Consider the following 55,885-nt stretch of genomic DNA (forward strand, 5'->3'; position numbering starts at 1 on the left):
CAGGCCGGCACCTACAAGCTGAAGACCGAGATTGCGGCCGACGACGCGGTGGACATGCTGCTCAACCCGGCCAACCAGGTGCACAACCGCGTGACGGTGCCCGAGGCGCTGTGGATGAGCACCCAGTTTGCCGTGCTGAGCAAGAAGACCGGCATCCCGGTGGCGCAGTTCCAGGCGGCCGCCAAGAACCCGCAGGCGCTGGGCCTGCCCAAGTGGGTGGGCAGCAACCCGGAGGGCTTCTTCTTCCCGCAGACCTATGAGATTGGCCAGAAGCCCACGGCCACGTCGATCCTGAAGCTGATGGCCAAGCAGTTCAATGAGGTGGCGGCCCGCAATGAGCTGGTCTCCAAGGCCGAGGGCCTCAAGCGCACCCCGATGGAGATCATCACGGTTGCGTCCATCCTGGAGGCCGAGGCCAAGGAGAAGGACCAGCCGATCGTGGCCGGCATCATCTACAACCGCCTGGAGGACGGGATGCAGCTGCAGCTCGACTCCACCAGCTACTACGCCACCAAGACCCCGCTGGGCAAGCCGCTGCCCAAGGGCTTCCGCGAGCAGGACAGCCCCTACAACACCTACAAGGCTGCCGGCCTGCCCCCGGGCCCGATCGGCGCTCCGGGCGAGAAGGCGATCAAGGCCGCGCTCAACCCCACCAACAGCGAGTACAAGTACTGGCTGACGGTCAACTACAAGACCGGCGAGACCAAGTTCGCCAAGACCTTCGAAGAGCACGAGAAGAACCGGCTGCAGTGGGAGGCCTGGTGCAAGACGGCCAAGGACAAGTCGGGTTGCCCGGCCTGACCGGCCAGCGCTGCGCGGTGATCGGCCATCCGGCCGGTCACTCGCTGTCTCCCGCCCTGCACCTGGCCGCCTACCGCGAGCTGGGGCTGGACTGGGGCTACACCGCCGTCGACCTCGCGCCCGAGCAGCTGGACGGCTTCGTCCGCGGTCTCGACGAGAGCTGGCGCGGGCTGAGCGTCACCATGCCGCACAAGGTGGCGATCCGCCAGTACGGTCAGGGCGACGAGCTGGTGGACCTGGTCGGCGCCGCCAACACCCTGGTGCTGCCGCAGGGCAGGAACCGCACCAGGGCGGCCGAGGGTGTCGAGGCCCCTCGACAAGCTCGGGGAACGAGTGGGGTTCCCTTGGTCCGCAACACCGACGTCGGCGGCTACCAACTGGCCTTCGCCGAGGCGGGCATCGAGTCCGCGGACTCGGCCACCGTCGTCGGCAATGGCGCCACCGCCCGGTCCGCCGTCGTCGCGCTGCGCCAGATGGGTGTCGAACGCGTGTTGGTGCTGGCTCGTCGCCCCGAACGGGCCCGGGAGCTCAAGAGCTTCTGCACCAATGCGCTGGGGATGCTGTGCGCGGTGCGGGAGCTGGCCCCCGGGCAGGTGATCGACTCCGACATCCTGCTGTCCACCGTCCCCGAGGGCGGCGCCGACCACCTGGCCGCCGAGCTGGTGCAGCATGCCGCTGTGGTCTTCGACTCCGTCTACGACCCGTGGCCCTCCGCGCTGGCCGTCGAGGCCGAGCGCGCCGGCAAGCTGGTGCTCAACGGGCTGGACCTGTTGGCCGGCCAGGCCGTCGAACAGGTGCGCCTGATGACCGGGGCAGAGGTCTCGTTTGGCCTGTTGAAGTCCGCCGGACAAGAAGCGCTCAAGGCACGGGCCCAACTCTGAAAGACTGGTGCGCATGTTGCGCTACCTCACCGCCGGTGAATCCCATGGTCAGGCCCTGATCGCCACCATGGAGGGCATCCCCGCCCATGTCCAGGTCTCCTCCGACGACATCCGCCAGGCCCTCGCCCGGCGTCGGCTGGGGGCCGGCCGCGGGGCCCGGATGAAGTTCGAGGCCGACGAGGTGACCCTGCTGGGCGGTTTCCGGCATGGCGAGACGCTGGGCTCCCCGATCGCGATCATGGTGGGCAACACCGAGTGGCCCAAGTGGACCGAGGTGATGAGCCCCGACGCCGTGGACCAGGACGTGCTGGACGCGCAGGCCCGCAATGCCAAGCTGACCCGGCCGCGCCCCGGCCACGCCGACCTGGCCGGGATGCAGAAGTACGACTGGGATGAGGCCCGGCCGCTGCTGGAGCGGGCCAGCGCCCGGGAGACGGCCGCCCGGGTGGCGATCGGCCAGGTGGCCAAGAACTTCCTGCAGCAGGCCTGCGGCATCACCGTGCTCAGCCACGTCGTCGAGCTGGGGCCGGTGAAGGCCGCGCCGACCTTCCCGACGTTGGCGGACCTGGACCGGATCGACGCCGACCCGCTGCGCTGCAACGACCCCCGGGCCAGCCGGGCGATGCAGGACGAGGTGGCCGACTGCCACAAGGCGGGCGACACCCTGGGCGGCGTGGTGGAGGTGCTGGCCTGGGGGCTGCCGCCGGGCCTGGGTTCGCACTCCCAGGGCGACCGCCGGCTGGACGCGAAGCTGGCCGGTGCCCTGATGGGGATCCAGGCGATCAAGGGCGTCGAGCTGGGTGACGGCTTCGAGTTGGCCCGGGTACGCGGCTCCCAGGCGCACGACGAGATCCAGGGCGGCCCCGACGGCATCCGTCGCCTCAGCCAGCACGCGGGTGGCACCGAAGCCGGGATGAGCACCGGCGAGGTGCTGCGGGTCCGGGCGGCGATGAAGCCGATTGCCACCGTGCCAAAGGCGCTGCGCACCATCGACGTCAGCACCGGAGAGGAAGCCCGGGCGCACCACCAGCGTTCCGACGTGTGCGCGGTGCCAGCGGCCGGCGTGGTGGCGGAGGCGATGGTGGCGCTGGTGTTGGCCGAGGTGGTGCTGGAGAAGTTCGGCGGGGACTCCGTCGACGAGACCCGGCGCAACCTGGAGTCCTACCTGGCCCAGGTGGCCGAACGGGGGTTGAGGATCCATGACTGAGCCGTCCGCCGACGGCGCCCTGCCGCGGACCATCGTGCTGGTCGGCGCACCGGGCGCGGGCAAGAGCACCGTCGGCGCCAAGCTGGCCCGCAAGCTGGAGCTGCCGTTCACCGACGTCGACCAGGAGATCGAGGTACGCGCCGGGATGCCGATCGGGGAGATCTTCGTCACCCGCGGTGAACCCGCCTTCCGGGAGCTGGAGCGCGAGGTCACCCTGGAGGTCCTGGCCAGCCCCGGCGTGGTCAGCCTGGGCGGCGGCGCAGTGATGAATGACCAGATCCGCGCCGCCCTGGCCCACCAACACGTGGTCTGGCTGGATGTCAGCGCCCACCACGCCAGCCGTCGGGTGGGGATCTCCGGCGCCGGCCGGCCGCTGTTCGCCAGCAATGTGCACTCCACCATGGTCAAGCTGATGAACCAGCGTCTGCCCCTCTACCGCGAGGTGGCAACCACCCGGATCGACACCAACGGACTCAAGCCCAATGCGGTGGTCCGGCTGGTGTTGGGCGAGTTCGGGATCCGGACGGACGAGGAGAAGGCCGAGCACGACAACCCCGTGCACGACAACCCCGTGCAGGACAACCCCGTTCACGACAACCCCGTTCACGACAACCCCGAGGAGCACTGATGGCCACCCTGCAGGTCAACGCCGAGCAGCCCTACCAGGTGCAGATCGGCAACGGCGTCGTGGAGCGGGTGGGGGAATTGGCCAGCGGTGCCGCCCGGGCCGCGATCATCCACCAACCCGTGCTCAGTGACCAGGCCGAGCGGGTGGCGCTGCTGCTGCGCCAGGCCGGTCTGGAGCCGGTCACCATTGAGGTGCCGGCCGGTGAGCCGGCCAAGACCGGGCAGGTGCTGCAACGTTGCTGGGATGACCTGGCCGCGGCCGGGATGACCCGCTCCGACGTCGTGATCGGGATCGGCGGCGGCGCCGCCACCGACCTGGCCGGCTTCGTGGCCGCCACCTGGCTGCGCGGCGTCGGCTACCTGTCCATCCCCACCACCGTGCTGGCCATGGTGGATGCCGCAGTGGGGGGCAAGACCGGGATCAACATTGCCGCCGGCAAGAACCTGGTGGGCGCCTTCCACGAGCCGCGTGGGGTGCTGTGTGACCTGGACCTGCTGATCGGTCTGCCGACGGCCGAGGTGGTCTCCGGCCTGGCCGAGGTGGTCAAGTGCGGCTTCATCGCGGATCCCCGGATCCTGGAACTGGTGGAGCAGGACCCCACCGAGTCCGTCGACGTCAGCACCGTGCGCTTCGCCGAGCTGGTCCGTCGCGCCGTCTCAGTCAAGGCGGAGGTGGTCTCGGGGGACCTGCGGGAGGCCACCTCCACCGCCGACCGGGTGGGCCGGGAGGCCCTCAACTACGGTCACACCCTGGGGCACGCCATCGAGCAGTTCCAGCACTTCACCTGGCGGCACGGCGAGGCGGTGGCAATCGGCATGGTCTTCGCCGCCGAGGTGGCCGCGCGCACGGTAGGGCTGCCTGCGCAGGTGGTGGCCCGGCACCGCAGTGTGCTGTCCAGCATCGGCCTGCCGACGGTCTACAACGCGGGGGAGTGGAGCACCCTGCGGGCCACCATGAGCCTGGACAAGAAGGCCCGGGGCAACACGCTGCGCCTGGTGGGCCTGCGGCAGGTCGGCGAAGTCACCATCATCGACGGCCCCGACGAGGACCTGCTGCGCGAGGCGTGGACCACGCTGGATCCGCACTAGTCCGGTGTGGGAAGCGTGGCACGCTGGGTGGCGTCACTCCAGGGTCCGCGCCACCGTGTGATCATCGCATCGGGGCGTTGATCACGACGGGCCGTCGGGCGCAGGAGGTGGAGATGACCAGTGCGAGGGCCGTGCACGCGGCGTGGACAGCTGTGCCACTGGTCAAGGCCCCGTGCCACGGGTAGTCGTAGCTCTCGTCGAGCACGGTCAGTCCCAGTCGGTAGGGCCAAGCGGTGGGCAGAGCCCAGGAGAAGTCGGCACCCATCACGACCGCCGTGACCATGCCGAGTGCCACACCGACGATGTTGACCACCACGACATTTCGCGTCAGGACGCACAGGGCCGCGCTCACGGCCACCATGACTGCGAACGTGCCGCACTGGAGCGCGAGATACGCGATCGTCATCCGGAAGATCCCGGCACCAGCACCGCTGCAGACCATCAAGCCTGCCATCAGGGCCGTGGACGCGGCGAGGAACGCGGCGAGGACCGCGGTGATGACGGCGAGCTTGGCCAGGATGAGTCGGGTCGCGCCTTGCGGCAGGGTGAGCCAGTCGAACCACGTGCGATTGGCCAGCTCGACGTGAAAGGCGATGGTGGTGACGAGACAGGCCACCAGGCCGGTGACGAGCATGGACTGGTTGTGCAGGATGAAGTAGCGCGATCGGCCGGCGCTCGTGACCCCCATGAGCGATGCGATGGCCACCATCGCCCAGGGGGAGAGGTGCAGGGCCAATGCGAACCACAGTCCCTTCTCCCTGCGGAGCTTTCGCCATTCATTGCCGATCAGGTGCATCATGCTTGTCCTCCTTGCATGAGACGGAGATAGAGGTCCTCCAGGTCCTGGTGGGATTCCTGGCCGCGGGAAACGGTCTGGACGGTGCGCCCGTCTTGCAGGAAGGTCAGTCGGTCAGCGAGCGCGGCGACTTCGGTCAGGTTGTGGCTGGAGACGACCACCGCCATGCCTCGTTCGTCACGCAGGTGCTTGAGGAGCTCCCGGCAGTCCCGAATGCCCATCGGGTCCAGTCCGTTCGTGGGTTCATCCAACAGCAGCAGGTGTGGATCCCCGATCAGGCTGCGGGCGATTCCCAGGCGCTGTCGCATGCCCAGTGAGGTCTTGCTGCAGAGCAGATCCTTGTGGGGGTCGAGCCCCACCAGTGACAGGAGCTTGGGTAGTTCGTCGTGGGGAACGGCCAGATAGTCGGCATGGAGCTGGAGGTTCTCCAGCAGGGTGAGCCGTGCGTAGAAGGCGGGGTACTCGATGAGGTGCCCGATCCGAAGCCGTGGTGGGTCCATGCGGATGGTGCCTTCATGGTCCACGGTCTTCAGGATGGCCTTGAAGATGGTCGTCTTGCCCGCCCCATTGGGGCCGAGCAGGGCGTGGATGGTTCCACGGTCGAAGGTGATGTCGACGTTGGACAGAGCGCGAGTGCCACCGAACGTGACACTGAGGTCATTGACCTCCACCACGGGGGTCACCACAGGAGCCAGACGGTGTAGGTGACGGCATACAGGATCAGGAACAGTCCTGATGGCATGAACCTCACACCCCTGATTCCGGTCTTCATGACTTGGGCCAGGGCCGTGACCACCGCCAGTGCCAGGCACAGCAGGCTCGTCACGAGCAAGATCTTGGACGCGATGTCCATTCATTCCTCCTCCGTTGACGTCGGGCAATGTCTGCCCTTGTCAACGGTAGGAGAGTGATGTGGTGTGAGCGTCGCGCAAGCGGTCAGGCAATGTCTGCTCCCGGCCAGGAGAAGTGGTCCGCCGTCGTCAGATGTGGCCGAAAGATACCCCGCGCCAAGGACGCGCCCCTTCTACTATCGGCGGGTGAAGAATCATCTGGGCCCAGGGGACACGCTCCTCGCAGCCGTGACCGTGCTGTTCGTGCTCCTGTGCGCCCTCGACAGTGCTGCCGGCAACCAGGTGGAAGTACCTGTGGGGTGGCTGCTGGGCGACGCGGTGCTGGGCATGATCGCGTTCTGGCAAGCCCGACAGGGGCGGGTGGTTGCGGGCCTGGCGTTGTCGGCCGTGTCGACGTCCGCTTGTGGGGCGGCTCTCGTCCACGTCATGGGAACGGCACGCAGGAGCGGGTTGTGGCGCGGTCAGGTTGCCGGGGCGAGCTACCTGGTGCTGGCACTGGTGCGCTGGCGGCTGCCTTGGACCCCGGACGGGGCGTACCAGAACTCGGGGTGGGGGTTCGCCGTCGTGGCGCTGGGGGTCGAATGTCTTGTTGCGTGGGGGAGCTACATCGGTGCGCACCGGGCCCTGGTCCGTTCACTACGGGAGCAGAACGAGGCGCTGGCCCGGGAACAGCAGTGTGCAGTGACCGCCGCCCAGGCCTCTGAACGGCTGGCCATCGCCCGGGAGATGCATGATGTGCTGGCCCATCGTCTGAGCCTGATCAGCATGCACTCGGCCGCCCTCGAACACCGCTGCGTGATGAGTGATGACGAGCGCACCCAGGCAGGCGCATTGATCAGGGCCAATGCCCGCGCCTCGCTCTGCGAACTTCGTGGCATTCTCAGCGACCTGCGCGAGGAACAGCCCGGTGCCCCTCAACCGGACCTCACCGACCTGCCCCGGCTTGCGGTGGAGGCCAGTACCCCCTCGAACCCCGTACAGGTCGAGATGGCCCTGGATTGTGCGGACCTTGCGCCCGGTGTCGGGCGACACGTCTTCCGGATGGCCCAGGAGGCCGTCACCAATGCGCACAAGCACGGCAGCCCCGGCCCCATCCGGGTCACCGTCCGAGAGGAGGCCGATCACTGCCTGCTGGTCGTGACCAATCCCGTCAGTGCTCCCAGCCCCACCCCTGCTGGGTACGGGCTGCGGGGGATCACGGAACGTGTCCAGCTGTGCGGGGGAAGTCTCTCGCATGCCATCCTCGGGGGCACCCATGTTCTCGAGGTCACCGTCCCACTGCGGGAGAACCAATGATCCGACTCGTCGTGGTCGATGACGATGCCTTCGTCCTGGCCGGGATCACGTCCATGCTCGCGGAGCAGGACGACATCGAGATCCTCGGCACCGCCAGTGACGGACAGGCGGCCACCGACCAGGTCCGGCACCTGGACCCGGACGTCGTCCTGATGGACCTGCGCATGCCCGGCATGAATGGGATCGAGGCGACGCGTGCGATCAAGCAGGATCTGCCCTCACCCCGCGTCCTGGTGCTGACCACGTGGGATACCGACGACATGATCAGGGACGCACTGGGTGCGGGGGCCGACGGATTCTTGTTGAAGGACGCGAGCCCCGCAGAACTCGCCTCGGCCATCCGCCGGGTGAGCTCCGGAGAACCCACGATGGCGCCTGCAATCACCCGCCGCCTCGTGTCTGCCTTCACGGCGGACGGGAGGGCCCGGCAGCAGTCCCTCGACGCGCTCGCCCAGCTCAGCGAGCTCGAAGCGGAGGTTGCCCTGGCCATCTCCCGAGGGCTCACGAACGCAGAGATCGCCAATCAGCAGTACATGAGCGTCGGCAACGTCAAGGCGTGCGTCTCACGCATCCTGACGAAACTGGGGCTGTCCAACCGGGTGCAGATCGCCACTCTCATCCAGCCGGCGCAATCCGGGTCCCATGGGGAGGACTGAGGGCCGCCGCTGCCGCACTAGAATTGGTCCATGGCCAAGTCGACTCGTCACCCGTCCAAGCTCTCCATCGTCGGCGCGGGAGCCGTCGGCACCTCGCTGGCCTATGCGGCACTGATCCGCGGCTCGGCCAGCGTGATCAGCCTCTACGACATCGCCTCCAAGAAGGTGCAGGCCGAGGTCAAGGACCTGGCCCATGGCACCCAGTTCACCAATTCCGTGGTGATGGGCGGCGACGACATCTCGGTGGTCAAGGACTCGTCGGTGGTGGTGATCACCGCGGGCGCCAAGCAGAAGCCGGGCCAGACCCGGCTGGATCTGGCGGCCACCAATGCCAAGATCCTGGAGCAGATGATGCCCCAGTTGCTGGAGCAGGCGCCCGAGGCGCTCTACGTGCTGGTCACCAATCCGTGCGACGTGCTGACCGTCGTGGCGCAGAAGATCAGCGGGCTGCCCACGGCGCAGGTCTTCTCCACCGGCACCATGCTGGACACCTCCCGGCTGCGCTACCTGATTGCCCAGAAGACCAAGGTGGCGCAGCGCAATGTGCACGCCACCATCGTCGGCGAGCACGGGGACTCGGAGTTTCCGGTCTGGTCCAGTGCCAACATCAGCTCGGTGCCGATCCGGGAGTGGAGCTTTGCCGGCAAGCGGGTCTTCACCGACGAGGTGCTGGAGGCCCTGGCGCACGAGGCCGCCTTCGCCGCCTATGAGGTGATCGAGGGCAAGGGCGCCACCAACTACGCAATTGGTCTGGCGGGCGCCCGGCTGGTGGAGGCGCTGCTCTCGCCCACCCGCACCGCGCTGCCGCTGTCCAGCGTGCTGCAGGGCTACTACGGAATCCACGACGTGGCCCTCTCCCTGCCCACCCTGGTCAGCTCGGCCGGGATCGAGCGGGTGCTGGAGATCCCGATGGACCCCGCCGAGGTGACCGCGCTGCACCGCTCGGCGGACCAGCTGCGCACCAGCCTGGCCACCCTGGGCTACTGAGCCGCGCCAAGCGCCCGGGCGGCCCCACGGGCCGTCGCGGCTGGGCCTAGGCTGAGGACATGGCCAATTTCAGCTACCACCAGGAACCCGACGGTACCTACACGCTGCGGATCGCCGCCCGCGGCCGGGAGGTGCTGACCAATCCGCTGTGCAATTTCGGCACCGCCTTCACCCGGCAACAGCGGATCGACCTCAACGTGAACGGTTTGCTGCCGCCGAATGTGGTCACCATCGACCAGCAGCTGAAGCGGGTCTATGCGCAGTACCAGAAGGAATCCGACGACCTGGCCAAGTACGTCTTCCTGAACACGATGCAGGACCGCAACGAGACCCTCTTCTACCGCCTGCTCACGGAGCACCTGGAGGAGATGTTGCCGATCGTCTACACCCCCACCATCGGCAAGGCGATCGAGACCTACAGCCACTGGTACCACCGGCCGCGCGGGATCTTCCTGTCCATCGAGGACCCCGACGGGATCGAACCGGCGCTGCGCTCCTATGGCTACCCCAGTGAGGACGTCGACCTGATCGTGGTGACCGACTCGGAGGGGATCCTGGGCATCGGTGATCAGGGCGTGGGCGGCGTGGCCATCGCCGTCGGCAAGCTGGGCGTCTACACCGCCGCGGCCGGGATCCACCCCAGCCGGGCCCTGCCCGTGGTGCTGGACGTCGGCACCGACAACATCGAGCTGCTCAACGACGAGAGCTACCTGGGTTACCGGCACGCCCGGGTGCGCGGGGAGCGCTATGACGCCTTCGTCGACCGGTTCGTGCAGGCGGTGCAGACGATGTACCCACACGCGATGATCCACTGGGAGGACTTCGGGGCGGGCAATGCCCACCGGATCCTGGACAAGTACCGCGACGAGATCTGCACCTTCAATGACGACATCCAGGGCACCGCCGCCGTGGTGGTGGCCGCCATCCTGGCCGCAGTGCGTCGCTCCGGGCAGCGGCTGGTGAACCAACGGATCGTGGTGCACGGCGCCGGCACCGCCGGCATCGGGATCGCGGACCTGTTGGTGCAGCGGATGGTGAAACGCGGCATCCCGCGCGAACAGGCGCTGGGCTGTTTCTGGGGGCTCGGTTCGCGCGGCCTGCTGCGCGAGGGCGTCAAGATGCGCGACTTCCAGGAACCCTATGCCCGCTCCGCCGCCGAACTGGAGGGCTGGCAGTTGGACGATCCCGGCACGGTGGGCCTGGCAGACGTGGTGCGCAATGTGCACCCCACCATCATCATCGGCACCTCGGCCCAGGCCGGTGCCTTCAGCGAACAGATCGTGCGGGACATGGCCGAGCACTGCCAGACCCCGATCATCATGCCGCTGTCCAATCCCACCCGGAAGGCCGAGGCGCTGCCCGCCGACCTGCTGGAATGGACCGACGGCCGGGCGCTGATCGCCACCGGATCCCCCTTCGAACCTGTCGACCACCACGGCACGCTCTTCGAGATCGCCCAGGCCAACAATGCCCTGGTCTTCCCGGGGCTGGGGCTGGGCGTGGCCGCCTCCCGAGCCACCCGGGTCAGCGACGGGATGATCCTGGCCGCCGCGGAGGCAGTGGCCAAGGTGGTCACCTCACGGGAACTGGGTGCCTCCCTGCTGCCCCGGATCGACCGTCTGCGGGCGGTCTCGGCCCGGGTGGCCATTGCGGTGGCCAAGGCCGCCGAGAAGGAGGGGCTGGCCGATCGGGTCTTGGAGAACCCGGTGCAGGAGATCTACGAGCAGATGTGGTCCCCGGACTACCCGACGGTCGAGGTCGTCTGACCTTGGCGGAACAGATCACCGTCCTGGCGCCCCGGCAGTGGCAGGCGCGACGCGATGCCCACCGGGCCCGGGCCGAGGCCTTGCTGGCCGGCGTGGCCCAACGTCGCCGGCATGGGCGCAAGCATCCCGTCGAGGACTTCCTGTTCGACTACTACAACCTGCGGCCGGGAGAGCTGATGGTCTGGCACCCGGGTGCGGGCGTCGCCCTTGGTGATCCCGACGGGGAGTACGCCGGCCGCAAGTTCTACCGGCACGACGACGGGATCAGTCAGCTGGACCAGACGGCCTTCCTGGCCAAGCGGGCCGGCACGGTGGAGTGGACCCGCACCCTGCTGGGGCGCACCGCCACCAATCCGGCGCACTTCGGGTGCTTCGGGATGCACGAATGGGCGATGGTCTACCACCTGACGCCGGACCAGACCCGGCACCACTACCTGCCGCTGCGCTTCGAGCCGGAGCGGATCGCCGAGGTGGTGGAGCAGGTGGGGCTGCGGTGCAGCCACTTTGACGCCTTCCGTTTCTTCACCCCCGACGCGGAGCCGCTGAACGCGCTGCGCCCCACCCGGGAAGAGCAGCCCGAGCTGGACCAGCCGGGCTGTCTGCACGTCGGGATGGACCTGTACAAGTGGGCGGGCAAGTTGCTGCCGGCCTGTGACTCCGAGCTGCTGCTGGACACCTTCGAGCTGGCCCGCGACATCCGGGAGTTGGACATGCGGGCCAGCGCCTATGACCTGTCCGGCTGGGGCTACGCCCCGGTTCCCGTCGAGACCCCGGCGGGCCGGGCCGACTATGTCCGACGGCAGAAGGCCTTCGCCGAGCGGGCGTCGCCGCTACGGGGGCGGCTGCTGCGGTTGCTGGACTGGCTGCCCTGATCCGGACCCACCGGCCGTGGTGCCAGCGTGAACCTGAAGTGTCACTGCTCCGGGTGGTTTCGACGGGCGTGTCCCGAGCGGCGTGGCCTAGCGTTGGGGCCGCGCTCGCGCCACCACCCGTCGGTCCCCTGGAGGAGAACACCGTGACCTGCCACCGCCCTCGTCGTGCCCTGATTGCCCTGGCAAGTGTGGGGCTGGTCACCCTGAGCGCCTGCGGAGCCACGGACCAGCAGGCCCAGCCCGCCCCGGAGCAGAGCGTCGCGGGACAGGCCAGCCCGACGTCGATGGCCAGCTCGGCCGTCCCGGCGGCCACCGCCTCGGCCACGCCCAGCGCCCCGGCCACGCCCAGCGCCCCGGCCACGCCCAGCGCCTCGGCCACCATGCTCGCGGCCGGCGCCACCGGTGACCGGGTGCGGGAGTTGCAGCACCGGCTGCAGCAGCTGGACTGGTTCGAGGGGAAGATCACCGGCAGCTACGGTGAGGACACGGCGGCCGCGGTGCGCGGCTTCCAGGAGAAGCGGGGCCTACCGGTTACGGGCACCGTGGACCAGAAGACCTGGGCCGGCCTGGCCGGGCGCACCAAGCAGCCCACCCATGACCAGCTGTACAACATCCTCAAGCCGGGCCCGGCCCTGTTGAAGCAGGGGGCCACCGGTGCCCAGGTCAAGGACCTGCAGGCTCGGCTCAAGCAGATCGGTTGGTTCTCCGGCAAGGTGACGGATCGCTTCGGGGAGCAGACGACGGCCGCGGTGAAGGCCTTCCAGACCAAGCGCGGCATCCCGGAGACCGGGGAGGTGGACCAGCGCACCCTGGACCGACTCAACGCGATGACCCGGACCCCGACGAAGGAGGAACTGGGGAACAAGCAGCCCAGCGTGAGCGCGCCCCGGCTGGATCCGCGTTGCCTGAGCGGCCGGGTGCTGTGCATCTCCAAGAGCGCAGACAAGCTGAGCTGGGTGGTGGACGGCAAGGTGCAGACCGTGATGAGCGTGCGCTTCGGCTCGGAGCTGACACCCACCCGGGAAGGCACCTTCCAGGTCAATTCCAAGTCCCGGGACCACGTGTCCACGATCTACCACACCAAGATGCCGTTCGCGATGTTCTTCTCGGGCGGGCAGGCAGTGCACTATTCGGCCGACTTCGCCGCCCGGGGATACAACGGTGCGTCACACGGCTGCGTGAATGTGCGCAACTACGACGGGATCGCGGCGCTCTTTGACCAGGTTCGGGTGGGGGACCGGGTGGTGGTGCACCGCTGAGCGGCGCGGCCCCCGACCGCTCAGCCGGCGATCTTCAGGGCGGCCAGCTGTTGCCGTCGGGTGCCAGCCAGGAAGACCGTGGTCTCGCCCTGGGGCTTGGCGAACAGCACCGTGCCGGTCAGGCTCTGGCCCGCGGTGATCGGTTGGCCCTCCAGGTAGTCCTGACCGGACGGTGACGGGTCGTACTGGCTTGCCGATGCGTTGTCCAGCGCGAAGAAGCCCAGCCGCTGCTGGCCCCGGTCCAGCGTCACTCGCAGGGTGAGCAGTAGCCCCTCCGAGGTCCAGCGGTGGCCGACGACCTCAAAGGTGCCGGCGGTGTCCTCGCGCGGGTTCTCGAACGGGACCGACGTCGGGATCCCGGTGCCCGGAGTGCTCCCGACGGTGGGATTGGTGCTGGCTGCCGGGTCCTGGCCTGCCGGGCCCGTGCTCACCGACTCGGTGGGGGCCGCCTGCGGCTCGGCGTCGTCGTCGGAACCGAGCCGGGTGGCGGCCAACACCGCCAGGGCGATCAGGGCGAGCACCGCGAGGGTGATCCACAACGGCCGGCGATTGGGCGGCGGGGTGAACTGCGACGGGCTCACCGGTGCGGGCGCGGGCTGACCGAACGGCTGGTACGGGTCCCGGGACCCGGGCTGATAGGGCTGCGTCATGGTGCGCCCAGCCTACCCGGCGGGGCCCGGGCCGGTTGTCCACAGCCGGGTGATCCAGCACCAGGAATGACCAGTTGTGCATGCCTGCACCGATCGTGCCTCCAATTTCGACAGTGTGTGGCATGAGCACCGAAACTGCGGACCTGACCCGACTCGCCATCCACGACAGTGAGGACTTCCTGTCCCTGATCCCGTACCTGCTGGGCTACCAACCCGAAGAACGCCTGGTCTTCCTGGTGATCGACGGCAGACGGGTGGGCATGACCGGCGCCCTGCCGCTCGCCGCCCTGGAAATCCCCGAGAACGCCCGGCAGAGCCTGCTCAACTGTCTGGAGCACTTCGACCGGCCGCGGGTGGTGCTGGCCTGCTGGTCCGCAAACCCGGACCTGGCCGACGAGGCGCTGGCCATGGCCGAGATCTGGGCCGGACCGGAGCGGATACTGGACTCGGTGAGCGTCGTGGGGGACCACTGGCACTCCCGCTCCGGGGAGGGCGAGGGCAGGCGCGGCCGGGTCGCCGACCTGGCCCATAGCTCCGTCGCGGCGCAGGCGGTGGTGGCCGGTCTGGTGGCGTTGCCCAGCCGGGATGACGCGGTCGCGGTGGTGGCCGGCCCGGGCGAGGACTGCCCCCAGCCGGTGGAGCGTTGGTGCCTGGACGCCGAGGATGAGCTGCGCGGCCGGCCCTGGAGCCACTGGGACGCCACCGCCCGACGGCTGTACCCGGACCTGCTGGCGGCCTGTCGTGAGGGACGTCCGGTGGACCCGATGGACCTGGCCCGGCTGGCGGTGCTCAGCGGCGAGGTGACGGTGCTGGATGACCTGCTGCTGGGCATCGGGCGCCGCACGGCCAAGGACTGTGCCCGGCTGTGGGCAATGGTGGTGGCGCAGACTCCCGACGACTGGGCGCATGGGCCACTGATGCTGCTGGGAATCGCGTCCTGGGTGACGGGGGAGGGCGCGGTGATGGTTGCCTGCATCGAGCGGGCGCGTCGGATCAACCGGTCCACGGTGTGGATCAACACCCTGGACGAGATGAACCACCACGCCGTCAACCCCCAGGTCTGGGAGCAGCTGCGGGCCGAGGGAATCTTCGGGGTCCCGCTTCCCGAGGTCGCCTGATCGGCCGGTAACGTGGGCCCCATGCGGTACGTGCTCTGCCAGGGCCCGGGCTTCGACGCCTGCTCGGGAGAGCTTGCGCGCGCTCTGGCGGAGCAGGGGCAGGATGTCCAGCTCACCAACGGCTTCCGGCCGGTGCTGCAGCCCGATGACTGGCTGCACTGTGCCGGAGCCGCGGCACTGGACGAGGGCTCGGCCCGGGAAGTGCTTGGCCTGATGGCCTGCGCGCCCGCCGCCGTCTCGACACACCTGGTGGTGGATGGCCACCGCTGCGTCGACGCCGACCTGCTGTGGCCGGCCCTGGAGGACCTGCTGTACACCGTGGGAGACATCGGCGGGCTGCTGATGATCCGGGAACAGGACCTGGGCTGGCTCTGCTCGGACCCGGCGGTGGACCCGGCCGAAGCTGCCCACGGCTGGGCCGAGGCATACGGTCTGGCGCTGTGCCTCGTGACCCGGGGCACGAAGGCGATCGCGGTGAAGTCCGACGGCCGATGCACCGAGGCCAGCGGCGCGCGCCCTGTGACCGACTCGTCGGACCTGGCCAGATTCTGCGCGGGCTTCCTGAGGGCCTTCGTGGACGACCCGTCAGACCTGGACCGGGCGCTGCGGATGGGGCTTGGCTGAAGCTTGGCCCCCGGCCAATTTCTCCGGGATAGCTTCTTGTAAACTTCCTGCATGTCCACCAAGGGTCCATCCGGACCATCCATGAACCAGTCCGCGCTCTCGATGTCCACCGCGCGGGCCTCGGTGCTGGAGGCGGTCCGACAGCGGGGCAGGCTGTGCACGGTCCGCGAGATTGCCCGGGACTTCGACCTGCATCCCAACACGGTCCGGGAGCACCTGGACGCCCTGCTGGAGCAGGGGCTGGTGGCCCGCGAGGCCTCGTCGCCCACCGGACGTGGCCGGCCCGCCCTGATGTATCGCCCCACCAGTGCCAGCCAGGACGTGGCCCGGGACTATGAGTTGCTCTCCGATGTGCTGGCCGAACAGCTGGCCGCCATGCCGAATGCCCGGGAGACGGCCCTCGCCGCCGGCCGCTCGTGGGGCAACCGCACCGTGACCGAACGCGACGGCGACGTCCGCATCGAGGAACTGCCCGGGGTGATCGGCCGGCTGGGATTCGAGCCCACGCTGCCGGACGTGGACGGCAACCTGGTGCTGCGCAGTTGCCCGATCCTGGCCGCCGCCCGCAGGCATCCCGAGGTGGTCTGCACCGTGCACCTGGGTTATGTCCAGGCGTTGATCGAGGCCGCGGGCGAGGACCCGACGACCACCCGGTTGGTGCCGATGGGCGATGAGCACGGCTGCCTGCTGCACGTCGAGGCGCTGGCCGCTCGTCGCCCGGACACCGCGGCCTCCTGAGGTCGGCGCCCCGACAGGGCGGCTATCGGTCGGTGGCACGGCTCGGGTAGCATTTAACACGCTATGGACATTGTAAAAGGCGGCGGTGCTGCCCACCCCACTCGTCGTGACTGGCACACCCGGGCCGCCCTCCCGCTGGTGCTGTGGGCACTGGGGGCGGTGGTGCTGGTGGGCGCCCACCGCTTCGTGCCCCGGGCCATCTGGCTGATGGTGCACTTCGTCACCCTGGGCATTGCCAGCAATGCGATCGTGGTGTGGAGCAACCACTTCGCCGACGCTGTGCTGCGCACTGCACCCCGCGGTCACCGGCGCGAGGCCAGCCAGTTGGCGCTGCTGAACGCGGCACTGGTGCTGCTCAGCACCGGCGTGGTGGGGCAGTGGGCCATTCCGGTCTGGCTCGGTGTGGTCCTGCTGCTGGGGATGGCCGGGATCGCCGTCGTCGGGCTGGGGCGGCAGGCGAAGGCCAGCCTTCCGTCGCGCTTCGGGATGACGGTGGCCTGGTACCGCTGGGCCGCGGTGAGCCTGGCTGTCGGGGTGGTGCTGGGTGGGCTGATGGCCGTGCCCTTCGGCCGATGGGCCGACGAGCTGCTGGCCAGCCACCTGGCCTTCAACATCCTGGGCTGGGTGGGGTTGACCGTCTGGGGAACCCTCACCACACTGTGGCCCACCATGCTGCGCACCCGGGCCGGTGAGGGCGTGGAGAGGGCCGTCCGCAGTGCCCTGCCCTTCTTCCTGCTGGGCATCCTGGCCTGTGGACTGGCGCCCTGGCTGGCGGGCTTCTCCCCGGTGTGGTGGCGGCTGGTGGGCGCCCTGGGGACGGTGGTCTACCTCACCGGCGTCGCCACCCAGCTGGTACCTGTGGCGGAACAGTGGCGCAGCAAGCGCACCACCTCCTTCGCGGTGCTCTCGGTGGCCGCTGGCCAGCTCTGGTTCTGCCTGTGGCTCGGGTGGATGCTGTGGCACTGGATGGCCAGCAGCAGCCCGGCCCAGCTGGTAGGGGCCCTGCGCGGGACCGTCCCGGCGCTTTTGGTGGGCTTCCTGCTGCAGGTGGTGATCGGTGCGCTCAGTTACCTGGTGCCGGTGGTGCTGGGCGGCGGCCCGGCGATGGTGCGCGCCACCACCGCCGTCTTCGAGCGGGGTGCGATCGCCCGGCTGGGCATGGTGAACCTGTCGCTGGCCCTGTTCTGCCTGCCGATCGCCTCGGTGTGGAAGGTGACCACCTCCACCCTGGCCTTCGTGGGTCTCACCCTCTTCCTGCCCCTGTTGGTGCGGGCCTGGCGGCTCCGTCGAGCCGGAGCGCCGCCGCAGGTCTCGGAACCCAGGCCGCACCGGATCCGGCGTGGCCTGCTCTGGGCGCTGGTCTGGAGCCTGGTGGCCGCCGGCCTGGCCGCGGCGGTTGACCCGGTCTCCTTCCGGGGGCAGTTCGGGGCCCGTTCCCTGGGTTCCGACGTGGCGGCCACCGGCCAGACCACCGCGGTCACGGTGGTGGCCGAGAACATGCGCTTCACCCCCGACGTGATCCAGGTTCCAAGGGGCAACAGGCTGGAGATCACCGTGGAGAACCGGGATGCCGGGATGATCCATGACCTGGTGCTGGCCAGCGGGGCCACCAGCGGGCGGCTCTCGCCCGGCCAGAGCGCCGTGGTGGATGCCGGGGTGGTGGCCAGTTCGGCCGACGGCTGGTGCTCGGTGGCCGGGCACCGGCAGCTGGGGATGGTGCTGCGGATCGAGGTGGCGGGAGAGTCCGCGGCGCCAGCGGCTGGCGCTGGGCACGCCCACCAGGCCACGAACGCTGCCGAGGCCGACGGCAGGACCCCGTCGCTGGACCTCTCGAAGCAGTATTCCGAGGGTTGGAAGCCGCGCGACGCCACCTTGCCGCCGGCCGCCAAGCAGAAACTGCACCGGGTGACCATGCGGGTCACCAACCAGGAGGTGGAGGTTGCCCCGGGAGTGCGGCAGACCCTGTGGACCTTCAACCAGACGGCCCCCGGCCCGGTGCTGCGCGGGAAACTGGGCGACGTCTTCGAGATCACCCTGGTCAACGACGGGGACATGGGCCACGGGATCGACTTCCATGCCGGGGCGTTGGCGCCGGACCAGCCGATGCGCACCATCGCGCCGGGGGAGAGCCTGGTCTACCGGTTCACCGCCAAGCGGGCCGGCATCTGGATGTACCACTGTTCGACCATGCCGATGACCCAGCACATCGCCAATGGGATGTACGGCGCCGTCGTGATCGACCCGCCGGACCTGCCCCCGGTGGACCGGGAATACCTGCTGGTGCAGGGTGAGCAGTACTACGGCGCCGACGCCGACGGCAGGCCGGGTGTGGCCGACATGTCCAAGATCATGGCGGAGCGGCCCGATGCGGTGGTCTTCAACGGTTACCCCGCGCAGTACGACAAGAGCCCGCTGGCGGCCAGGGTGGGGGAGCGGGTGCGCTTCTGGGTGCTGGACGCCGGGCCGCAACGCGCCTGGGCCTTCCACATCGTCGGGGCGCAGTTCGATTCGGTCTGGTTCGAGGGCTCGTGGCGGCTGAAGCAGGGGGTCACTCCCGGGGTGCCCGGGGCCGTCGACGGTGGTAGCCAGACGCTGGGCATGCTGGCCAGCCAGGGCGGCTTCGTGGAGACCGTCTTCCCCGAGGCCGGGCACTACGCCATGGTCAACCACCAGATGGTCGACGCGGAACGGGGCGCTCACGGCATCGTGCAGGTCCGCTGAGTGAGATCCGGGCCACCATTGTCCACAGCTCACGGCTTTCGAGGAGTTGTCCACAGCCATCCCGGGGCGTGACGCGAAAGAGGGCGGCTTGCACACACTGCTGGCGTGAAGAATCGCGAGATCGACCTCGACGAGTACGCCCGGGCCCGGCTGGCCTATGTGACGGCGGGCCGGCCACCCCTGGTGCGCGGTCCCCGCCGAGCCGACGGCCCGGTCCCGGAGCAGGACCACCTGGACCGGCAGGACCACCTGGACCGGCAGGACCAGCTGGCGGACTTGGACGAGCTGGACGGGCCGGCGGAGCTGGATGAACCTGACGGTGTCGGGGACTGGGCCGGCTGGGCGGATGACGAGCCCACCCACCGGTTGTTCGTGCTGCCTGAGTGGAATCCGGCTCTGGCTGCCACGGACCCGCCGGAGCGGGAGCCCGAGGATCCGCCCCCTTCCGGGGCCCCAGCCTCCAGGGCGGCTCGGGTGCTGGTCTTCGCTCGGGCCCATCTGGTGGCGGTGGCCGTCATCCTGCTGGCCGGACTGGCGTTGACGGCCGCCGTCCTGCTGCGCTCCCGGCCCAGCAGCATCCCGTTGACCACGCTGCCCCCGGCCACCCTCGGCGCCCCGAGCCCCGGGGCGGCCGGCGCCGGGCCTGCCGTGCCGTCGGCAGGCGCGCCCGGCCCAGGTGCCAGCGCGGTGCCCACCCGGCTCCAGGTGCACGTGCTGGGCGGCGTGCGCCGCCCGGGGGTGGTGACCCTGCCCCAGGGGGCCCGGGTCAGCGACGCGGTCCGCCAGGCGGGCGGGCTGGCCTCGGATGCCGCCCCGGGGGAACTGAACCTGGCGGCCCCCGTGCAGGACGGGGACCAGGTGCTGATCGGACGCCGGGGCCGTCCCCGGGGCGAGGTGCGTGGGGCCGGTGCCGGGGCCTCCTCGGATTCCGGCGCCGCATCGGGTGGCACTGGCGCGACGGGTGGATCCGGTGCCGCCGGCTCGTCGACGGCGGCCGCTGGCTCCGGGGGCGCGGTGCTGGACCTGAACAAGGCCACCGCCGAACAGCTGGACACCCTTCCCGGGGTAGGGCCGGTGACGGCGCAGCGGATCCTGGACTGGCGCACCGCCCACGGCCGGTTCAGCCGGGTGGAGGAGCTGCAGGAGGTGGACGGGATTGGGCCCAAGACCTATGCCAACATCGCCAGCCATGTTCGGGTCTGAGGCTGCCCGACCCGGCGGGGAGGAGCCGCTGGACCTGCGTCTGCTGCCGTTGGGCGCGGCCGCGTGGGCGGGTGCCTGGTGGGGCACCGCACCTGGCTTGGCGGCCGGGGTGGCGATCCTGGGCGCGGCCCTGGCCGGTGCGGTGCTGTTGTGGCGGCGCGGGCAGGGGCGACGGGCCATGGCGGCGCTCGCGGTGCTGGTGCTGTGCGGGTCGATGGGGGCGGCGCGCAGCCACCAGCTGGCCACCAGTCATCCCGGCCGGCTGGCGGACGAGCGGGCGATGGCCACCGTCGTGGTGCGCACCACCAGCGACGTGCGGCTGCATCCGCGGCGCGGGGTGCTGCCCGAATCGGCCACCGTCCCCGCCCGGGTGCTGGTGGTGGCCGGACGGGGCCAGGCCAGCCGCCAGTCGGTCGAGGTCACCGTCCGGGCCACCGGTGAGGCCGCCCGGGGGTTGGTGCGGGTCCCGGCCGGCAGCACCATCCGGCTTGACGGCCGGCTGGCTCGCCCCGATCCGGGGCAACGCTGGGCCGCGGTGGTGACCATCCGGTCCCCGCCCGCCGTGCTCGCGCCTCCCGGCCCGTTCGCCGGGGCCGTGAACCGGTTGCGTGACGGGCTGCGTGAATCCATGCGGCACAACCGGCCGCAACAGGCCGGCCTGCTGCCGTCGCTGGTGGTGGGGGACACCTCACGGTTGGACCCGGCCCTGGAGGAGCGCTTCAAGGACACGGCGCTCACCCACTTGACGGCGGTTTCGGGAACCAACATCTCCTTGACCCTGGTCTTCCTGCTGGGCCTGGCCCGGTGGGTGGGGATCCGGGGGTGGTGGGTGCGCATCACCGGGGTGGTGGGGGTGGTCTGCTTCGTGGTGGTCTGCCGGGCCGAACCGAGCGTGCTGCGGGCAGGTGCCATGGGGCTGGTTGCCCTGGCTGGGGTCGGTCTGGCCGGCGGCCGGGGGCGGGGGCTGCGGCATCTGTGCGTGGCGGTGTGGCTGCTGCTGATGGCCGATCCGTGGCTGTCCCGCTCGGTGGGCTTCGCCCTGTCCACGCTGGCCACGGCCGGGATCCTGTGGTGGGGGCGACGGTGGAGCCAGTCGATGGCCTGGGCCCCGGCCTGGCTGGCGGAGTCGGTGGCCATCCCCCTGGCGGCCCAGCTGGCCACCCAACCGGTGGTGACCTCCATCAGCGGCTCCGTCTCGGTGGTGGGGCTGGCCGCCAATGCCCTGGCCGGCCCCTTCGTGGGGCCGGCCACCGTACTCGGGCTGCTGACCGCGCTGGTGGCGCCGGTGTGGGGCGGCCTGGCCAGCTGGATCGGCTGGGCGGCGGGGTGGTGCGTCCAGCCGATCATCTGGGTGGCCACCACCGGTGGTGCCCTGCCCGCCGCCACCTGGCGCTGGCCGGCCCAGCCGGCGCTGCTGGGCCTGTTGACCGGCGCCTGCCTGCTGGTGGCCGTCGTGGTGCCCCGGCTGCTGGCCTCCCGGGTGGCGTGCCTGGTGATGGCCGCGGCCCTGACCCTGGCAAGCGTGCGCTCACCCCAGCCGCTGGGCTGGCCCGGGCAGTGGCAGGCGGCCTTCTGCGACGTCGGGCAGGGGGATGCCACGGTGCTGCGGGCGGGCCCGGGCCAGGCTGTGCTGGTGGACGTGGGGCCCGAGCCCGGGCCCACGCTGGCCTGTCTGCGGGCGCTCGGCGTCCGGGAGATCGCGCTGCTGGTGGTCAGTCACTACCACGACGACCACATCCAGGGCCTCGAGGGTCTGCTGGCCCAGCTTCCGGTGCGTCGGGCCCTGCTCAACCCGGCCCGGGCACCGGCGGCCGGCGCGGACCGGGTCTGGCGGCTGCTGGCCGCCCGGGGCACGGCGATCGACTGGGCCAGCATCGGCCAGGGCTACCGGGTGGGCGACGTGCTCTGGACCACGGTCGGTGTGGGGGCCCAGGCGGTGCTGGCCACCACGGGAGAAGGGGAGAACTCGGCGGAGAATGACAGTTCGATCATCGGTCTGGCCGAGGTGAACCGCTCCCCGGGGCCGGGGCTGCGGTTGGCCCTGGGCGGCGACGTCGAGCCGGCGGGGCAACAGCGGGTGGTGGGCCAGGGCTGGCGGCCCGGCCTGCAGGTGCTCAAGATGCCGCACCACGGCTCCAGCCGCCAGGACGAACGCTTCTGGTGCGGGTCGGGGGCCCGCCTGGCGGTGGCCAGCGCGGGTTTCCGCAATGGCTATGGGCACCCGGCCGGCAAGGCGTTGAAGCTGGCGGACCGGTGCGGGATGCGGGTGGCCCGCACGGACCTGCAGGGCACCGTCACCGTCTGGCACGACGGGCGCTCGCTGCAGGTGCGCGCCCAGCGCGACGGCCCGCCGTGACCGGGGGTGGTCGCGGCGGGCCGTCGGCGGGGGTTGGGCCACTGTCACATGGCGGCCAGGGCCTTGTTCGGCAGACCGTGCGGGTAGTGGGAGCGCATCAGCACCTTGCGTTCCAGCGCCTCGATCACCTTGGGGGTGAAGTCGGTCTTGTAGATGTTCTGTGAGCTGCCCAGCCCGCCGGGGGTGAAGACGTTGACCTCCATCAGCTTGTCGCCGACGATGTCCAGGCCCACCAGAAACATTCCGTCGCTGACCAGCTTGGGCCGGATGGCGTTGACCATCTTCAGCATGTCGTCGGTGATCTCCGCCTCCCGGATCTTGCCGCCGGCGGACACATTGGAGCGCATGTCGTCGGTCTCGTTCACCCGGCGGAAGGCGGCGTACTTGCCATTCACCTTGAGCGGCTTGCCGTCCATCACGAACAGCCGGGTGTCGCCCTCAGCCGCGGCCGGCAGGTATTCCTGGGCCACCACATAGCCGTCGCGGGCAATCGCCTCGATGATCTGGTTCAGGTTGGGCGACTCCTCCTTGGTGACCAAGAAGACCCCGGACCCGCCGGAGCCCTGCAACGGCTTGAGCACCGCCTGCCCGCCCAGATCCTTCACGAAGGTGGCAATCTGCTCCTCGTCGCGGCTGATCAGGGTCTTGGGCCGCACCACCTCCGGGAAGTGCTGGAAGTAGGCCTTGCTCATCGCCGTGGCCAAGGTCTCCGGGTCATTGACCACCAGCACGCCGGTGGAGGCGATCAGCTGACCGAATGCGACCCCGGCGGTGCTGGCCCAGGGGCGCTCGGGGTCGCTGGCCGGGTCCGAGCGCAGCATGATCACGTCAAAGTCCCCCAGCACGGTCTGTTCGCCCTGGTCCGCCTTCACGTCATCCAGGTAGCGCTTGTGGGAACGGTAGTTCTTGGCGGAGCCAGCGTGCACCAGGGCACCCAGCGAGCCGTCGGGCAGGTAGTTGAAATCACCCAGACCGATCATGCCCACCTCGTGCCCCAGCTGACAGGCGGTCAGCGCCAGCCTGGTGGTGGTGTAGCCGGGCTGCTCGGTGGCGACGTCGTTGACCACAAATCCGATCTTCACTTCTTCTCCTCTGTGCTGGTGGCTGCGTGCTGGTTGGGTTCGGCATGGTCGGGGGTGGTGGCTGGCCCGGCGGACGGGGGATTTGCCACCTGACTGGACAGGGGGGAACGGGGGCAGCGTTCCAGCCGGTGGCGCGAGTCCGGCTCGGCCAGGTAGCGCGGCGTGATCCGGGCCGGCGCCAGCAGCCCGGCCGCGGAGAGCTGTTCCATCAGCGGCAGGTCGGTGAGGGCGAACTTGCCCAGGAAGAACAGCTCCAGGCTGCCGCCCTGCTCCAGGTGCACCAACAGGTCCAGCAGGCCGCGCAGGTAGCAGGCATCCTTGGGGAAGCCGCCGGAGCGATAGACCCGCATCACGGTGGTGAAGGCGCTGCCGCGTTTGAAACCGCGGCTGACCAGCTGCTGCCAGGCGTCGCCGAAGCTGGCGCCCCCCAGCATGGCGTCCACGGTCAGCACCCGGCCGGCCAGTTGGCGCAGCCGGGTGCGGGTGAGTTCCCCCACCGCCACCTCAGCCAGCACCGCGAGGCCCTCCTGGGTCTCGTCGTAACCCGCCAGCCCAGCGCCCAGACAGCGCAGCGGCTGGTCGGTGCCATTGACCTGGGTGACCAGATGGGTGCCCACCTCGTGCTGCAACAGGGCATTGGCCCGGCGACGCTGCACCGCCGCCTCGCGCCCGATCAACAGGGCATCGCCGCTGACCAGCACGCCGCTGACGTCGTCGCGCAGCTCGGCATGCATCACGACGTCGGGATCCTGCTCCCGGTACCAGGCGATCTCGGCCAGGGCCAGCCGGTGGAACTCCTGAGCCGCCACCGGGTCGGACGGCTCCGGTTCCGCGCTGACCTCGTCCAGGATCTCCTGTGCGGTCTGGTGCAGCTCCGGGGTGACCGGCCCGAACAGTTCTACGGCCAGCGGCAGGAATTCCGGGGTGTTGCGCGCGCGCAGCAGCTCGGCCTGCAGCCGCAGTTCCCGGTGCTTGTTGGCCAGCAGAGCGGCCACCGTGGGGTGGCTCACCTCATCGGGCCTGATCCGGGCCAGCGTGGCGAGCGCGACATCGGGATCGGTGGACAGTTCCCGGTAGCTGAAGACGGGCTCGGTGGTGTCCCCGGACAGCCATCGACGCCGCCACTGCGTGGCATCCACCGGTGTGAGGTCCAACAGGAAACGGAAGGTCTCGGCCAGCCGGGCCAGCTCCTCGTCCACCCGCCGGTCCGCGGGGGCCAGCGCGCTCTGCTCGGCGATGCTCATCGCGCCCCCGGAGCCGACCCCAGGCCATGGTTGCGGCGTAGCGTCTCGGCAATCGGGTCGAGGGTGCTCTCCAGCGCCCGGGAGAGTTCGGCCACCCGCTCGGCGTCGAACTGCCCCGTCCACTCGTCCATGAAGGTCTTCTTGAACTCCAGGGCCAGGGCGCAAGCCCGGCCGGGGTAGCGCTGGTGGACCCAGGCGGCCAGGTTCGCCCCCCGGAAACGGACATTCTCCCGGACGTCGAGCGGGCCGTCCTGAACCTCGGCCGCCGCGAGGGCGCCGGAGAAGGCGTCCACCACGTCGCCCCACAGCTCCCGGTCCAGGGAGCCGGTGCCGACGTTCACGTCCGGGTTCTCCTCCTGGGGCGAGGCCGGCTGGTCTGCCCCGGCGCGTCGGTGGTTGTAGGAGTGCACGTCGAACAGGACGAAGGGGCCGCGTTCGGCCAGTTCGTCCAGCCGTGCGGCCAGGTCGGTGTAGAAGGCCTGGTGCACCGCCAGCGAGCGTTCCGCCACGTCGGCGGGCAACTCGCCGCCCCGCCAGACCTCCAGCCCCCAGCAGTCCTCGGGCCGACGGTAGACGGCCTGCTCCTGGGCCCGGTTCAGGTCCACCTCGAAGCGGGAGCGGTTGACCGTCACCCGGGCCGGGACCAACTGGGCGATCAGGTGGGTGAACGGGTCCTCCTCCCGGAGCCGGTCGTCCTCGGCCAAGGACATCAGGTCGGCCACCTCGGGCCGCAGGTCATGGCCGGTGTGGATGGCGGTGGCCACCACCGGCCCCTCCCAGGTTCCGATGAATTCGTACGGCGCAACCAGCTCGCCGCTGTCCAGCGTGACGGTCGTCGAATCTGACATGACTTCCACGGTGCCAGTTGTGACGGTGAAATTCCCGTCAGAACGCCGTGGGCGAACACGCACCGGGCGAACAGACCCCGGCATGCAGGATCGGGCGGCCCCCGCTGGGAGCCGGACGGGCATGGTGCGGGAAGTGTCGGTGGCTACTGGCATGCTTGGCCCCATGGCTGGTCAACGCGGTGCACGCCCCTCCTTCCGGATGCCGGAGCCCTTCGGCAGCTGCCTGCTGGTCAGCGGCCCGGAGTCGCTGGTGGCGGACCGCTGGGTTGCGCAGCGAGTGGCGGCCGCACTGCAACAGCGGCCCGAGGCAGAGGTGACCCGGGTGGCCGCCCTGGATCTGGAGGGCAACCGGCTGGCCGAGCTGGTGGGGGGTTCGCTCTTCTCGTCCGCCAGCGTGGTGGTGATCCAGGACCTGGCCAATCTGCCGCCGGAACTCTTCGACGCGGTGCTGGCCAGCGCCGTCGATCCGGGCCAGGACCTCAGCCTGACCCTGGTGCACGGCGGCGGGCAGAAGGGCAAGGGGCTGCTGGACAAGTTGAAGAAGGCGAAGGTGCCGGTGGCCGAGGCCGTGGCCCCCAAGACCTGGGAACTGCCGGGGTGGGTGAGCACCGAGGCCCGTCGGATCTCCGTGGGCCTGGACACCGAGGCTGCCCAGGCGCTGGTGGATGCCGTGGGCAGTGACCTGCGGGCGTTGGCCGGCGCGGTCTCCCAGTTGGGCAGCGACTGGGAGGGCCAGACGGTCACGGCGCAGATGGTTGCCCGCTACTTTGCCGGCCGGGCCGAGGTGACGGGGTTTGCCGTCGCCGACGACATCCTGGCCGGTCGGCCCGGGCCCGCGCTGGAAAAGCTGCGCTGGGCGTTGTCCACTGGCATTGCTCCCGTCCAGGTGACCAGTGCGGTGGCCGCGTCGCTGCGTGGCCTGGGCAAGTACCTGGATGCTCGCTCGGCCCGGATGCCCGACGGTGAGCTGGCGCGCGAGGTGGGGGTGCCGCCGTGGAAGCTGAAGGACCTGGCACGGCTGTCCCGCACGTGGTCCGGCCGGGGGGTCTCCGAGGCCCTGCGGGCGGTGGCCACCGCGGACGCCCAGGTGAAGGGCGCCGCCAGCGACCCGGACTTCGCCTTGGAACAGCTGCTGCTGGCGGTGGACCGGGCGCATGCTCTGGGGAAGCACTGACCCGGGCGGTCCGCCCAGGCTGCCAGGCTGCGCATGGGGTCGATGCCGCTGGAGTAGCAACAAGGCCAGCGCCTCGGCCCCCAGTCGGGACGAGACGCTGACCACTACAGCTGTGTCACCCCGCCGGGGCGGGGATCACGTCAAGGACGCGGCTCGGATCAGAGCGCGTTGGCCTTGGTGGAGATGGCCGACTTGCGGTTGGCGGCCTGGTTCTTGTGGATGACGCCCTTGGAGACGGCCTTGTCCAGCAGGCGGTTGGCGTTCTTGGCCGCCTCCAGCGCCTTGTCGTTGTCACCAGCGGCAGCGGCCTCGTTGAAGCGACGCACGGCGGTACGCAGGCCGGACTTGACGGCCTTGTTGCGCTGGCGAGCCTTCTCGTTGGTCTTGATGCGCTTCATCTGGGACTTGATGTTTGCCACGTGGATAACCCTTTGACTGGATTGGATGGATTGCAAAACTTGGATGCGTCGTTGGACGCGACGGCTCACACTACCAGCGGGACAGCCCCGGGCCCAAATCCATGGGCGGCAGCGGCGCCCGGGGTCAGATCCACCCCTGCCGCTGGGCCAGCCGGATGGCCTCGTGCCGGTTGTTGGTGCCCAGCTTGGCCACGGCCGAGGACAGGTAGTTGCGAACCGTGCCCGGGGACAGGTGGGCCCGCAGCGCGATCTCCTCGACGGGTGACCCGTCCGCCGCATATTCCAGCACGTCGGACTCCCGCGGGGTGAGGGGGCAGTCGCCCGCGGCGATCGCCTCCGCCGCCAGCTGGGGGTCCACATGCCGGCCGCCGGCATGCACGTCGCGGATCACCTGGGCCAGGGTGGTGGCCGGGACGGTCTTGGGCAGGAAGCCCCTTACGCCCGCCGCCAGGGCCTTCTTGAGGTAGCCGGGGCGGCCGTGACTGGTGACGATCACCACATTGCATGCCGGGTTCACCGTGCGGATCTGGGTGGCTGCCTCGATTCCGTCCAGCCCCGGCATCTGCAGGTCCAGCAGCGCCAGGTCCGGCCGGAGCCGGGCTGCGGCGGCCACCGCCTCCGGTCCGCTGGCCGCGACACCGACCACCTCCAGGCCCTCGTCGAGCTCCAGCAGGGAGGCCAGGGCGTCGCGGATCAGGGTTTCGTCGTCGGCAAGCAGTACGCGGATCATCAGCGGGCATCCTCCTGCGGGTGCGGTGTGGGCGGCAACGGCAGCTGGACGCAGACGACGAAGTGGGCGCCGTCCGGACCGTGGCGTATGTTGCCACCCAACGGGGCCAATCGCTCGGCCAGCCCCACCAGGCCGGAACCGGCTGGGGCCCGTCGGCCGCGACGCAGGCCGTCATTGGTGACCGTGAGCCGCACCCCGTCGGCCTGCTCGAAGGCCAACCGGCACCAGGTGGCCTGGGAGTGCCGCACCACATTGGTCACGCATTCCCGCACGGCCCAGCCCAGGGCCTCCCGGGTCTGGTCCGGCAGGCCCGTCAGGGCGGGGGGCTGATCCACCTCCGCCTGCACCCCCGCGGCCTCCAACATGGCGCGGGCACCGCTCAACTCGGCGGCCAGGTCGGTCTTCCGGTAGCCCGCCACCACGGCCCGCATCTCCGTGAGCCCCTCGTCGGCGAGGCCGTGCACCGCAACCATCTCCGCGCGGGCCCGATCGTGCTGCTCCCGGCGGGAGAGCTCGGCCGCCAGCTGGCTCTTCAGCGCGATGGCCGACAGGCTGCGGCCCACCACGTCGTGCAGGTCCCGGCTGAACCGCAGCCGCTCCTCGGCCACCGCCAGCTGGGCACCCAGGGTACGAGCCTGCTCCAGTTCCGCCAGCACTTGCAGCATCCAGCCGGAGAAGCGGCAGGTGTAGACCATCATCAGGGTGAACAGCGCGGGCAGGACCGCCGTCAGGGCGACCGTCCTAGGTGGCACTCCCCGGGCCAGGCTCACCAGGGCCGGCACCAGGATGACCGCGGCCATCAGGCGGTGCTGCCGGGGCGCCGGGAGCAGGCAGGCCAGGATGGCGGCGGGCGCGATCGCGGACAGGCAGGCCAGGCCGTGCGGGGTGCTCCAGCCGTAGCCCTCGGTGGGGGCCAGCAGGGCATTCCATGCCAGTCCGGCCGCCAGCAGCAGGAATCCGGTGGGCAGCAACGACCGATGCGGGGTGCGCCGGCCGAGGTAGCCGTCCAGGGCCGGCCATGCGCTCGCGGCCGCCCAGAGGCTCCCGACGGTGGCCAGCGCCAGGCTGCCGACACCGACCCATCCCGCCGGGGGATGCTCCAGCTGGGACAGGGCCCCGGCCATCATGAGCGGCGGCATCAGCAGGAAGGCCACCATGGACAGCCGGGTGGCGCGGTCGAAGCGTTGTGGCCCGGTGCGGCCCAGCAGCAGGTCGGGGAGGTTCACGTCGGCCAGTCTTCCAGTGCGCGGAGCATGGGCACCGAGTTCAGCGCCGGGGCTCCCAGCGCATGGTCCGGTTCAGGTACCAGCCGGCCAACAGGATCCAGCCCAGCAACGCGGCCACTGGCTGGGCGGCGGCCTGCCAGCTCCCGGCGAAGGTGTGGGTCTGCTTGTCCAGCGTGGTGCCGTTGAGGCCCAGCATCACCAGCTCCGCGACGGGGGCCACCGGCAACCACTGGATGACTCGCTGCCCGGCGTCGGGGAAGACCGAGAGCGGGATCAACAGGCCGGAGAGCCCCAGGAAGAGCATGATCCCGGGCATGGTGGTGAGCTGGGCGGACTCCACGGTGCGGGTGGAGACGCCGGTCAGGAAGCTGGCGATGGCGAAGAAGACCGCCCCCAGCCCCAGGCCCAGGACCAACAGCAGCGGGTTGGTGAAGCTCGGCGCACCGAACAGTGCGCTGACCACGGCCAGCACCAGGGCCACCTGGAGCCAGAAGATCAACACATTGGGCAGCGCCAGCGCGGTCAGGATCTCCAGCACACTGCTGCACCCCGAGCGCAGCCGCTTCAGTACCAGCGTCTCCCGCCGGGCGACGACGGCGGTGGTCAGGTTGTAGTAGATCACCAGACCCAGGCCGGTGACCGCCAGGGTGGTGGTGAGCATGGTGGCCAGGCCACCGCGCGGCATCACGTCGGCCAAGGTCTTGATCATGGGCAACTCGGCCAACATCAGCACCATCAGCGGGCCCATCGCGACGGCGTAGAAGACGCTGACCTTGTTGCGCAGCAGCTGGATGAGCTCGCTGCGGGCCAGTCCGGCCAGCCGACGAGGGCTGAACCGGGCGACGGGTGCGGTGTTGGCAGGGGACGTGGGAGTTGGCGTGGCAGTGGTGGTGTCGGCGCTCATGGAATGCTCCTGGTGACTGGTGACTGGTGACTGGTGACTGGTGACTGGTGACTGGTGACTGGTGACTGGTGACCGGTGAGGTTCGGGCTCAGGCCGCGACGCCCGTCCCGTCGGCGGTCTTGCCTTCGGCGATGGACAGGAAAGCCTGCTCCAGGGTGGCGCTGCGGGCGTCCAGCCGTCGCAGCTCCACCCCGTGCCGGCTGGCCTGGGTCAGCAGGGCCGCCAGGGTGGGTTGCAGCTCACGGGTCTCCAGCGCCACCCGCTGCCCGTCGCGGTGCGGGCGGGCGGCCAGGGCCGGTAGCTCGGCCAGGGCCAGTTGCTCGGCGTGGTCGGTCTCGAAGGTGATCCGGGCATTCTGGCCGGCGATGATCTCGGCCACGGTGCCCTGGCTGTGGATCTGGCCGCGGTCCATGATGGCCAGCCGGGTGGCCAGTTCCTCGGCCTCCTCCAGGTAGTGGGTGGTGAGCATCACCGTCGTGCCCCGGTCCAGCAGGGAGCGGACCAGCTGCCAGGTGACCTGACGGCTCTGCGGGTCCAGCCCGGTGGTCGGCTCGTCCAGGAAGAGCAGCTCGGGGTCTCCCATCAGCGCCAGGCCCAGGTCCAGGCGTCGCTTCTCGCCGCCGGACAGGCTTTTCACCCGGACCCCCGCGCGGTCACTGAGGTGCACGTCGGCCAGCACCGTGGAGACCGGACGGGGACGGTCCAGGGTGGCGTGCCACATGGCCGCGGTCTCGGCCACTGTGAGGTCGTCGCTGAAGCCGGCCTGCTGCAGCATGATGCCCAGCCGGCCGATGACCCGGGTGCGTTCCCGGTACGGGTCGTGGCCCAGCACCCGCACCTGACCTCCGGTGGCCGGTGCCAGGCCCTCCAGCACCTCCAGGGTGGAGGTCTTGCCGGCACCATTGGTTCCCAGCAGGGCGAACAGTTCTCCCCGGTTGACCTGCAGGTCGATGCCGCGGACCGCCTCGAACCGGGCCTTGCCGTGGCCGTGGTGGCGTCGCAGTCCGGTGGCGGTGATGGCGTGCTCAGCTGTCGTCGTCATGCCCTCGATTCTTCGGCTGACAAGGCTCGTCGGGTAGTGCGCCGGATCACCGAACCAACATGACAGATGTCACGCCTGCGCCGCGGATGCAGTCGCTGGGCCAACATGAGAAGATGACACGTCCCACCTGACGGCTTCACGAAGACGGGGAGTGCATGAGCGCGCCACAGCCTGGATCGACCGACCCGGCGATCATCCGCAATTTCTGCATCATTGCGCACATCGACCACGGAAAGTCGACGCTGGCCGACCGGATGTTGCAGATCACGGGCGTCGTGGACCAACGGGCCATGCGCGCCCAGTACCTGGACCGGATGGACATCGAGCGCGAGCGGGGCATCACCATCAAGTCCCAGGCCGTCCGGATGCCCTGGACCGTTGACGGCACGACGCACATTTTGAACATGATCGACACCCCTGGGCACGTCGACTTCACCTATGAGGTCTCCCGCTCGCTGGCCGCCTGCGAGGGTGCGATCCTGCTGGTGGACGCCGCGCAGGGGATCGAGGCGCAGACCCTGGCCAACCTCTACCTGGCCATGGAGAATGACCTGCAGATCATCCCGGTGCTGAACAAGATCGACCTGCCGGGGGCGATGCCGGAGAAGTATGCCGCGGAGCTGGCCGGCCTGATCGGCTGCGACGAGGGCGACGTGCTGCGGGTCTCCGCCAAGACCGGCGTGGGCGTGCCCGAGCTGCTGGACCAGATCGTCGCCCAGATCCCGGCCCCGGTGGGCGACGCCGAGGCCCCGGCCCGGGCACTGATCTTCGACTCGGTCTACGACACCTACCGTGGTGTGGTCACCTATGTCCGGGTGGTCGACGGGGAGCTCAGCCACCGCGAGAAGATCCTGATGATGAGCACCAAGGCCACCCACGAGGTGCTGGAAGTGGGCGTGATCAGCCCCGAGCCGATGAAGGCGGACGCGATCGGCGTGGGCGAGGTGGGCTACCTGATCACCGGCGTGAAGGATGTGCGCCAGTCCCGGGTGGGTGACACCGTGACCAGCGCCGGGCGACCCGCGGCGTCGGACCTGGGCGGCTACCGGCACCCCAACCCGATGGTCTTCGCCGGCCTGTACCCGATTGACGGCAATGACTTCCCGGTGCTGCGCGAGGCGCTGGAGAAGCTGCAGCTGAACGACGCCGCCCTGACCTACGAGCCGGAGACCTCCGGCGCGCTGGGCTTCGGTTTCCGGGTGGGCTTCCTGGGCCTGCTGCACATGGAGATCACCCGTGAGCGGCTGGAGCAGGAGTTCAACCTGGACCTGATCTCCACCGCCCCCAACGTGGTCTACCGGGTGGTGATGGAGGACGGCAAGGAGTTCACCGTCACCAACCCGTCGGAATACCCCGAGGGCAAGATCGACAAGGTCTACGAGCCGGTGGCGAAGGGCACCATCCTGGCGCCGGCCGAGTACATCGGCACCATCATGGAGCTGTGCCAGCAGAAGCGCGGCGTCCAGACCGGGATGGACTACCTCAGCGAGGACCGGGTGGAGATCCGCTACATCCTGCCGATGGGGGAGATCGTCTTCGACTTCTTCGACGCGCTGAAGAGCCGCACCAAGGGCTATGCCTCGCTGGACTATGACATCGCCGGTGAGGAGGCCGCCGACCTGGTGAAGGTGGACATCCTGCTGCACGGCGACCCGGTGGACGCCTTCAGTGCGATCGTGCACAAGGACAAGGCCTATGCCTATGGCGTCGCGATGGCCGCCAAGCTGAAGGAGCTCATTCCGCGGCAGCAGTTCGAGGTGCCGATCCAGGCCGCGATCGGCGCCCGGGTGATCGCCCGGGAGACCATCCGCGCCATCCGCAAGGACGTGCTGGCCAAGTGCTACGGCGGCGACATCTCCCGCAAGCGCAAGCTGCTGGAGAAGCAGAAGGAAGGCAAGAAGCGGATGAAGATGGTCGGCCGGGTGGAGGTGCCGCAGGAGGCCTTCGTCGCCGCCCTGCAGACCGGCGAGGGCGGCAAGGACAAGGACAAGAAGTAGCACGAGCCGGGCCCGTGGTCGCCACCTGCTGCGTTCACGGGCCCGGCCGATCCTGACTCCCGGAGGGGGTCAGTCGGTGGTGGTCAGCGCATCCTCACCCGACGGGTGGAACCACTTGCCGGCCTCGTGGCCCGGCCGCTTGTGCCAGACCTCGCCCGGGATGTCGTCCTGCATGAAGGGGTTGTTGTCCAAGTTGAACTGGGCCGTGATCGGGTCCGGATGGGACTCGAAGTCGCGCATGGTGGCCACGGCGTACCTGCCCAGGAAGACCAGGGCGATCAGGTTGGTGATGGCCATCAAGGTCATGGCCACGTCGGCCAGGGACCAGACGAAGTCCAGCGCCAGCACGGCGCCGAGGGCCGCCGAGCCGATGGTCATCAGCCGGATGGCCAGCTCGCCGGCGCGTCCGCCGCGCAGGAAGTCCATGTTGATCTCGGCATAGGTCTCGTTGCCGATCAGCGTGGAGAACGCGAAGACGAAGACCAGGACGGTGAAGACCAGGCCGACCCAGGTGCCGAGGGAGTACATCATGGCGTCCTGGGTGAGGGTGGCGCCGGCCTGTGCCTTGGTGGTGACACCCGGGGTGTAGATCGAGGCGTCGGAGAGCAGGATGACCACCGCGGTGGCCGTGCAGACCAGCATCGAGTCGATGAAGACGCCGAGCGACTGGATCAGGCCTTGGTGGGCGGGGTGGCTGGTGGTGGCGGCGGCGGCGGCATTGGGCGCCGAGCCCATACCGGCCTCGTTGGCGTACAGGCCGCGCTTGATGCCGTTGAGCACAGTGGCCGCCAGGCCGCCACCGACACCGGCCAATGCCTGGTCGAGGCCGAAGGCACCCTTGACGATGTTGGCCAGCGCTGCCGGGACCTCGTCGATGTTGAGCACGATGACCGCCACGGCCAGCAGCACGTAGGCCAGGGCCATGATCGGCGCCATCCACTCGGTGACCTTGGCCACCGACTTCACGCCGCCGAGAACGACGGCGCCGGTGGCGACTGCGAGGAAGATGGCCGTGACGCTGGGGCTGATGTGGAAGCTCTTGTCGAAGACCGCGGCGATGGTGTTGGCCTGCACCATCTGGAAGGCGAAACCGAAGGTGAAGATCAGGAAGATGGCGAAGACCATGCCCATCGGCCGATTCTTCATGCCCCGCTGCATGTAATAGGCGGGGCCACCACGGAAGGTGCCGTCGGTGTGGGGCACCTTGTACAGCTGGGCGAGGGTGGCCTCGACGAAGGCGGTGGCCATGCCGAGGAAGGCCATCAACCACATCCAGAAGACGGCCCCTGGGCCGCCGAGGGCCAGGGCGATGGCAACGCCGGCGATGGCGCCGGTGCCCACGCGCGAGGCCAACGAGATGCAGAAGGCCTGGAAGGAGGAGATGCCATCACCGGCGCCGGTGCGGGAATCGAGCGCGACGCGAAACATCGTCCCCAGCTTGCGGAACTGCACGCCGCGGGTCCAGATCGTGAAGACTACGCCGGCCGCGATGATCAGCACGATCAGCACCCAGCTGAGCTGGTCATTCAGCCAGGCGACGGTGGTGTTCAACCAGGCCATCACTTTGTCGAAGGAGTTCATACCTGTCCTGCCTGTAGGCCCGACACCGCGCACCGGCCCAAGGGGGCCGCACGAATGACGGGGATGTCAGGGGGAAATCTCACCACACCTGGGGCCCCAAAACCGCATGCACCCCCCCAGACACGCTCAGCGACGCGTCCCGCGATGCAGCCACCACGCGGCCAGGACGCCACCGATCGCGCCGCCCAGATGGCCCTGCCAGGAGATGTTGGGATCGGTGGGGAGCACGCCCCACAGCACGCTGCCGTAGACGACGAAGACCACCAGGCCGATCAGGATCTGCTTCCAGTCGCGGCTCCACCAGCCGCGCACCAGCAGGTAGCTCAGCCAGCCGAAGACCACACCCGAGGCCCCCAGGGTGATGGTGCCGGGCGGCGACAGCAGCCAGGCGGTGATGCCGGAGGTGACCATCACCACCAGCGTGGTGGCGATCCAGCGTCGCAGGCCGGACATGGCCACCAGGAAGCCCAGCACCAGCAGCGGGACGGAGTTGTTGGCCAGGTGCTGCCAACCCAGGTGCAGCCACGGCGCGGTGAACAGCGCCCACAAACCCGTCGGATCCCAGGAGCGCAGGCCGAACTGGTCCAGGGCGTGCAGCATCAGGGTGTCCAGCGTCTCCAGCACCCACATCACGCCGACCGGCACTCCGGCGAGCAGCGTGGAGGAGCGCACCCGACTCTGCCGTTGGGTCTGCGGCAAGGGGGCCGGGCGGGGCGTCTGGTAGGGATTCGGGCGGGCCGGTGGCAGGCTCATGCCTCCAGTGTGACCGATGCCGGCAAGCGGGCCCCAGACGCTGTGCCGGCGACGGGATCGCACCCCTTGGTGAACTGTGTCGGAGGCGGCTGTTAGGGTCTGGAAAGCCTTGACCAACGATGGTCGGGGGGCCACGCCTGGAGGGTGCCGCATGCTTGTCCTGCACACTGTGATCGCCATTGCGGCGGTCGTCGTCCTGATCATCAAGTTCAAGATCGATCCCGTGATCAGCCTGGTGATCGGGTCCATCTATCTTGGCCTGGCCGGTGGGGTCGGTTTCCCGGGCACCATCGAGGCCATCACCAAGGGCTTCGGCAGCATCATGAGCAGCGTCGGCCTGCTGATCGGCTTCGGCGTGTTGATCGGCTCCCTGCTGCACACCACCGGCGCCTTCACCAAGTTGGTCCGCAGCCTGCTGCGGATCTTCGGGCCCAAGCGGATCCCCTATGGCCTGGCGCTGGCCCTGGCCACCATCCTGCCGTCGATCTACGTCGACGTGCAGGTGGTGCTGGCCGCCCCCGTCGCCCGCCAGGCCTCCAAACACATGGGTCCCAATGGGCTGGCCCTGATGGCCGGGGCGCTGGGGATCGGCATCTTCTCCGGCTATGTCTTCGTCGTGCCGGGCCTGTCGGCCATCTCCATCGCCGGCCTGATGGGCATCCCCCTGGGCAAGTACCTGCTGTTCGGCATCGTCGTGGGGCCGCTGACCGCCCTGCTGACGGTGATCCTGTTCCAGCAGCTGCTGCGCTTCGGTTGGTGGAAGCCCGCCAAGGACGAGGAGGAGAACGAGGCCCTGCTGGAGTCCGAGGCCCGGGCCGTGGCCGCGGAGGCGGCCGAGGGCAGCGACGCCGGCGTGAAGACGCCGCCACTCGCCATCAGCCTGCTGCCGATCGTGGTGCCGCTGGTGATGATCGCCTTCGGTGCCTTTGCCGAGCTGTTCAAGGTCACCAACCAGTTCATCGACTTCCTGGGCAATGCCAACATCGCCCTGTTCGTCGGGCTGCTGATGGCCTTCGCGCTCTCGCTGCGGACCGTCGGGGCCAAGGCCGCCAACGAGGCCTTCAGCGACGGCCTGCAGACCTCCGGCGAGATCCTGCTGGTCACCGGCATCGGCGGCTCGCTGGGCGCCGTGATCAAGGCCACCGGCCTGGCCAAGGTGCTGGCCGGGATGTTCGACGCCGATGCGGGCGCCCCGGTGCTGCTCAGCATCCTGCTGGCCTGGTTCGTGGCCGCCCTCCTGCACCTGGCGATTGGCTCGGTCTCGGTGGCCGCCATCACCGCGGCCGGCATCATCGCGCCGCTGCTGGGCCAGATGGACGTCAATCCGGTGGCCGTCGGGCTGGCCATCGCCTCCGGCTCGCTGTTCGCGCTGCACGTCAACAGCAACTTCTTCTGGATGTTCAAGGCCCTGCTGGGGTTGAGCACCCAGGGCAGCCTGAAGACCATGACCACGGTGACCACCATCGGCTCGCTGATCTCCCTGCCGATGGTGATCGGCATCGGCCTGGTGGCCTGAGCTACTTCATTCCGGAGGTCTCGACACCCTCCACCAGGTAGCGCTGCAGGAAGAGGAAGACGCCGACGACGGGGATGATCGCCACCAGGGCACCGGTGAAAAGCACCGGATAGTTGACGCCCTGGCTGGTCATGAACTGGCTCAGGGCCACCTGGGCGGTGCGGGTGTTCTCCCGGCCCACCAGCAGCGGCCAGAGGAAGGCGTTCCAGCTGCCGATGAAGGTGATGGTGCCCACCGCGCCCACGATGCCCAGGGAGTTGGGGGCCACCACCCGCCAGAAGGTGGTCCACGGGTTGGCGCCGTCGATCATGGCCGCCTCCTCCAGATCTGCCGGGAAGCCCAGGAAGCTCTGCCGGAACATGTAGGTGGCGAAGGCGCTGAACATGCCGGGCACCACCAGGCCGCGGAAGGAGTCGATCCAGCCCAGCTGGGCGGTCATCACGAACATCGGGATGAAGGTGACCGACGCCGGCACCATCAGGGTGAACAGGGTGAAGCCCAGCAGGATCCGGGAGAGCCGGTTGTCGTAGCGGGCCAGGGCATAGCCGGCCAGCAGCGCGATCAGCACCGTCAGCGCCGTCTGACTGACCGCCATCACCGCGGAGTGCCACAGCGCCGGCACCATCCCGACATTGTCGTCGGCCAGCAGCGCCCTGAGGTTGGTCAGGTTGACCTGGTCCGGCAGCCACTTCCACCGGGCGGCGGTGATCAGTTTGTTGGAGGCGAAGGCATTGCGCAGCAGCACGTAGAAGGGCAACAGGAAGAGCAGGCTGAGGAGCACCAGCAGCAGATAACGGGCGGCCTGCAGGCCCTTGCCACGTCGGGAGGAGACGATCACTTCCGGCCCTCCTTGCGCTCGCTGCGGGTGACCAGCCAGTTCTGCAGCAGGCCGAAGAAGACGATCAGTGCGGTGACGATCATGGTGCCGGCGCCGCCCAGCCCCAGGTCCTGCTGGCCGCCGCCCAGGCTGATCAGGTAGAGGTGAACCAGCGGCGGGCGGGCATAGGGAGGGTAGGAGCCCATGGTGCCCAGCACGTTGAAGAACTCGTCGAAGGCCTGGAAGGCGCCAATCAGCAACAGCATCAGCACCGCCACCGATGTGGCACGCAGCTGGGGCAGGGTGATGTGACGCAACAGCTTCCACCCCGACGCACCATCGATGGCCGCCGCCTCATAGGTCTCCCGCGGGATCTTGTTCAGCCCGGCAATGAACAGGATCATGTAGAAGCCGGCCTGCAGCCACAGCCGCAGCGTCACCAGCACCAGCCAGTACCAGGAATTGGTGCCGCCCAACCAGTTCACGTTCTCACCGCCGAGCTGACGCAGCAGGGAGTTGGCCAGCCCGAAACGGGTGCCGCTGAAGAAGCTCAAGCGCCAGATCATTGCGGCGATCACGTAGCTCACCGCGGTGGGGATGAAGAAGACCGAACGGAAGAAGGCCTGACCGGTCTTGATCCCGTCCAGCAGCAGTGCCAAGGAGAGGGAACAGACGAAGGTCAGCGGCACGATGAAGGCGCTGAAGCCGATGAAGGTGAGGATCGAGTCCCGGAAGAGCTGGTCGCCCAGCAGGTAGCGGTAGTTGGCCAGCCCCACGAACTTCGTCGGCGTCACCGTGTTGCGGGCGTCGAAGAAGGACAGGTAGGCGCTCCAGATGATCGGGATGTAGACGAACAGTGCCAGCCCGACCACAAACGGGGCGACGAAGGCCAGGAACCACCAGTTGCGCCCCTGGTGGCCGCCGAGGCGGCGCGCCAGGGACGCCCGTGGCTGCTGCGGGCTGCTGCTGCTCATCAGCCCTTGATGCGCTTGAGTTCCGCGGCCACCTTGGTGCCGACGGCGGCCAGCTCCTTGGCCGGGTCCGCCTTCTTCTTGATGATGTTGCTAACCGCGGCGTTGAAGGCGTCGCCCATGGCGCCGGACCACAGGATGTCGCTGGCGGGCTTGCCGAAGTCGGCCAGGATCTTGGCGGCATCGGCGCCGGCACCCTCGGCCAGCTTGGTGCACTTGGGCGCCAGCTCACCCAGGGCGGGGACGTGGGTGCCGTAGTTGTTGGCGAAGTCCACCTGGTAGTCGGTTTGGTCCACCCAGAGCCACTTCACGTAGTCCTTCGCGGCCTGCACATTGGCGCCCTTGGCGGCGACGCAGGCACCGAAGGCGCCGAACATGGTGGCCTGCTTGCCCTTGGCCCCGACGGCGGGGAAGGGCAGCACCCCGAAGTCGTCGCCCAGCGCCTTCTGGATGTCGGTCATGGACCACAGGCCGCCCCACTGCATCGCCGTCTCCTCATTGGCGAAGGGGGAGCCGTCGTACCAGTCCTTGCTGGCGCTCTGCAGCAGCGCGCCGGAGCCGAACAGGTCCCGGAAGTCGGTCAGCGCCTGGTAGAAGGAGGGGTCCAGGAAGCCGGCCTTGGTCTTGTCCGCGTCGAACCAGTCATTGCCCGACGCGTAGAGCAGGGCGGTGGCGATCGGGCCCAGCCCGTCGTTGCCGACGAACAGGCCTCCGATGTCCTTGGTCTTGACCTTCTTGGCGGCCTCCACCAGCTCGGTGAAGGTCTTGGGCGGCTGCACCCCGGCCTTCTCCAGCAGGCTCTTGCGGTAGTAGAGCAGGTGCATGTCCACCACCTGGGGCAAGCCATAGATCTTGCCCTCATAGGTCATCCGGTCAATCAGTTCGGGCTTGAACTTGCCCTTGGCATCGCCGATGACGTCGGTCAGGTCGGCCACCTGCCCGGCCTTGATCATGTCGATGCTCGGGCCCATCTCCGATTCGAAGACGTCCGGGATGTCCTTGGTCAGCAGGGCCGCGGAGAGCAACTTGGCGTAGTCACCGGCATTCCACTTCACGGTGACCTTGGCCTTGTCATAGGCCGCGGCGTACTTCTTGACGGCCTCCTGGGTGCCGGCCTCGCCGTACTCGTGGTACCACTGGGTCAGTGCCGCACCCGAGGCCGCGCCACCGGATCCGGAGGCGCTGGGGGAGCTGTCTCCGATTCCGCCCTTGTTGCTGCCGCAGGCGGCCAGCGCGCTGGTGGCTGCGGCGGCACCGGCGAGGGAGAACAGGTTGCGACGTGAGAGATTCATGGCCCGATCATAGAGCGCCAATCCCTTGAATCTTTGAGTTTCTTGTGGGCGGATGGCGGCTTGCGCGCTGAGCGAAGCGGCGCGGACCCGGGGCGCCAACTCTTTTGGACCGAGGCCCACCCGGCCACTCGGCTGACCGGGGGCCCTGCATGTGTTGCACCTCCCACTTCCCCGTTCGCACGCCCAGGCGGGAGCCAGGCTCCGGAGTGCCCGAATGGCCGTTTGATGCGCAACCTGTGCGGTGTTGGTCGTGGGGCTCCTGGTGGAACCGCCGGCATTCGCGGCTGCCCGGCTAGGCTGGCCCGGTGCCCTCCGTGCTGCCCGATGGTGAACCCGTCCCCGAGGACGGGGCCCTGCCCGCCTCCGCCCTGGCCGAGCTGCCGGGTACCCCGCTGAGCATCTACCTGCACGTGCCCTTCTGCGCCACCCGCTGCGGCTACTGCGACTTCAACACCTACACCTCCAATGAGTTGCAGGGCACCGGCACCGCCGACTACCTGCGGGCCGCGCACGCGGAGATCGAGCTGGCGCGGCGGGTGCTGGGCGATGACCTGCCCCGGGCCAGCACCGTTTTCTTCGGCGGCGGCACTCCCACCATGCTGTCCGGTGGGGAGCTGGGCGGGCTGCTGGGGCACGTCCGCGACGCCTTCGGGCTGGCCCCCGACGCCGAGGTGACCACCGAGGCCAATCCGGAGACCGTCACCCCACACTTGCTGGACGAGCTGTTGACGGCCGGTTTCACCCGGATCAGCCTGGGCATGCAGTCCTCCGACGCGGGGGTGCTGAAGGTCTTGGAGCGCCGGCACACCCCCGGACGGGCGGTGGAGGCCGCCAGACTGGCGCACACGGCCGGCTTCGGTGACGTCAGTTTGGACCTGATCTACGGGACGCCGGGGGAGAGCCAGGACGCCTGGCGGGCCAGCCTTGAGGCCGCCCTGGAGGCCGAACCGGAACACATCAGCGCCTACGCCCTGATCGTCGAGGACGGCACTCGGCTGGCCAACCAGATCCGTCGCGGCCAGCTGCCGATGACCGATGACGACGACCTGGCGGACAAGTACCTGCTCACCGAACAGGTGCTGACCGGGGCCGGTTTCGAGGCCTACGAGGTGAGCAACTGGTCGCGCGGGTCACAGCACCGGGCCCGGCACAACATGGCCTACTGGCTCGGGCACACCTGGTGGGGGATCGGGCCGGGGGCCCACAGTCACGCGGGTGGGGTGCGCTGGTGGAATGTGAAGCATCCGCGGACCTATGCGGCGGCGCTGGATTCGGGGCGCAGCCCCGGGGCAGGCCGGGAGCTCGTCGCGGCCGAGGACCGACGGGTGGAACGGGTGCTGCTGGAATTGCGGCTGGCCGACGGGCTGCTGTGGGAGGTGCTCACCGATTCCGAGCTGCGCCGGGTGCCGGACTTCGTCGAGCGCGGCCTGGCCAGGATCACCCAGGACCGGCTGGTGCTGACGCTGCAGGGCCGGCTGCTGGCCGACGCCGTGATCCGGGACCTGCTGGACTGAGTCGGCCTCTGCCGCGGTGGGCGCGTCCGGTGGGAAAGCGAATCCGGGCCGGGTAGCCTCGCTCGACGTGGATCGCTACAACAAGGACGTCCTGAGCAAGGGCTGGCAGAAGGCCGGCAAGCCGCAGACCGTCGACCTGCCGATGGAGCTGGGGATGATCGTGGAGGAGCCGTCCACCGGCTTCGCCGGGGAGATCGTCAAGTGGGAGAACGGCGTCGTGGTGCTGGAGAACTACAAGCTCAAGCGCCGCTCCTTCCCGGTGGGCCCGGGCTTCGTCGTCGACGGCAAGCCGGTGCGGCTGTGCGTCCCGCCGCGCACCGGCAAGGCGGAGCAGAAGTACACCGCCTCCGGCTCCCGGGCCAGCGAGAAGACCGTCGCCAAGGTGGCGCTGCCCAGCCGGATCTACGTCGAGGGGCGGCACGACGCGGAGCTGGTGGAGAAGGTCTGGGGTGATGACCTGCGCCACGTCGGCGTGGTGGTCGAGTACCTGGGCGGAATCGACGACCTGGTGGGCATCGTCGCCGAGTTCAAGCCAGAGAAGGGCCGACGGTTGGCCGTCCTGGTGGACCACCTGGTCACCGGCTCCAAGGAGTCCCGGATTGCCAAGGAGGTGGCCAAGGGCGGCTACGGCGAGTTCGTGCTGATCGGCGGGCACCGTTTCATCGACGTCTGGCAGGCGGTCAAGCCGGAACGGATCGGGATCAAGAAGTGGCCCGAGGTGCCCATGGACGTCGACTGGAAGAAGGGCACCCTGGCCGCCCTCAACCTGCCGCACCAGGACCAGAAGGACGTCGCCCAGGCCTGGCAGGCGATCCTGGCCCGGGTCACCAGCTTCCGGGACCTGGAGCCCAGCTTCAACACCGAGGTGGAGAAGCTGATCGACTTCGTCACCCAGGACCACGTCGACGAGTTCTGACCGCGCCCCGAGCACCAAGTCTCCCCAGGTAGAAGCCGTCGGCGGGCGCCAGTTTTGGACGCGACGGCATCGGGGCGCGCGAAACCGACGGGCCGCACGGTGGCCCCGGGAGGACCCCGAGCCCGGAGGTGAATAGGCTGGAGTCATGGTGACTACGCAGGATGTCCTGGAGCTGATGCAGCGGGTGGCCGCCGAGGTGATCACCCCGCGCTTCCGCGCCCTGTCCGACGCGGAGGTGGAGCAGAAGAATCCGGGGGACTATGTCACCATCGCGGACCGTGAGTCCGAGATCCTGCTCACCCGGGAGCTGCGACGGATGTTCCCCGGCGCGGTGGTGGTGGGCGAGGAGGCCTGCTTCAACCAGCCGGAGCTGGAATACACCCTGGGTGGCGTGGAGCACGGCTTCACCGTGGACCCGGTGGACGGCACCCGCAATTTCGTGGCCGGCAGCCCCGACTTCGCCGTGATGATCGCGGAGGTGGTCAAGGGCGAGCAGACCCGCGGCTGGATCTGGCAGCCGGAACACGGCACCTCCTTCGTCGCGGAGCGCGGCGCGGGGGTGGAACGCAATGGCCAGCTGTTGACCAGGGGTCCGGTGCGGGACCTGCCGGTGGGCGCCACCAGCAAGCACCGTCGCCACGGCTTCGACGGTCAGGGCAGCCTGGCCCCGGTGGAGCGTTCGGCCTGGTGCTGCGGGATCGACTACCCCAAGGTGCTCACCGGGGAGCTGGACTATCTGGTCTACAGCCAGGTACACCCGTGGGACCACCTGCCGGGAACCCTGATGGTGCGCGAGATCGGCGGGGCCGCCCGACGCTGGGACGGCGTCGACTACACCGCCGACTGGCCCGGGCCGGGGCTGCTCAGCGCCGCGACGCCGGAACTGTGGGACCGGGTGGCACGGGTGTGGGGCGAGCCCGACCGCTGAACGCTGAAGGCCCCAGGGCCTGTCGAAGGGACCGGCTGGGGCCTCGATGGGCTCGGCCGCCGTGGTTGGGCGCGGCTGGTCACGTGATGATCGGCAACAGCGTGCTCTTGGTCACGCCCTTGACCTGCAGGGACTGGTAGAGCCAGGGCAGGGCATTGGCGACGCTCTGTGGGGCGAAGGGCCAGTCCACCTCGCGAGGACCGTTCAGGTCCGCCACCACGTCGTCGATGGTCATGCCGTTCTTGATGCAGTCCTCGGCGGCCGCCCACAGCTTGGAGATGTTGGCCCGCTGGTCGGTGACCTGCTGGAGGCTGGCCACCGGGCCGTGGCCGGGGATGAACAGCGCATCCTCGCGGGCATTCTTCAGCACCCCGTCCAGCGCCTGCGGCCAGCTGTCGACGTGCGAGTCCGGGCCCACCATCGGGTCCGAGGAAGTCTCCACCATGTCCCCGACGAAGGTGATCCGAGCGTCGGGCACCTGCACGAACAGGTCGGAATCGCTGTGGCCCGGGCCCAGATGCACCAGTTCCACCACCCGACTGCCCAGGTCAATGGCGTGCAGGAAGGAGATGGTGTGGCCGGGCGCCACCAACTCGGCGGGGTCGAAGCCCAGGTCCCGCCGGATCACCTCCGGGTCGACGTCCGGGTCATGGGTGCCTTCCAGATGGGCCAACAGGTTCTCGTGCCCGATGCTGACCGCGTCGGGGGCCTCGGCCAGCACGCCGGCCAGGCCGTAGAAGTGGTCGAAGTGTGCGTGGGTCACCACGACGTGGGTGACCGGCCGACCGGCCAGCCGATGGGCGGAGGCGGCCAGCTCCCGACCCTGCGCGGGGGAGGAGCCGGTGTCCACCAGCAGCACCCCGTCGCGGCCGATCACCAGACCGGCATTGACCGACGCCGGTTCCAGCGGCGCCACGTACACGTCGTCGCGGACCAGCTGCCAGTCACCCAGGGAGAATTCACGCATGCGCCCGAGCCTAGCTATGCGCATCCAGGGTTGCGACCTCCGCGGCTGCCAGCAGGCGCTGGTCGGTGGTGATCAGGACGATGCCCTCCACTGAGGCCTGGGTGGCGATCAACCGATCAAAGGGATCGGCATGGTCCAGCTGGAGCGCGTCCAGGTGCCGCACGAACTCGGTGGTCACCGCCAGTTCGCGCAGCCGGCTCTTCCGAAGTCCGTCGAAGAAGTCCGCGGTGATCGCCAGCCGCCCCTTCGCCTGTTTGATCATGATCTCCCAGATCGAGGCGGCCGAGTAGTAGCCCGCCGAGGCTGTTCGGATGTACTCCACGGTCTGGGGACCCAGCGATCCGAGATCCGGCTCCAGCAGCCGCAACAGGGCGTTGGTGTCCAACAGGAATCGGTGGCCGCTCACAGCGGTTCCTTGGCGGAGGTCTCGAACAGTTCCAGGAGCTCCTCATCCGGCTCGTCCAGGTCACGGCCTGGCTCCACCCGAACGGTCCCCTTGCCGGTGCCGAAGACGATCTCGATGTCGTCGTGCCGCACCAGATCGGCAATTGGGCGGCCAGCCCGTGCAATGGTCACGCGTTCCCCCTGCTCCACCAGCTCCAGCAGCCGCGACAGGTGGGTCTTGGCCTCATGGATGTTCACGGTCGTCATACGACCATGGTATGAACTTAGTCAAACTTAGCCCAGTGCGGTCCGAGGCGCTGGGTTGTCCGGTCCGCCCGTCGGTCGGGCGCGGTATGCTGGCACTCGCGCCATTCGAGTGCCAAAATGCAGCGAGACGACGAGGAGGGGATGATGCTCGACGACCGCAAGATGGACGTGCTGAAGGCCATCGTCACCGACTACGTCTCCAGCAAGGAGCCGGTGGGCTCCAAGGCGCTGGTGGAGCGCCACCAGCTGAACGTCTCCCCGGCCACCGTGCGCAATGACATGGCGGTGCTGGAGGAGGAGGGCTACATCACCCAGCCCTACACCAGCGCCGGCCGGATCCCCACGGACAAGGGCTATCGCCTGTTCGTGGACCGGTTGGCGACGGTCAAGCCACTCTCCGCCGCGGAGAAGCGCGCCATCCAGACCTTCATGGCCGGCGCGCTGGACTTGGATGACATCGTCACCCGCACGGTGCGGATCCTGGCCCAGATCACCCAGCAGGTGGCGATTGTGCAGTATCCGGTCAGCACCTCGGCGCAGGTGCGCCACATCGAGTTGGTCAGCCTGACGGCGGACCGGGTGCTGGTGATCCTGATCAACTCCACCGGCCGGGTGGAACAGCGTTCCGTCGAGCTGCCGACGCACTCCGAGGAGGCGTTGGCGGAGCTGCGGGGGCGGCTCAATGCCGCCGTCGTCGGGCTGACCCCGGCTCAAGGTGCGGACCGGTTGGCCACCCTGCTGGCCGAACTGCCGCCCACCATTCCCCGGCACTGGGCCAACACCGTCGTCGCGACGGTGTTGGAGATGCTGGCCGACGACCCGTCCACCCGGATCGCGGTGGCCGGGGTGCCCAATCTGAGCCGCTTCGGTGACCAGTTCGAGACCACGGTGCGGCCCGTGCTGGAGGCGCTGGAGGAGCAGGTGGTGCTGCTGCACCTGCTGGGCGAGGCCAGCACCGGGATGGCCGGCGACGTCACCGTGCGGATCGGGCAGGAGAATCCGTACGAGCGTCTCCAGTCGACCTCGCTGGTGGCAAGCACCTATGGTTCTCCCGACGAGTCCTGGGCCAGTCTGGGAATCGTCGGCCCCACCCGGATGGACTACCCCTCAACCATGGCCTCGGTACGTGCCGTGGCCCGATATGTTGGCCGCTTCCTGGCAGAAGGATGACTTTCATTCCCATGAGTTCTGACTACTACGAGATCCTCGGCGTCGAGCGCGATGCCACGCCCGAGCAGATCAAGAAGGCCTACCGTCGGATGGCCATGAAGATGCACCCCGACGTCAGCACCGAGCCGGATGCCGACGAGAAGTTCAAGCAGGTGCAGGAGGCCTATGAGGTGCTCTCCGATCCGCAGAAGAAGTCCATCTTCGACCGCGGCGGGGACCCCATGGGCGGCGGCTTCGGTGGCATGGGCGGGGCCGGTGGCTTCGGCGGTTTCCCGGGTGGTGGTTTCGGCGGTGGCTTCGACTTCACCAACCTGGTGGATGCCATGTTCGGACAGCAGGCCCAGCGCGGCCCGCGCTCCCGGGTGCGGCGCGGGCAGGACGCCCTGGTCCGGCAGAGCCTGGGGCTGGCGGAGGCCGCCTTCGGCGTCACCAAGCCGCTGAGCGTGGAGACCGCCGTGGTCTGCCCGCGCTGCACGGGCTCGGGCTGCGCCGACGGCGCCGAGCCGGTGACCTGCACCACCTGCAATGGCAATGGCGAGATCACCCAGATCCAGCGCTCCTTCCTGGGCGACATCCGCACCTCCCAGCCCTGCCCCAACTGCCGTGGCTACGGCAACGTGATCCCGCACCCCTGTGGCGAGTGCTCCGGCGAGGGCCGGGTGCGTTCCAGCCGCACCCTGAACGTCAAGATCCCCGCCGGGGTCAGCACCGGCAACCGGATCCACCTGGAGGGGCAGGGTGAGGTGGGCCCCGGCGGCGGCCCCGCCGGCGACCTGTACGTGGAACTCGTCGTGCAGAACCACGAGGTCTTCACGCGCGACGGCGACAACCTGGAGATGGTCCTGCGGGTCCCGATGACTGCGGCGGCGCTGGGTACCACGCTGACCGTCGACACCCTGGAGGCGGAGCGGGAGGACTCCGACGAGTCCGAGCGCACCCTGGAGGTGGAGATTCCCGCCGGCACCCAGAGCGGAACCCGGATGGCCGTCGCGGGCCGTGGCATCCCGCGGCTGCGCGGCAATGGGCGGGGCGAGCTGGGGATCACCTTCGTCGTGCAGACCCCCACCAAGCTCGACGGCCACCAGCGTGACCTGCTCAAGCAGCTGGCCGAGGCCCGGGGTGAGACCTCGGTCACGGCGCAGGTGCACAAGGGCAAGCAGGGTGTCTTCGACCGACTCAAGGAAGCCTTCGGGGCCTGATGAGCGACGCGCTCTTCCTCGCCGAGATCGGCGACGTGGCCGTCGGTGACCGGGTGGCGGTCACCGGCGACGAGGGGCGGCATGCCGCCGTCGTGAAGCGGATCGAGCTGGGGGAGTCGGTGTTGTTGGCCGACGGCCGTGGCCGGGCCGTGCGTGGTCCGGTGGTGGAGGTCTCCAAGCAGGGGATCGTCATCGAGGTGGCTGAGCAGCTGACCCAGCCGGCACGACGATTCCGCTGGGTGGGGGTGCAGGCCCTGGCCAAGGGTGACCGCTCCGACCTGGCCGTCGAGACGATGACCGAGCTGGGCATCGACGAGGTACTGGCCTGGCAGGCCAGCCGTTCGATCGTGCGCTGGACCGCCGAGAAGTCCACCAAGGGGCTGGCCAAGTGGGCCGCCACCGCGCGGGAGGCCACCAAGCAGTCGCGCCGCTTCCGGATCCCCGAGGTGGGCTTCGTGTCCACCAAGCAGTTGGTGGCTCGGATCGAGCAGGCCGACCTGGCGCTGGTGCTGCACGAGTCGGCGAGCCAGTGGATCGGCGAGGTGGCGCTGCCCGGGGCCTCGACAGGCTCGGCCGCCGTGGTCGACTCCGAGCCGAGCCCTGCTCCGGTCCCCGAGCCGGTCGAGGGGTTCGAGGTGTTGTTCATCATCGGCCCGGAGGGTGGCATCAGCCCCGACGAGCTGGCCGCCTTCGAGGCTGCCGGTGCCCGCGCCGTGCTGGTCAGCGACGGGGTGCTGCGCACCTCCACCGCCGGTGTGGTGGCCCTGGCTCAACTGCAATTGCTGGCGGGAGCAGTGGCCTCGACCAGCTCGGCCGACGTCCCCACCCCGGAGCGCAACCCGGCCCCGGTCCCCGAGCCTGTCGAGGGGTTCCGTGACTGACTTCTCCTTCACCCCGCGCACCGTGCTGGACAACGGGATCGGCCGCACCGGCACCATCCACACCCCGCACGGCGACATCCAGACACCGGCCTTCATCGCCGTCGGCACCAAGGCCACCGTCAAGGCCGTCCTACCGGAGGCCATCAAGGAGCTGGGCGCCCAGGCGGTGCTGGCCAATGCCTACCACCTCTACCTGCAGCCGGGCAGCGACCTCGTCGACGAGGCGGGCGGTCTGGGCCGTTTCATGAACTGGCCCGGGCCCACCGTGACCGACTCGGGCGGTTTCCAGGTGATGAGCCTGGGCGCCGGCTTCAAGAAGGTGATCGAGATGGACGCCAAGCGCGCCGAAGCAGATCACGCGGTGGCCGCCGGCAAGGAGCGGTTGGCGCACGTCGACGACGACGGGGTGACCTTCAAGAGCCATCTGGATGGCACGAAGCACCGGTTCACCCCCGAGGTGAGCATGCGGGTGCAGCACCAGCTGGGCGCCGACATCATGTTCGCCTTCGACGAGCTGACCCACCTGCACAATTCCCGCGGCTACCAGGAGGAGGCGCTGGAGCGCACCCGTCGCTGGGCGGAACGCTGCCTGGCCGAGCACAAGCGGCTGACCGATGAGCGTGCGGACAAGCCCTACCAGGCACTGTTCGGGGTGATCCAGGGCGCCCAGTACGAGGACCTGCGGCGCAAGGCCTGCCGGGACCTGGGTGGGATGGAGGTCGACGGGCAGCGCTTCGACGGCTTTGGCTACGGCGGGGCGCTGGAGAAGGAGAATCTGGGCGCCATCTGCCGCTGGATGAGCGAGGAACTCCCCTTCGACAAGCCGCGACACCTGCTGGGGATCAGTGAGCCGGATGACTTCTTCGCCGCCGTGGCCGCCGGGGCGGACACCTTCGACTGCGTCAACCCGTCGCGGGTGGCCCGCAATGCGGCCATCTACACCGCCGACGGCCGCTACAACCTGACCACCGCCCGCAACCGGCGCTCCCTCGAGCCGCTGGAGGATGGCTGTGACTGCTACACCTGCCAGCACTACACCCGGGCCTACCTGCACCACCTGTTCAAGGCCAAGGAGATGCTGGCCTCGACCCTGGCCACCATCCACAATGAGCGCTTCACGGTGCGGCTGGTGGACAGCATCCGTCGGTCCATGGACGACGGGGACTTCGCGGCCCACCGGGAGGACTTCCTGGGCCGTTTCTACGGGAATGTCAACGCCGCCTCCGGCGTTGAGAGGGCAACTGACCAGCTGCAACATTGATGGCTGCAAGACCCACGTTTGCAATGGAGATGGTGTGATGAAGGACCCGCGGGAGCTCTACGAACTGTCCGGGGCGCCCAGCTATGGCGCCCCGGCGCTGATCGCGCTCTCCGGTTTCATGGACGCCGGGCAGGCGGCCCAGTTGGCCGCCCAGCACCTGGTGGACAACCGCCCCAGCCGGATCATCGCGCGTTTCGACGTGGACCAGCTGGTGGACCATCGCTCGCGTCGCCCCGTGATCACCTTCGACAAGGACCACTACACCGACTACCAGCCGATGGAGCTGGTGGTGCGGGTGGTCACCGATGACGCCGGCAAGGACTTCCTGCTGTTCACCGGACCCGAACCGGACTACCAGTGGGAGCGCTTCTGCGCCGCCGTCGCCATCCTGCTGGGGGAGCTGGGATCGACGCTGGCCGTGGGCCTGCACGGGATTCCGTGGGGGGCCCCGCACACCCGGCCGGTGGGTCTGACGGCGCACTCGGTGGATCAGTCGTTGATTGCCGGTTATGCGTCGATGCACGACAAGATCCAGCTGCCCAGCTCGGTGGAGGCACTGCTGGAGGTGCGGCTGCCCGAGACCCATATCCGCACCGTCGGCTTCTCCGTGCACGTGCCGCACTACCTGGCCGGCGCCGAGTTCCCGGCCGGTTCGGTGCGCCTGCTGGATTCCGCGGCCGAGGCGGCGGAGCTGGCATTGGCCGTACCGGACCTGCGCAGCGCCGCCGACGAGTACCTGCGGGAGATCGACGCCCTGGTGGCGCAGAACCCGGAGAATGCCGAGGCGATCGGCCAGATGGAGGCTGCCTATGACCAGGCCACTGCTGGCCGCGAGCTGAACGGCCCTCAGCCGCGGCCGGAGGTGGACGAGTCCGAGCTGCCCACCGGCGATGACCTGGCCGCCGAGTTCGAGCAATTCCTCAAGGACTCGGACAAGGGCAATGGCAAGGGCAAGGAGGGCGGCTTCGGACTGGGGGAGTGACCCGCGGCTCAGTGCAGCGGCAGGACGTGCAGGATCAGCACGCCGGCCAGCGCGACGGCGGCCAGCCCGGCGAAGACGAGGCCCGCGGCCCAGACCAGCCGGTTCTCCCACGCGAAGCGCCGGTCATTGAGCATCATCGCGGCGCCGACGAAGCCAGCCAGCGGGGGCATCGCCATCAGCCAGATCGGCGGCTCGTGCTTGATCAGGTGCAGGAAGCTGGTGATGGCCATCACCACGATGCCGGCTAGCATCAGACAGATCGGTAGCCAGGGCAGGACCCGCTTGGGGTGCTTGACGGCAGTGTCCTGACTGGTGGAGGTGGTGGCCATCATCATGTTCTCCCGGGGTCGGTGGCGCCGTTCACGGCTGCTGTGACCACAGGCTAGCGAGGAGGCCGCGCCGACGAACCGGTGGGGTGGCCTATTGACCCGGAAACTCCACACCAAATTGCCCGGCCAGGGCGGCCAGGAAGTCGTCCGACGCCCGGTGGCCGTCGCGTTCGGCCCGGGCCATCGCCATCCCGACGGATCGCAGCCGGTCCAGTTGGTCCCGGTCCGCCTGCTTCACCGCGGTGGCCTGCAGGCCGTGCAACAGGGTGCGGACATCGATGTGGGCGTCCAGCCAGTCGGTCATCCTGATCCGGTAGCGCACCACCTCGTCCGCGCCGTCGCCGGTCAGGGTCATGCCCAGCTTGATCATCACCCGTCGGGAAGACAGGTTTTCCCGCAGGGTCTCGGCAACGACGCTGGCGGCGCCCAGGCCGTTGAAGGCCGCATCGACCAGGGCTCGGGAGCCCTCGGTCGCCAGGCCCTGGCCCCAGCGCTCCGGCCGCAGCCGGTAGCCCAGCTCCGGATTGAAGATGTCCCCGTCGGGTCCGGGACGCAGGTGGAACCAGCCGACGAAGCACCCGTCGTCAACCAACCGGGCGGTGAAGAAGCCGTAGTCATGGTGCAGTTGACTGATCACCGTCGCCCGGCGGATGGAGTCCGCCACCTGGTCCCGGCTGCGCGGATCGCCGGGGAGGAAGTCCAGCACCCCGGGCTGCTGGTCCAGGTCATGCCAGTCGTCGACGTCGTCCAGGGTGACCGGCTCCAGCGACAGCCGTGGGGTGCGCAGTTTCATCCCGCCATTGTGTTGAGGGGCGCGGCGTGCTGCAAGACTGGCGGGGTGAAGATCATCGCGGATGTGGACACCGGGATCGACGACGCCTGCGCCCTGCTCTACCTGGCCGGGTGTGAGGATGTGGAGCTGCTGGCCGTCACCACCAGCAGTGGGAACACCACCGCCCAGCAGTCGGCGCTGAACTCACTGGCGGTGCTGGACGTGGCGGGCCTGCCCGAGGTGGAGGTGGCCGTCGGCAGCCCGTCGCCGTTGGTGCGCCCGCTGGTCACCACCCCGGAGACCCACGGCCCGGGCGGGATTGGCTACGCGCACCTCACCGATCATTCGGACCGGCTCTCCCACCGACCCTGGTTGACGCTGTGGCGGGACCATCTGCTGGCCCATCCCGGTGAGGTCACGTTGCTGGTCACCGGTCCCATGACCAATCTGGCGATAGCCCTGGCGGCATTCCCGGAGCTGCCGGAGCTGGCCCGCCGGATCGTGATCATGGGCGGCTGCTTCTGGCACCTGGGAAACACCACCCCGACGGCGGAGTGGAACACCTGGTGTGACCCGGACGCCGCCAAGCGGGTGCTGGCCGCCTTCGAGGGCCGACCCGACGAGCAGCTGCCCATTCTGTGCGCGACGGAGATGACCGAGCGGGTGGAATACACCCCGGGCCTGCTGGACGCCTTGTTGGCGCGCTGTGGCGCGCGCCCCGTGCACTATGACCTGGACCGGCTGCGGGTCAGCGAGCCGGAGGCGAAGACCGGCCACCCGGCGCTGGACCTGCTGGCCGACGCGCTGCGCTTCTACTTCGAGTTCCACCACGACTACGAGCAGGGCTATGTGGCGCACCTGCACGACCTGTTCGCCGCGCAGGTGGCGGCGGGGCACGCGGAGGCCCGGCTGCTGCCCAGCGTGGTGGACGTCGAGGCGGACTCCGAGCTGTTGCGCGGCACCACGGTGCGCGACGACCGGGGGATCTGGGGGAGACAGCCGACCGCCCGGGTGGTGGTGGACAACGATCCCGACGCGGTCTTCGCCGAGTTTGCCCGCAGCCTGCAGCGGCTGACCGACCCAGCCAGAGGTGCCGGCAGATTCACCCAGTGAGGGATCGGCGTGGTTGGATGGTGCGCCGTGACCAGCACCCCCGAGACCCAGCGTCCTGAGACCCAGGCTCCCGAAACCCCGGAGCCTCGCGGCGCGGCTTCCTATGCTGAGGTGCCGCGCAGCTACTACGACATCGTGATGGCCGTCTTCGTCGGCCTGTTGCTGATCTCCGGGGTGACGGCCACCAAGCTGTTCGAGGGGCCCCGGATCCCGTTCTTCAGTGACTGGTTCTACGGCGGTGGGCCGCTGATCTTCGACGGTGGCGCCTTCCTGTTCCCGCTCAGCTATGTGGTGGGCGACATCATGACCGAGGTCTACGGCTGGCGACGCGCGAAGCGGGCCATCTGGACCGGGTTCGCGCTCACCTTCCTGGCCGCGGTCACCTACCGGATCGTCTCCCTCACCCACCCGGTGCCCGGTTTCGAGGCCTGGGACGGGGTGCTGTCGCCGGTCACCCGGATCACCGTTGCGGGGCTGGCCGGCTACCTTGCCGGAAACCTGCTGAACTCCCTGGTGGTGGTGCGGCTGAAGGCCCGCGCCGGGGAGAGCAATGTGGCGGCCCGCCTGATCGGGTCCACCCTGGTTGGTGAGCTGGTTGACACCCTGATCTTCTGCACCATCGCCTTCGCCGGCACCATCAGCCTGGCCGAGCTGGGCAACTACACGGTCACCGGCTACGTCTACAAGTGCCTGGTGGAGGTCTGCGTGGTGCCGATCACCCTGCAGATCATCAAGTACCTGAAGCGGGTGGAGCCCAGCTACGGCCGGTGAGCATCGGGCATGGGCGAGGGCAGGAAATTACGCCCACAGGGCGGCCGGAGTGACTGCGCCCACAACCGCCGTGGCGTCATCCTACCCGCTGGGGCAAGCCCTGAAAAGAGTCGCGAAATGCACTCCTACTAGGGGTGTGACTGCCTGACAGGAGATCGAATCAGTGCCATGATCGAGCCATGGCAGACGATGTTGAGATCCCGGACGAGTCGGAGCAACTGGACCAGTTGCAGGCCGACGACACGCTCGTCGACCGCGGTGTCGACGATGTGCTCGACGAGGGCTACACCACGCCCGAGAACTGGTCTCCCGCGCAGGGCTACGGCAACACGGTGACCGAGATGCGCGAGGGCGAGACCATCGAGCAGCGGATGAAGCAGGAGGTTCCGGACCCGGACCCCGACAAGCCGGTGGAGAAGTGGAATCCCGACGGCGAGAAGCGCGAGGTGGGTTCCAAGCGGGCCGGCCGGCTGGTCGACGTCGGCAACGGCGGCGTCTACTCCGACCATGAGAGCGAGGCCGTCGCGCAGGAGGTCGGGATCGACGGCGGTGCCGCCCCCGCCGAGGAGGCCGCGGTGCACGTGATCGATCCCACCGAGGACGTCGACGACGAGGACGAGTGACCGTGCAGCCCAGCATCGACGTCGTCACCGGCGCCCAGATCAGCCCCGAACGCGAGCTCTACCCGGAGATCGAAGCCTATGACGCGGGCATGCTCGACGTCGGGGACGGCAACCGGATCTACTACGAGCAGTCCGGCAAACCCGACGGCAAGCCCGCGGTCTTCCTGCACGGCGGACCCGGGGGCGGTGGCGGCACCAACCGGCGGCGCTTCTTCAACCCGGAGCGCTACCGGATCATCTGTCTGGACCAGCGCAATTGCGGCCAGTCGGAGCCCAATGCCGCCGACGGCGCTGACCTGACCTGCAACACCACCTGGCACCTGGTGGCCGACCTGGAGCGGTTGCGCGAGCACCTGGGGATCGAGCGGTGGCTGGTCTTCGGTGGCTCCTGGGGCAGCACCCTGGCGCTGGCCTATGCCGAGACCCATCCCGGCCGGGTGACCGAGCTGGTGCTGCGCGGCATCTTCACCCTGCGTCGCAGCGAGCTGGACTGGTACTACAACGACGGCGCCAGCCACGTCTTCCCCCACCACTGGGAGGGCTTCTGCGCGCCGCTGGCCGAGGCGGGGCACGACTTCAGCCAGGACAACATGGCGGCCTACCACCGGGAGCAGCTCACGTTCGCCCGGATCGAGAACCACTACTTCGTCAACGGCGGTTTCATGCGCGACGGCCAGCTGATCGAGGAGGTGGACCGGATCCGGCACATCCCCTGCGTGATCGTGCAGGGTCGCTATGACATGTGCTGCCCGGCCCGGACCGCGCATGACCTGGCGACGGCCTGGCCGGAGGCGGACCTGCACATGGTGCTGGCCGGGCATTCGGCCTTCGAACCCAACATCACCTCGGAGCTGGTCAAGGCCACCGACCGGTTCGCCGCGGGATAGCCGGCCAGATGGGGAAAGGGGCCGCGGGCCACGATGAGGAAGCTGTCATCTTGGCCTCATGATCGGGTCACACCGGCTGCCTAACGTCGGGGACGTCAGCACGACAGCGTCCACGAAACGGAGTCCCCGCATGACCGCCACCTTCATCGCCGCCAGCAACTCCCGCAAGCTCCCGGTCACCGAGACCACCCCCACGGTGCCGGAGCTCACGCCGTTCAATCCGGCCCAGCCGTCGGCGGCCAGGGTCTCCAGCCCGCTGCCGCGGACCCGGCTGCAGCGGGCCAAGATGGCCTACACCACCCGCTTCTTCGCGGAGCAGGTGCAGCATGATGCCGACGGCCATGAGCTGGTCAGCGGCAGCGATGTGGTGCCCCGCGCCGGTGATCTGGTGCTGGCGCGGGTGGTGGAGATCGGCAAGCACACCCGGCTGGAGAGCCCGCAGAGCCGGCGTCAGCTGCTCTTCCCCGGCGACGAGATCGTGGTGGCCTATGGGCACCGCTACGCCCCGGACCAGTTCGAGGCCGAGGTGCCCACCAGCCTCGAGCAGACCAACCTGGTGGCCGCCGGGGGGCTGGCCGGCCGGGTGACCGCCCAGCACGCCAGCATCGATGCCGCCACGGTGATCCAGCCGCTGGGGCTGGTGGCCCGGGACGGCGAGGTGCTGAACCTGACCGGTTTGGCGCCGCACCGGGCGCAGAGCTCGCCCCAGCGTCGCCCCGGTGAGCGGCCACGGCTGGTGACGGTGCTCGGCACCTCGATGAACTCGGGCAAGTCCACCACCCTGGCCTGCCTGATCAACGGGCTGACCGCCGCGGGGCTGAGCGTCG

The 55,885-nt window shown here is 69.3% G+C and carries 54 protein-coding genes and 1 pseudogene (2 of these 55 running past the window's edge); 33 read left to right on the top strand and 22 right to left on the bottom strand.

Annotated features, from left to right (window positions below; translation table 11 throughout):
- The 5 genes in view from mltG to aroB are tightly spaced (at most 13 nt apart) and all read left to right on the top strand, a layout consistent with a single transcriptional unit that may run on beyond the window.
- On the top strand, positions 1 to 801 hold the 3' portion of the coding sequence (gene mltG, locus AAEX60_RS08720) for an endolytic transglycosylase MltG (RefSeq protein ID WP_342102720.1). 327 nt of this gene lie to the left of the window's left edge; 801 of the gene's 1,128 nt are visible here — the last part of the coding sequence; the start codon falls outside the window, past its left edge; its stop codon occupies positions 799 to 801.
- Entirely contained in the window at positions 789 to 1,682 is an 894-nt protein-coding gene (locus AAEX60_RS08725) for a shikimate dehydrogenase family protein (protein ID WP_342102721.1), read from the top strand. Before mltG ends, AAEX60_RS08725 begins: the two co-directional genes overlap by 13 nt.
- Before the next feature lie 13 nt (positions 1,683 to 1,695).
- Positions 1,696 to 2,889, top strand: a complete 1,194-nt coding sequence (gene aroC, locus AAEX60_RS08730) for a chorismate synthase (RefSeq protein WP_342102723.1) — start codon at positions 1,696 to 1,698, stop codon at positions 2,887 to 2,889.
- The gene (locus AAEX60_RS08735) at positions 2,882 to 3,517 is read left to right on the top strand and encodes a shikimate kinase (RefSeq protein ID WP_342102724.1); all 636 of its coding nucleotides are present in this window, start codon (positions 2,882 to 2,884) and stop codon (positions 3,515 to 3,517) included. Before aroC ends, AAEX60_RS08735 begins: the two co-directional genes overlap by 8 nt.
- A complete protein-coding gene (gene aroB / locus AAEX60_RS08740) occupies positions 3,517 to 4,605 on the top strand; it encodes a 3-dehydroquinate synthase (RefSeq protein ID WP_342102727.1) in 1,089 nt (362 codons plus the stop codon). The genes AAEX60_RS08735 and aroB overlap by 1 nt, the downstream gene beginning before the upstream one ends.
- A gap of 61 nt (positions 4,606 to 4,666) precedes the next feature.
- Here aroB and AAEX60_RS08745 read toward each other — a convergent pair whose 3' ends face one another.
- The 3 genes from AAEX60_RS08745 to AAEX60_RS08755 are packed head-to-tail and all read right to left on the bottom strand — an operon-like array spanning position 4,667 to position 6,254.
- Positions 4,667 to 5,404, bottom strand: a complete 738-nt coding sequence (locus tag AAEX60_RS08745; RefSeq protein WP_342102728.1) for an ABC transporter permease — start codon at positions 5,402 to 5,404, stop codon at positions 4,667 to 4,669.
- On the bottom strand, positions 5,401 to 6,075 hold the full coding sequence (locus AAEX60_RS08750; RefSeq protein ID WP_342102730.1) for an ABC transporter ATP-binding protein: 675 nt from the start codon (positions 6,073 to 6,075) through the stop codon (positions 5,401 to 5,403). Before AAEX60_RS08750 ends, AAEX60_RS08745 begins: the two co-directional genes overlap by 4 nt.
- A 5-nt stretch (positions 6,076 to 6,080) precedes the next feature.
- A complete protein-coding gene (locus AAEX60_RS08755; RefSeq protein ID WP_342102733.1) occupies positions 6,081 to 6,254 on the bottom strand; it encodes a hypothetical protein in 174 nt (57 codons plus the stop codon).
- Positions 6,255 to 6,438: 184 nt separating this feature from the next.
- Between AAEX60_RS08755 and AAEX60_RS08760 the strand changes: the two genes are divergently transcribed.
- The 6 genes from AAEX60_RS08760 (at position 6,439) to AAEX60_RS08785 (ending at position 13,088) form a co-directional block, all read left to right on the top strand.
- A complete protein-coding gene (locus AAEX60_RS08760; RefSeq protein WP_342102735.1) occupies positions 6,439 to 7,548 on the top strand; it encodes a sensor histidine kinase in 1,110 nt (369 codons plus the stop codon).
- Positions 7,545 to 8,204 (top strand): response regulator transcription factor, encoded by a 660-nt coding sequence (locus AAEX60_RS08765; protein WP_342102736.1) that lies wholly within the window; start codon positions 7,545 to 7,547, stop codon positions 8,202 to 8,204. The genes AAEX60_RS08760 and AAEX60_RS08765 overlap by 4 nt, the downstream gene beginning before the upstream one ends.
- A 30-nt stretch (positions 8,205 to 8,234) precedes the next feature.
- Positions 8,235 to 9,191, top strand: a complete 957-nt coding sequence (locus tag AAEX60_RS08770) for an L-lactate dehydrogenase (RefSeq protein WP_342102739.1) — start codon at positions 8,235 to 8,237, stop codon at positions 9,189 to 9,191.
- A 59-nt stretch (positions 9,192 to 9,250) separates the two neighbouring features.
- The gene (locus tag AAEX60_RS08775; protein WP_342102741.1) at positions 9,251 to 10,957 is read left to right on the top strand and encodes an NAD-dependent malic enzyme; all 1,707 of its coding nucleotides are present in this window, start codon (positions 9,251 to 9,253) and stop codon (positions 10,955 to 10,957) included.
- A gap of 2 nt (positions 10,958 to 10,959) precedes the next feature.
- On the top strand, positions 10,960 to 11,829 hold the full coding sequence (locus tag AAEX60_RS08780) for a 3-methyladenine DNA glycosylase (protein WP_342102742.1): 870 nt from the start codon (positions 10,960 to 10,962) through the stop codon (positions 11,827 to 11,829).
- A gap of 143 nt (positions 11,830 to 11,972) precedes the next feature.
- A complete protein-coding gene (locus AAEX60_RS08785; protein WP_342102744.1) occupies positions 11,973 to 13,088 on the top strand; it encodes a L,D-transpeptidase family protein in 1,116 nt (371 codons plus the stop codon).
- A 20-nt stretch (positions 13,089 to 13,108) separates the two neighbouring features.
- Here the strand turns inward: AAEX60_RS08785 and AAEX60_RS08790 are convergent, their stop codons facing one another.
- Complete coding sequence (locus AAEX60_RS08790) at positions 13,109 to 13,738, bottom strand: hypothetical protein (protein WP_342102745.1); 630 nt, start codon at positions 13,736 to 13,738, stop codon at positions 13,109 to 13,111.
- A 122-nt stretch (positions 13,739 to 13,860) separates the two neighbouring features.
- Here AAEX60_RS08790 and AAEX60_RS08795 point away from each other — a divergent pair, with 122 nt between their 5' ends.
- From AAEX60_RS08795 to AAEX60_RS08820, 6 genes are all read left to right on the top strand, one after another.
- Positions 13,861 to 14,856, top strand: coding sequence for a DUF4192 domain-containing protein (locus tag AAEX60_RS08795; RefSeq protein WP_342102747.1), 996 nt, complete (start codon positions 13,861 to 13,863; stop codon positions 14,854 to 14,856).
- A 21-nt stretch (positions 14,857 to 14,877) separates the two neighbouring features.
- A complete protein-coding gene (locus tag AAEX60_RS08800) occupies positions 14,878 to 15,480 on the top strand; it encodes a hypothetical protein (protein ID WP_342102749.1) in 603 nt (200 codons plus the stop codon).
- Between the two features lie 51 nt (positions 15,481 to 15,531).
- Positions 15,532 to 16,218, top strand: coding sequence for a helix-turn-helix transcriptional regulator (locus AAEX60_RS08805; protein ID WP_342102750.1), 687 nt, complete (start codon positions 15,532 to 15,534; stop codon positions 16,216 to 16,218).
- Positions 16,219 to 16,281: 63 nt separating this feature from the next.
- Positions 16,282 to 18,939 (top strand): multicopper oxidase domain-containing protein, encoded by a 2,658-nt coding sequence (locus AAEX60_RS08810; protein WP_342102752.1) that lies wholly within the window; start codon positions 16,282 to 16,284, stop codon positions 18,937 to 18,939.
- A gap of 105 nt (positions 18,940 to 19,044) precedes the next feature.
- Complete coding sequence (locus AAEX60_RS08815) at positions 19,045 to 20,142, top strand: helix-hairpin-helix domain-containing protein (protein ID WP_342102755.1); 1,098 nt, start codon at positions 19,045 to 19,047, stop codon at positions 20,140 to 20,142.
- On the top strand, positions 20,129 to 22,498 hold the full coding sequence (locus AAEX60_RS08820; protein ID WP_342102756.1) for a ComEC/Rec2 family competence protein: 2,370 nt from the start codon (positions 20,129 to 20,131) through the stop codon (positions 22,496 to 22,498). The genes AAEX60_RS08815 and AAEX60_RS08820 overlap by 14 nt, the downstream gene beginning before the upstream one ends.
- A gap of 44 nt (positions 22,499 to 22,542) precedes the next feature.
- Here the strand turns inward: AAEX60_RS08820 and AAEX60_RS08825 are convergent, their stop codons facing one another.
- Genes AAEX60_RS08825 through AAEX60_RS08835 form a run of 3 tightly spaced genes read right to left on the bottom strand, consistent with a single transcriptional unit; the run spans position 22,543 to position 25,672 of the window.
- The gene (locus AAEX60_RS08825; protein ID WP_342102758.1) at positions 22,543 to 23,580 is read right to left on the bottom strand and encodes a glutathione synthetase; all 1,038 of its coding nucleotides are present in this window, start codon (positions 23,578 to 23,580) and stop codon (positions 22,543 to 22,545) included.
- The gene (locus AAEX60_RS08830; protein WP_342102760.1) at positions 23,577 to 24,824 is read right to left on the bottom strand and encodes a flavohemoglobin expression-modulating QEGLA motif protein; all 1,248 of its coding nucleotides are present in this window, start codon (positions 24,822 to 24,824) and stop codon (positions 23,577 to 23,579) included. Before AAEX60_RS08830 ends, AAEX60_RS08825 begins: the two co-directional genes overlap by 4 nt.
- Complete coding sequence (locus AAEX60_RS08835; protein WP_342102762.1) at positions 24,821 to 25,672, bottom strand: N-formylglutamate amidohydrolase; 852 nt, start codon at positions 25,670 to 25,672, stop codon at positions 24,821 to 24,823. The genes AAEX60_RS08830 and AAEX60_RS08835 overlap by 4 nt, the downstream gene beginning before the upstream one ends.
- A gap of 163 nt (positions 25,673 to 25,835) precedes the next feature.
- Between AAEX60_RS08835 and holA the strand changes: the two genes are divergently transcribed.
- Positions 25,836 to 26,846: a DNA polymerase III subunit delta gene (holA, locus tag AAEX60_RS08840; protein WP_342102764.1), complete on the top strand. Its 1,011-nt coding sequence runs from the start codon at positions 25,836 to 25,838 to the stop codon at positions 26,844 to 26,846.
- Positions 26,847 to 27,004: 158 nt separating this feature from the next.
- Here the strand turns inward: holA and rpsT are convergent, their stop codons facing one another.
- The 5 genes from rpsT to AAEX60_RS08865 form a co-directional block, all read right to left on the bottom strand.
- Positions 27,005 to 27,265 (bottom strand): 30S ribosomal protein S20, encoded by a 261-nt coding sequence (gene rpsT, locus AAEX60_RS08845; protein ID WP_342102765.1) that lies wholly within the window; start codon positions 27,263 to 27,265, stop codon positions 27,005 to 27,007.
- 124 nt (positions 27,266 to 27,389) lie between these two features.
- Positions 27,390 to 27,995, bottom strand: a complete 606-nt coding sequence (locus AAEX60_RS08850; RefSeq protein WP_342102766.1) for a response regulator transcription factor — start codon at positions 27,993 to 27,995, stop codon at positions 27,390 to 27,392.
- Positions 27,995 to 29,221, bottom strand: a complete 1,227-nt coding sequence (locus AAEX60_RS08855) for a sensor histidine kinase (protein ID WP_342102767.1) — start codon at positions 29,219 to 29,221, stop codon at positions 27,995 to 27,997. Before AAEX60_RS08855 ends, AAEX60_RS08850 begins: the two co-directional genes overlap by 1 nt.
- 40 nt (positions 29,222 to 29,261) lie before the next feature.
- On the bottom strand, positions 29,262 to 30,125 hold the full coding sequence (locus AAEX60_RS08860) for an ABC transporter permease (protein ID WP_342102769.1): 864 nt from the start codon (positions 30,123 to 30,125) through the stop codon (positions 29,262 to 29,264).
- A gap of 88 nt (positions 30,126 to 30,213) precedes the next feature.
- Positions 30,214 to 31,167 carry an ABC transporter ATP-binding protein gene (locus AAEX60_RS08865; protein WP_342102772.1) on the bottom strand — a complete coding sequence of 318 codons (954 nt, stop codon included), beginning with the start codon at positions 31,165 to 31,167 and terminating at the stop codon, positions 30,214 to 30,216.
- Positions 31,168 to 31,322: 155 nt separating this feature from the next.
- Between AAEX60_RS08865 and lepA the strand changes: the two genes are divergently transcribed.
- Positions 31,323 to 33,164: a translation elongation factor 4 gene (gene lepA, locus AAEX60_RS08870; protein ID WP_342102774.1), complete on the top strand. Its 1,842-nt coding sequence runs from the start codon at positions 31,323 to 31,325 to the stop codon at positions 33,162 to 33,164.
- Positions 33,165 to 33,233: 69 nt separating this feature from the next.
- On the opposite strand, the gene AAEX60_RS08875 is transcribed toward lepA, so the two are convergent.
- Positions 33,234 to 34,745 carry an alanine/glycine:cation symporter family protein gene (locus tag AAEX60_RS08875; RefSeq protein ID WP_342102776.1) on the bottom strand — a complete coding sequence of 504 codons (1,512 nt, stop codon included), beginning with the start codon at positions 34,743 to 34,745 and terminating at the stop codon, positions 33,234 to 33,236.
- Positions 34,746 to 34,871: 126 nt separating this feature from the next.
- Positions 34,872 to 35,375 (bottom strand): rhomboid family intramembrane serine protease, encoded by a 504-nt coding sequence (locus AAEX60_RS08880; protein WP_342102831.1) that lies wholly within the window; start codon positions 35,373 to 35,375, stop codon positions 34,872 to 34,874.
- A gap of 274 nt (positions 35,376 to 35,649) precedes the next feature.
- On the opposite strand from AAEX60_RS08880, the gene AAEX60_RS08885 reads away from it, so the two are divergent.
- On the top strand, positions 35,650 to 37,014 hold the full coding sequence (locus AAEX60_RS08885; protein ID WP_342102778.1) for a GntP family permease: 1,365 nt from the start codon (positions 35,650 to 35,652) through the stop codon (positions 37,012 to 37,014).
- Position 37,015: 1 nt separating this feature from the next.
- On the opposite strand, the gene AAEX60_RS08890 is transcribed toward AAEX60_RS08885, so the two are convergent.
- Genes AAEX60_RS08890 through AAEX60_RS08900 form a run of 3 tightly spaced genes read right to left on the bottom strand, consistent with a single transcriptional unit; the run spans position 37,016 to position 40,094 of the window.
- On the bottom strand, positions 37,016 to 37,852 hold the full coding sequence (locus AAEX60_RS08890) for a carbohydrate ABC transporter permease (protein ID WP_342102779.1): 837 nt from the start codon (positions 37,850 to 37,852) through the stop codon (positions 37,016 to 37,018).
- Positions 37,849 to 38,805, bottom strand: coding sequence for a carbohydrate ABC transporter permease (locus AAEX60_RS08895; protein ID WP_342102780.1), 957 nt, complete (start codon positions 38,803 to 38,805; stop codon positions 37,849 to 37,851). The genes AAEX60_RS08890 and AAEX60_RS08895 overlap by 4 nt, the downstream gene beginning before the upstream one ends.
- The gene (locus AAEX60_RS08900; protein ID WP_342102781.1) at positions 38,805 to 40,094 is read right to left on the bottom strand and encodes an ABC transporter substrate-binding protein; all 1,290 of its coding nucleotides are present in this window, start codon (positions 40,092 to 40,094) and stop codon (positions 38,805 to 38,807) included. Before AAEX60_RS08900 ends, AAEX60_RS08895 begins: the two co-directional genes overlap by 1 nt.
- Positions 40,095 to 40,447: 353 nt before the next feature.
- Between AAEX60_RS08900 and hemW the strand changes: the two genes are divergently transcribed.
- From hemW to AAEX60_RS08915, 3 genes are all read left to right on the top strand, one after another.
- On the top strand, positions 40,448 to 41,608 hold the full coding sequence (gene hemW / locus AAEX60_RS08905) for a radical SAM family heme chaperone HemW (protein WP_342102832.1): 1,161 nt from the start codon (positions 40,448 to 40,450) through the stop codon (positions 41,606 to 41,608).
- A 67-nt stretch (positions 41,609 to 41,675) separates the two neighbouring features.
- Positions 41,676 to 42,524 (top strand): DUF3097 domain-containing protein, encoded by an 849-nt coding sequence (locus tag AAEX60_RS08910; RefSeq protein WP_342102782.1) that lies wholly within the window; start codon positions 41,676 to 41,678, stop codon positions 42,522 to 42,524.
- A gap of 145 nt (positions 42,525 to 42,669) precedes the next feature.
- Positions 42,670 to 43,452 carry an inositol monophosphatase family protein gene (locus tag AAEX60_RS08915; protein WP_342102783.1) on the top strand — a complete coding sequence of 261 codons (783 nt, stop codon included), beginning with the start codon at positions 42,670 to 42,672 and terminating at the stop codon, positions 43,450 to 43,452.
- Positions 43,453 to 43,531: 79 nt separating this feature from the next.
- Here the strand turns inward: AAEX60_RS08915 and AAEX60_RS08920 are convergent, their stop codons facing one another.
- The 3 genes from AAEX60_RS08920 to AAEX60_RS08930 are packed head-to-tail and all read right to left on the bottom strand — an operon-like array spanning position 43,532 to position 45,070.
- A complete protein-coding gene (locus AAEX60_RS08920; RefSeq protein ID WP_342102784.1) occupies positions 43,532 to 44,419 on the bottom strand; it encodes an MBL fold metallo-hydrolase in 888 nt (295 codons plus the stop codon).
- Positions 44,420 to 44,429: 10 nt separating this feature from the next.
- On the bottom strand, positions 44,430 to 44,825 hold the full coding sequence (locus tag AAEX60_RS08925; RefSeq protein WP_342102786.1) for a type II toxin-antitoxin system VapC family toxin: 396 nt from the start codon (positions 44,823 to 44,825) through the stop codon (positions 44,430 to 44,432).
- A complete protein-coding gene (locus AAEX60_RS08930) occupies positions 44,822 to 45,070 on the bottom strand; it encodes a type II toxin-antitoxin system Phd/YefM family antitoxin (protein WP_342102789.1) in 249 nt (82 codons plus the stop codon). The genes AAEX60_RS08925 and AAEX60_RS08930 overlap by 4 nt, the downstream gene beginning before the upstream one ends.
- A 144-nt stretch (positions 45,071 to 45,214) precedes the next feature.
- On the opposite strand from AAEX60_RS08930, the gene hrcA reads away from it, so the two are divergent.
- The 5 genes and pseudogenes from hrcA to AAEX60_RS08955 all read left to right on the top strand — a co-directional run bounded on the left by hrcA (position 45,215) and on the right by AAEX60_RS08955 (position 50,563).
- Positions 45,215 to 46,240: a heat-inducible transcriptional repressor HrcA gene (hrcA, locus tag AAEX60_RS08935; protein ID WP_342102833.1), complete on the top strand. Its 1,026-nt coding sequence runs from the start codon at positions 45,215 to 45,217 to the stop codon at positions 46,238 to 46,240.
- Positions 46,241 to 46,251: 11 nt separating this feature from the next.
- Positions 46,252 to 47,439 (top strand): molecular chaperone DnaJ, encoded by a 1,188-nt coding sequence (gene dnaJ / locus AAEX60_RS08940; RefSeq protein WP_342102791.1) that lies wholly within the window; start codon positions 46,252 to 46,254, stop codon positions 47,437 to 47,439.
- Positions 47,439 to 48,227, top strand: a pseudogene (locus AAEX60_RS08945) (16S rRNA (uracil(1498)-N(3))-methyltransferase); the annotation flags it as partial. The gene dnaJ and the pseudogene AAEX60_RS08945, both read left to right, overlap by 1 nt.
- Before the next feature lie 85 nt (positions 48,228 to 48,312).
- Positions 48,313 to 49,581 carry a tRNA guanosine(34) transglycosylase Tgt gene (gene tgt, locus AAEX60_RS08950; protein WP_342102792.1) on the top strand — a complete coding sequence of 423 codons (1,269 nt, stop codon included), beginning with the start codon at positions 48,313 to 48,315 and terminating at the stop codon, positions 49,579 to 49,581.
- A gap of 37 nt (positions 49,582 to 49,618) precedes the next feature.
- Complete coding sequence (locus AAEX60_RS08955) at positions 49,619 to 50,563, top strand: PAC2 family protein (protein ID WP_342102794.1); 945 nt, start codon at positions 49,619 to 49,621, stop codon at positions 50,561 to 50,563.
- An 8-nt stretch (positions 50,564 to 50,571) separates the two neighbouring features.
- On the opposite strand, the gene AAEX60_RS08960 is transcribed toward AAEX60_RS08955, so the two are convergent.
- Positions 50,572 to 50,892 carry a hypothetical protein gene (locus AAEX60_RS08960; RefSeq protein ID WP_342102797.1) on the bottom strand — a complete coding sequence of 107 codons (321 nt, stop codon included), beginning with the start codon at positions 50,890 to 50,892 and terminating at the stop codon, positions 50,572 to 50,574.
- Between the two features lie 91 nt (positions 50,893 to 50,983).
- A complete protein-coding gene (locus AAEX60_RS08965; RefSeq protein ID WP_342102798.1) occupies positions 50,984 to 51,685 on the bottom strand; it encodes a GNAT family N-acetyltransferase in 702 nt (233 codons plus the stop codon).
- 45 nt (positions 51,686 to 51,730) lie between these two features.
- On the opposite strand from AAEX60_RS08965, the gene AAEX60_RS08970 reads away from it, so the two are divergent.
- The 5 genes from AAEX60_RS08970 to AAEX60_RS08990 all read left to right on the top strand — a co-directional run.
- Entirely contained in the window at positions 51,731 to 52,777 is a 1,047-nt protein-coding gene (locus AAEX60_RS08970; protein ID WP_342102799.1) for a nucleoside hydrolase, read from the top strand.
- A 27-nt stretch (positions 52,778 to 52,804) separates the two neighbouring features.
- Positions 52,805 to 53,548, top strand: a complete 744-nt coding sequence (locus AAEX60_RS08975) for a queuosine precursor transporter (protein WP_342102800.1) — start codon at positions 52,805 to 52,807, stop codon at positions 53,546 to 53,548.
- 179 nt (positions 53,549 to 53,727) lie between these two features.
- Positions 53,728 to 54,171 (top strand): DUF5709 domain-containing protein, encoded by a 444-nt coding sequence (locus tag AAEX60_RS08980; protein ID WP_342102802.1) that lies wholly within the window; start codon positions 53,728 to 53,730, stop codon positions 54,169 to 54,171.
- Positions 54,172 to 54,260: 89 nt separating this feature from the next.
- Positions 54,261 to 55,058 carry an alpha/beta fold hydrolase gene (locus AAEX60_RS08985; protein ID WP_342102835.1) on the top strand — a complete coding sequence of 266 codons (798 nt, stop codon included), beginning with the start codon at positions 54,261 to 54,263 and terminating at the stop codon, positions 55,056 to 55,058.
- A 130-nt stretch (positions 55,059 to 55,188) separates the two neighbouring features.
- On the top strand, positions 55,189 to 55,885 hold the 5' portion of the coding sequence (locus AAEX60_RS08990) for a hypothetical protein (protein ID WP_342102804.1). Its footprint extends 491 nt past the window's final position; only the first 697 of its 1,188 coding nucleotides appear in the window; its start codon is at positions 55,189 to 55,191; the stop codon falls past the right edge of the window.

The sequence above is a fragment of the Luteococcus sp. H101 genome, from assembly GCF_038433155.1.
GTDB lineage: Bacteria > Actinomycetota > Actinomycetes > Propionibacteriales > Propionibacteriaceae > Luteococcus.

Bases quoted from the DNA above. Each gene is read 5' to 3' on its own strand.
- aroC (WP_342102723.1), top strand. From the start codon at position 1,696: ATGTTGCGCTACCTCACCGCCGGTGAATCCCATGGTCAGGCCCTGATC.
- AAEX60_RS08735 (WP_342102724.1), top strand. From the start codon at position 2,882: ATGACTGAGCCGTCCGCCGACGGCGCCCTGCCGCGGACCATCGTGCTG.
- aroB (WP_342102727.1), top strand. From the start codon at position 3,517: ATGGCCACCCTGCAGGTCAACGCCGAGCAGCCCTACCAGGTGCAGATC.
- AAEX60_RS08745 (WP_342102728.1), bottom strand. From the start codon at position 5,404: ATGATGCACCTGATCGGCAATGAATGGCGAAAGCTCCGCAGGGAGAAG.
- AAEX60_RS08755 (WP_342102733.1), bottom strand. From the start codon at position 6,254: ATGGACATCGCGTCCAAGATCTTGCTCGTGACGAGCCTGCTGTGCCTG.
- AAEX60_RS08765 (WP_342102736.1), top strand. From the start codon at position 7,545: ATGATCCGACTCGTCGTGGTCGATGACGATGCCTTCGTCCTGGCCGGG.
- AAEX60_RS08770 (WP_342102739.1), top strand. From the start codon at position 8,235: ATGGCCAAGTCGACTCGTCACCCGTCCAAGCTCTCCATCGTCGGCGCG.
- AAEX60_RS08775 (WP_342102741.1), top strand. From the start codon at position 9,251: ATGGCCAATTTCAGCTACCACCAGGAACCCGACGGTACCTACACGCTG.
- AAEX60_RS08790 (WP_342102745.1), bottom strand. From the start codon at position 13,738: ATGACGCAGCCCTATCAGCCCGGGTCCCGGGACCCGTACCAGCCGTTC.
- AAEX60_RS08795 (WP_342102747.1), top strand. From the start codon at position 13,861: ATGAGCACCGAAACTGCGGACCTGACCCGACTCGCCATCCACGACAGT.
- AAEX60_RS08800 (WP_342102749.1), top strand. From the start codon at position 14,878: ATGCGGTACGTGCTCTGCCAGGGCCCGGGCTTCGACGCCTGCTCGGGA.
- AAEX60_RS08805 (WP_342102750.1), top strand. From the start codon at position 15,532: ATGTCCACCAAGGGTCCATCCGGACCATCCATGAACCAGTCCGCGCTC.
- AAEX60_RS08810 (WP_342102752.1), top strand. From the start codon at position 16,282: ATGGACATTGTAAAAGGCGGCGGTGCTGCCCACCCCACTCGTCGTGAC.
- AAEX60_RS08820 (WP_342102756.1), top strand. From the start codon at position 20,129: ATGTTCGGGTCTGAGGCTGCCCGACCCGGCGGGGAGGAGCCGCTGGAC.
- AAEX60_RS08830 (WP_342102760.1), bottom strand. From the start codon at position 24,824: ATGAGCATCGCCGAGCAGAGCGCGCTGGCCCCCGCGGACCGGCGGGTG.
- AAEX60_RS08835 (WP_342102762.1), bottom strand. From the start codon at position 25,672: ATGTCAGATTCGACGACCGTCACGCTGGACAGCGGCGAGCTGGTTGCG.
- holA (WP_342102764.1), top strand. From the start codon at position 25,836: ATGGCTGGTCAACGCGGTGCACGCCCCTCCTTCCGGATGCCGGAGCCC.
- AAEX60_RS08850 (WP_342102766.1), bottom strand. From the start codon at position 27,995: ATGATCCGCGTACTGCTTGCCGACGACGAAACCCTGATCCGCGACGCC.
- AAEX60_RS08860 (WP_342102769.1), bottom strand. From the start codon at position 30,125: ATGAGCGCCGACACCACCACTGCCACGCCAACTCCCACGTCCCCTGCC.
- AAEX60_RS08865 (WP_342102772.1), bottom strand. From the start codon at position 31,167: ATGACGACGACAGCTGAGCACGCCATCACCGCCACCGGACTGCGACGC.
- lepA (WP_342102774.1), top strand. From the start codon at position 31,323: ATGAGCGCGCCACAGCCTGGATCGACCGACCCGGCGATCATCCGCAAT.
- AAEX60_RS08875 (WP_342102776.1), bottom strand. From the start codon at position 34,745: ATGAACTCCTTCGACAAAGTGATGGCCTGGTTGAACACCACCGTCGCC.
- AAEX60_RS08880 (WP_342102831.1), bottom strand. From the start codon at position 35,375: ATGTGGGTGCTGGAGACGCTGGACACCCTGATGCTGCACGCCCTGGAC.
- AAEX60_RS08885 (WP_342102778.1), top strand. From the start codon at position 35,650: ATGCTTGTCCTGCACACTGTGATCGCCATTGCGGCGGTCGTCGTCCTG.
- AAEX60_RS08895 (WP_342102780.1), bottom strand. From the start codon at position 38,805: ATGAGCAGCAGCAGCCCGCAGCAGCCACGGGCGTCCCTGGCGCGCCGC.
- AAEX60_RS08900 (WP_342102781.1), bottom strand. From the start codon at position 40,094: ATGAATCTCTCACGTCGCAACCTGTTCTCCCTCGCCGGTGCCGCCGCA.
- AAEX60_RS08915 (WP_342102783.1), top strand. From the start codon at position 42,670: ATGGTGACTACGCAGGATGTCCTGGAGCTGATGCAGCGGGTGGCCGCC.
- AAEX60_RS08920 (WP_342102784.1), bottom strand. From the start codon at position 44,419: ATGCGTGAATTCTCCCTGGGTGACTGGCAGCTGGTCCGCGACGACGTG.
- AAEX60_RS08930 (WP_342102789.1), bottom strand. From the start codon at position 45,070: ATGACGACCGTGAACATCCATGAGGCCAAGACCCACCTGTCGCGGCTG.
- hrcA (WP_342102833.1), top strand. From the start codon at position 45,215: ATGCTCGACGACCGCAAGATGGACGTGCTGAAGGCCATCGTCACCGAC.
- dnaJ (WP_342102791.1), top strand. From the start codon at position 46,252: ATGAGTTCTGACTACTACGAGATCCTCGGCGTCGAGCGCGATGCCACG.
- AAEX60_RS08955 (WP_342102794.1), top strand. From the start codon at position 49,619: ATGAAGGACCCGCGGGAGCTCTACGAACTGTCCGGGGCGCCCAGCTAT.
- AAEX60_RS08960 (WP_342102797.1), bottom strand. From the start codon at position 50,892: ATGGCCACCACCTCCACCAGTCAGGACACTGCCGTCAAGCACCCCAAG.
- AAEX60_RS08965 (WP_342102798.1), bottom strand. From the start codon at position 51,685: ATGAAACTGCGCACCCCACGGCTGTCGCTGGAGCCGGTCACCCTGGAC.
- AAEX60_RS08980 (WP_342102802.1), top strand. From the start codon at position 53,728: ATGGCAGACGATGTTGAGATCCCGGACGAGTCGGAGCAACTGGACCAG.
- AAEX60_RS08985 (WP_342102835.1), top strand. From the start codon at position 54,261: ATGCTCGACGTCGGGGACGGCAACCGGATCTACTACGAGCAGTCCGGC.